55 protein-coding genes (2 of these 55 running past the window's edge) are annotated in these 56,138 nt (G+C 61.6%); 43 read left to right on the top strand and 12 right to left on the bottom strand.

The features are described 5' to 3' along the window. From atpB to LDN90_RS16365, 11 genes are all read left to right on the top strand, one after another. Positions 1–519 carry the 3' portion of a F0F1 ATP synthase subunit A gene (atpB, locus tag LDN90_RS16415; protein ID WP_216923956.1) on the top strand. It extends 282 nt beyond the left edge of the window, so only the last 519 of its 801 coding nucleotides appear in the window; its start codon lies off the left edge, out of view; its stop codon occupies positions 517–519. Positions 520–596: 77 nt separating this feature from the next. Continuing rightward, complete coding sequence (atpE, locus tag LDN90_RS16410; protein ID WP_009356484.1) at positions 597–800, top strand: ATP synthase F0 subunit C; 204 nt, start codon at positions 597–599, stop codon at positions 798–800. 56 nt (positions 801–856) lie between these two features. Beyond that, positions 857–1,414, top strand: a complete 558-nt coding sequence (locus tag LDN90_RS16405; protein ID WP_216923955.1) for a F0F1 ATP synthase subunit B — start codon at positions 857–859, stop codon at positions 1,412–1,414. Then, positions 1,414–2,241 carry a F0F1 ATP synthase subunit delta gene (locus tag LDN90_RS16400; protein ID WP_216923954.1) on the top strand — a complete coding sequence of 276 codons (828 nt, stop codon included), beginning with the start codon at positions 1,414–1,416 and terminating at the stop codon, positions 2,239–2,241. Before LDN90_RS16405 ends, LDN90_RS16400 begins: the two co-directional genes overlap by 1 nt. Before the next feature lie 85 nt (positions 2,242–2,326). Then, positions 2,327–3,964, top strand: a complete 1,638-nt coding sequence (atpA, locus tag LDN90_RS16395; protein ID WP_216924164.1) for a F0F1 ATP synthase subunit alpha — start codon at positions 2,327–2,329, stop codon at positions 3,962–3,964. Between the two features lie 76 nt (positions 3,965–4,040). Continuing rightward, entirely contained in the window at positions 4,041–4,931 is an 891-nt protein-coding gene (locus LDN90_RS16390) for a F0F1 ATP synthase subunit gamma (protein WP_223946374.1), read from the top strand. Positions 4,932–5,014: 83 nt separating this feature from the next. After that, a complete protein-coding gene (atpD, locus tag LDN90_RS16385; protein ID WP_144649785.1) occupies positions 5,015–6,466 on the top strand; it encodes a F0F1 ATP synthase subunit beta in 1,452 nt (483 codons plus the stop codon). 1 nt (position 6,467) lies between these two features. Then, entirely contained in the window at positions 6,468–6,752 is a 285-nt protein-coding gene (locus tag LDN90_RS16380; protein WP_216923952.1) for a F0F1 ATP synthase subunit epsilon, read from the top strand. 10 nt (positions 6,753–6,762) lie between these two features. Next, entirely contained in the window at positions 6,763–7,194 is a 432-nt protein-coding gene (locus tag LDN90_RS16375; protein WP_216923951.1) for a DUF2550 domain-containing protein, read from the top strand. 5 nt (positions 7,195–7,199) lie between these two features. Beyond that, entirely contained in the window at positions 7,200–8,498 is a 1,299-nt protein-coding gene (locus tag LDN90_RS16370) for an alpha/beta hydrolase-fold protein (RefSeq protein ID WP_223946373.1), read from the top strand. Then, positions 8,480–10,993 carry a DUF2156 domain-containing protein gene (locus LDN90_RS16365; RefSeq protein ID WP_223946372.1) on the top strand — a complete coding sequence of 838 codons (2,514 nt, stop codon included), beginning with the start codon at positions 8,480–8,482 and terminating at the stop codon, positions 10,991–10,993. Before LDN90_RS16370 ends, LDN90_RS16365 begins: the two co-directional genes overlap by 19 nt. Before the next feature lie 176 nt (positions 10,994–11,169). On the opposite strand, the gene LDN90_RS16360 is transcribed toward LDN90_RS16365, so the two are convergent. The 3 genes from LDN90_RS16360 to nucS form a co-directional block, all read right to left on the bottom strand. After that, positions 11,170–11,373, bottom strand: a complete 204-nt coding sequence (locus LDN90_RS16360) for a cold-shock protein (protein ID WP_018776337.1) — start codon at positions 11,371–11,373, stop codon at positions 11,170–11,172. 279 nt (positions 11,374–11,652) lie between these two features. Then, the gene (locus LDN90_RS16355; protein WP_216923948.1) at positions 11,653–12,900 is read right to left on the bottom strand and encodes an amidohydrolase family protein; all 1,248 of its coding nucleotides are present in this window, start codon (positions 12,898–12,900) and stop codon (positions 11,653–11,655) included. Between the two features lie 45 nt (positions 12,901–12,945). Continuing rightward, positions 12,946–13,641, bottom strand: coding sequence for an endonuclease NucS (gene nucS, locus LDN90_RS16350; RefSeq protein ID WP_223946371.1), 696 nt, complete (start codon positions 13,639–13,641; stop codon positions 12,946–12,948). Between the two features lie 49 nt (positions 13,642–13,690). On the opposite strand from nucS, the gene LDN90_RS16345 reads away from it, so the two are divergent. Continuing rightward, positions 13,691–14,035, top strand: coding sequence for an ATP/GTP-binding protein (locus tag LDN90_RS16345; protein WP_216923946.1), 345 nt, complete (start codon positions 13,691–13,693; stop codon positions 14,033–14,035). A 33-nt stretch (positions 14,036–14,068) separates the two neighbouring features. Beyond that, complete coding sequence (locus LDN90_RS16340; RefSeq protein WP_223946370.1) at positions 14,069–14,866, top strand: alpha/beta fold hydrolase; 798 nt, start codon at positions 14,069–14,071, stop codon at positions 14,864–14,866. Between the two features lie 14 nt (positions 14,867–14,880). On the opposite strand, the gene LDN90_RS16335 is transcribed toward LDN90_RS16340, so the two are convergent. Continuing rightward, positions 14,881–16,173: an AI-2E family transporter gene (locus LDN90_RS16335; protein ID WP_216923944.1), complete on the bottom strand. Its 1,293-nt coding sequence runs from the start codon at positions 16,171–16,173 to the stop codon at positions 14,881–14,883. 240 nt (positions 16,174–16,413) lie between these two features. Between LDN90_RS16335 and LDN90_RS16330 the strand changes: the two genes are divergently transcribed. The 8 genes from LDN90_RS16330 (at position 16,414) to LDN90_RS16295 (ending at position 25,887) form a co-directional block, all read left to right on the top strand. Then, positions 16,414–18,192: a hypothetical protein gene (locus LDN90_RS16330; RefSeq protein ID WP_216923943.1), complete on the top strand. Its 1,779-nt coding sequence runs from the start codon at positions 16,414–16,416 to the stop codon at positions 18,190–18,192. A gap of 32 nt (positions 18,193–18,224) precedes the next feature. Then, complete coding sequence (locus tag LDN90_RS16325; RefSeq protein ID WP_223946369.1) at positions 18,225–19,226, top strand: tetratricopeptide repeat protein; 1,002 nt, start codon at positions 18,225–18,227, stop codon at positions 19,224–19,226. Then, positions 19,226–20,326 carry an NADH:flavin oxidoreductase/NADH oxidase gene (locus tag LDN90_RS16320; protein ID WP_223946368.1) on the top strand — a complete coding sequence of 367 codons (1,101 nt, stop codon included), beginning with the start codon at positions 19,226–19,228 and terminating at the stop codon, positions 20,324–20,326. The genes LDN90_RS16325 and LDN90_RS16320 overlap by 1 nt, the downstream gene beginning before the upstream one ends. 41 nt (positions 20,327–20,367) lie before the next feature. Beyond that, the gene (locus LDN90_RS16315; RefSeq protein ID WP_223946367.1) at positions 20,368–21,234 is read left to right on the top strand and encodes an ABC transporter ATP-binding protein; all 867 of its coding nucleotides are present in this window, start codon (positions 20,368–20,370) and stop codon (positions 21,232–21,234) included. Continuing rightward, positions 21,216–22,787, top strand: a complete 1,572-nt coding sequence (locus LDN90_RS16310) for a transporter (protein WP_216923940.1) — start codon at positions 21,216–21,218, stop codon at positions 22,785–22,787. The genes LDN90_RS16315 and LDN90_RS16310 overlap by 19 nt, the downstream gene beginning before the upstream one ends. Before the next feature lie 85 nt (positions 22,788–22,872). Continuing rightward, positions 22,873–23,655 carry a glucosamine-6-phosphate deaminase gene (nagB, locus tag LDN90_RS16305; RefSeq protein WP_216923939.1) on the top strand — a complete coding sequence of 261 codons (783 nt, stop codon included), beginning with the start codon at positions 22,873–22,875 and terminating at the stop codon, positions 23,653–23,655. An 8-nt stretch (positions 23,656–23,663) separates the two neighbouring features. After that, the gene (locus LDN90_RS16300; protein ID WP_216923938.1) at positions 23,664–23,999 is read left to right on the top strand and encodes a DUF3039 domain-containing protein; all 336 of its coding nucleotides are present in this window, start codon (positions 23,664–23,666) and stop codon (positions 23,997–23,999) included. 112 nt (positions 24,000–24,111) lie between these two features. Beyond that, positions 24,112–25,887: a DEAD/DEAH box helicase gene (locus tag LDN90_RS16295; RefSeq protein ID WP_223946366.1), complete on the top strand. Its 1,776-nt coding sequence runs from the start codon at positions 24,112–24,114 to the stop codon at positions 25,885–25,887. Positions 25,888–25,893: 6 nt separating this feature from the next. Here the strand turns inward: LDN90_RS16295 and LDN90_RS16290 are convergent, their stop codons facing one another. Further along, on the bottom strand, positions 25,894–26,520 hold the full coding sequence (locus tag LDN90_RS16290; RefSeq protein WP_223946365.1) for an isochorismatase family protein: 627 nt from the start codon (positions 26,518–26,520) through the stop codon (positions 25,894–25,896). Beyond that, a complete protein-coding gene (locus LDN90_RS16285; RefSeq protein WP_216923935.1) occupies positions 26,520–27,848 on the bottom strand; it encodes a nicotinate phosphoribosyltransferase in 1,329 nt (442 codons plus the stop codon). Before LDN90_RS16285 ends, LDN90_RS16290 begins: the two co-directional genes overlap by 1 nt. Before the next feature lie 37 nt (positions 27,849–27,885). Here LDN90_RS16285 and clpS point away from each other — a divergent pair, with 37 nt between their 5' ends. The 6 genes from clpS to rdgB all read left to right on the top strand — a co-directional run bounded on the left by clpS (position 27,886) and on the right by rdgB (position 32,294). Continuing rightward, a complete protein-coding gene (clpS, locus tag LDN90_RS16280; RefSeq protein ID WP_216923934.1) occupies positions 27,886–28,248 on the top strand; it encodes an ATP-dependent Clp protease adapter ClpS in 363 nt (120 codons plus the stop codon). Next, the gene (locus LDN90_RS16275) at positions 28,241–28,807 is read left to right on the top strand and encodes a DUF2017 domain-containing protein (protein WP_223946364.1); all 567 of its coding nucleotides are present in this window, start codon (positions 28,241–28,243) and stop codon (positions 28,805–28,807) included. The genes clpS and LDN90_RS16275 overlap by 8 nt, the downstream gene beginning before the upstream one ends. Positions 28,808–28,871: 64 nt before the next feature. Continuing rightward, entirely contained in the window at positions 28,872–30,005 is a 1,134-nt protein-coding gene (murI, locus tag LDN90_RS16270; RefSeq protein WP_223946363.1) for a glutamate racemase, read from the top strand. Next, positions 30,002–30,799 (top strand): MBL fold metallo-hydrolase, encoded by a 798-nt coding sequence (locus LDN90_RS16265; protein WP_223946362.1) that lies wholly within the window; start codon positions 30,002–30,004, stop codon positions 30,797–30,799. The genes murI and LDN90_RS16265 overlap by 4 nt, the downstream gene beginning before the upstream one ends. Before the next feature lie 77 nt (positions 30,800–30,876). Next, positions 30,877–31,635: a ribonuclease PH gene (gene rph / locus LDN90_RS16260; protein ID WP_254186194.1), complete on the top strand. Its 759-nt coding sequence runs from the start codon at positions 30,877–30,879 to the stop codon at positions 31,633–31,635. After that, positions 31,632–32,294: an RdgB/HAM1 family non-canonical purine NTP pyrophosphatase gene (gene rdgB / locus LDN90_RS16255; RefSeq protein WP_216923930.1), complete on the top strand. Its 663-nt coding sequence runs from the start codon at positions 31,632–31,634 to the stop codon at positions 32,292–32,294. The genes rph and rdgB overlap by 4 nt, the downstream gene beginning before the upstream one ends. A 116-nt stretch (positions 32,295–32,410) precedes the next feature. Here rdgB and LDN90_RS16250 read toward each other — a convergent pair whose 3' ends face one another. Continuing rightward, on the bottom strand, positions 32,411–33,175 hold the full coding sequence (locus LDN90_RS16250) for a VTT domain-containing protein (RefSeq protein WP_223949311.1): 765 nt from the start codon (positions 33,173–33,175) through the stop codon (positions 32,411–32,413). A 140-nt stretch (positions 33,176–33,315) separates the two neighbouring features. Between LDN90_RS16250 and LDN90_RS16245 the strand changes: the two genes are divergently transcribed. Further along, complete coding sequence (locus LDN90_RS16245; protein WP_223946361.1) at positions 33,316–34,347, top strand: exonuclease domain-containing protein; 1,032 nt, start codon at positions 33,316–33,318, stop codon at positions 34,345–34,347. A gap of 24 nt (positions 34,348–34,371) precedes the next feature. Here LDN90_RS16245 and LDN90_RS16240 read toward each other — a convergent pair whose 3' ends face one another. After that, the gene (locus tag LDN90_RS16240; RefSeq protein WP_223946360.1) at positions 34,372–35,442 is read right to left on the bottom strand and encodes an ADP-ribosylglycohydrolase family protein; all 1,071 of its coding nucleotides are present in this window, start codon (positions 35,440–35,442) and stop codon (positions 34,372–34,374) included. Positions 35,443–35,522: 80 nt separating this feature from the next. On the opposite strand from LDN90_RS16240, the gene LDN90_RS16235 reads away from it, so the two are divergent. The 6 genes from LDN90_RS16235 (at position 35,523) to LDN90_RS16210 (ending at position 43,072) form a co-directional block, all read left to right on the top strand. Next, entirely contained in the window at positions 35,523–35,879 is a 357-nt protein-coding gene (locus LDN90_RS16235) for a DUF202 domain-containing protein (protein WP_308169301.1), read from the top strand. Between the two features lie 36 nt (positions 35,880–35,915). Next, the gene (locus tag LDN90_RS16230) at positions 35,916–36,260 is read left to right on the top strand and encodes a DUF202 domain-containing protein (protein ID WP_216924157.1); all 345 of its coding nucleotides are present in this window, start codon (positions 35,916–35,918) and stop codon (positions 36,258–36,260) included. 137 nt (positions 36,261–36,397) lie between these two features. Further along, on the top strand, positions 36,398–37,321 hold the full coding sequence (locus LDN90_RS16225) for an aquaporin (protein WP_223946359.1): 924 nt from the start codon (positions 36,398–36,400) through the stop codon (positions 37,319–37,321). A 71-nt stretch (positions 37,322–37,392) separates the two neighbouring features. Beyond that, complete coding sequence (locus tag LDN90_RS16220; protein ID WP_223946358.1) at positions 37,393–38,568, top strand: exonuclease SbcCD subunit D; 1,176 nt, start codon at positions 37,393–37,395, stop codon at positions 38,566–38,568. Further along, positions 38,565–41,573, top strand: coding sequence for an SMC family ATPase (locus tag LDN90_RS16215; protein ID WP_223946357.1), 3,009 nt, complete (start codon positions 38,565–38,567; stop codon positions 41,571–41,573). Before LDN90_RS16220 ends, LDN90_RS16215 begins: the two co-directional genes overlap by 4 nt. An 86-nt stretch (positions 41,574–41,659) precedes the next feature. Beyond that, the gene (locus LDN90_RS16210; RefSeq protein WP_223946356.1) at positions 41,660–43,072 is read left to right on the top strand and encodes an MFS transporter; all 1,413 of its coding nucleotides are present in this window, start codon (positions 41,660–41,662) and stop codon (positions 43,070–43,072) included. Here the strand turns inward: LDN90_RS16210 and LDN90_RS16205 are convergent. Further along, positions 43,063–43,674 (bottom strand): TetR/AcrR family transcriptional regulator, encoded by a 612-nt coding sequence (locus LDN90_RS16205; protein WP_223946355.1) that lies wholly within the window; start codon positions 43,672–43,674, stop codon positions 43,063–43,065. The genes LDN90_RS16210 and LDN90_RS16205 overlap by 10 nt on opposite strands. Before the next feature lie 235 nt (positions 43,675–43,909). Between LDN90_RS16205 and LDN90_RS24215 the strand changes: the two genes are divergently transcribed. From LDN90_RS24215 to LDN90_RS16175, 7 genes are read left to right on the top strand one after another with little or no spacing between them, the layout of a single operon-like run. Continuing rightward, positions 43,910–44,425 (top strand): amidohydrolase family protein, encoded by a 516-nt coding sequence (locus LDN90_RS24215; RefSeq protein ID WP_263426267.1) that lies wholly within the window; start codon positions 43,910–43,912, stop codon positions 44,423–44,425. Next, positions 44,320–45,612 carry an amidohydrolase family protein gene (locus tag LDN90_RS16200; RefSeq protein ID WP_263426266.1) on the top strand — a complete coding sequence of 431 codons (1,293 nt, stop codon included), beginning with the start codon at positions 44,320–44,322 and terminating at the stop codon, positions 45,610–45,612. The genes LDN90_RS24215 and LDN90_RS16200 overlap by 106 nt, the downstream gene beginning before the upstream one ends. Before the next feature lie 46 nt (positions 45,613–45,658). Continuing rightward, positions 45,659–46,651 (top strand): ABC transporter substrate-binding protein, encoded by a 993-nt coding sequence (locus LDN90_RS16195; RefSeq protein ID WP_223946354.1) that lies wholly within the window; start codon positions 45,659–45,661, stop codon positions 46,649–46,651. Between the two features lie 27 nt (positions 46,652–46,678). After that, positions 46,679–47,452 (top strand): ABC transporter permease subunit, encoded by a 774-nt coding sequence (locus LDN90_RS16190; RefSeq protein WP_223946353.1) that lies wholly within the window; start codon positions 46,679–46,681, stop codon positions 47,450–47,452. A gap of 14 nt (positions 47,453–47,466) precedes the next feature. Then, on the top strand, positions 47,467–48,231 hold the full coding sequence (locus tag LDN90_RS16185; protein WP_223946352.1) for an ABC transporter permease: 765 nt from the start codon (positions 47,467–47,469) through the stop codon (positions 48,229–48,231). Further along, a complete protein-coding gene (locus LDN90_RS16180; RefSeq protein ID WP_223946351.1) occupies positions 48,228–49,082 on the top strand; it encodes an ABC transporter ATP-binding protein in 855 nt (284 codons plus the stop codon). Before LDN90_RS16185 ends, LDN90_RS16180 begins: the two co-directional genes overlap by 4 nt. After that, positions 49,079–50,689 (top strand): sulfatase-like hydrolase/transferase, encoded by a 1,611-nt coding sequence (locus LDN90_RS16175; RefSeq protein ID WP_223946350.1) that lies wholly within the window; start codon positions 49,079–49,081, stop codon positions 50,687–50,689. The genes LDN90_RS16180 and LDN90_RS16175 overlap by 4 nt, the downstream gene beginning before the upstream one ends. Before the next feature lie 22 nt (positions 50,690–50,711). Here LDN90_RS16175 and LDN90_RS16170 read toward each other — a convergent pair whose 3' ends face one another. Continuing rightward, positions 50,712–51,671 carry a helix-turn-helix domain-containing protein gene (locus LDN90_RS16170; protein ID WP_216923922.1) on the bottom strand — a complete coding sequence of 320 codons (960 nt, stop codon included), beginning with the start codon at positions 51,669–51,671 and terminating at the stop codon, positions 50,712–50,714. A gap of 235 nt (positions 51,672–51,906) precedes the next feature. On the opposite strand from LDN90_RS16170, the gene LDN90_RS16165 reads away from it, so the two are divergent. After that, positions 51,907–53,382, top strand: coding sequence for an APC family permease (locus tag LDN90_RS16165; protein ID WP_223949310.1), 1,476 nt, complete (start codon positions 51,907–51,909; stop codon positions 53,380–53,382). Positions 53,383–53,484: 102 nt separating this feature from the next. Here the strand turns inward: LDN90_RS16165 and LDN90_RS16160 are convergent, their stop codons facing one another. Together LDN90_RS16160 and LDN90_RS16155 are read right to left on the bottom strand one after the other, a co-directional pair. Next, complete coding sequence (locus LDN90_RS16160; RefSeq protein ID WP_223946349.1) at positions 53,485–54,279, bottom strand: MoaF C-terminal domain-containing protein; 795 nt, start codon at positions 54,277–54,279, stop codon at positions 53,485–53,487. A 142-nt stretch (positions 54,280–54,421) separates the two neighbouring features. Beyond that, entirely contained in the window at positions 54,422–55,168 is a 747-nt protein-coding gene (locus LDN90_RS16155) for an IclR family transcriptional regulator (protein ID WP_216923920.1), read from the bottom strand. A gap of 245 nt (positions 55,169–55,413) precedes the next feature. Here LDN90_RS16155 and LDN90_RS16150 point away from each other — a divergent pair, with 245 nt between their 5' ends. Continuing rightward, on the top strand, positions 55,414–56,138 hold the 5' portion of the coding sequence (locus LDN90_RS16150) for an MFS transporter (RefSeq protein ID WP_223946348.1). The gene runs 610 nt beyond the window's last position; the window shows 725 of its 1,335 coding nt (coding positions 1–725); the start codon lies at positions 55,414–55,416; its stop codon lies beyond the right edge, outside the window.

Raw genomic sequence — 56,138 nt, 5'->3', positions numbered from 1 at the left:
AAGTACGTCCCGCTGTTGTTCAGCTTGTTCTTCTTTATTCTGGTGAACAACATCTACGGCGCTATCCCCGTGATCCAGCTCCCGAGCTTCTCCCACGTTGGCGGCGCGTACGTGCTGGCCGGCATCGTGTACTTCACCTGGATCATCATCGGCATCAAGAAGAACGGGCTGAAGTATTTCAAGCTCGCAACCGTTCCCTCCGGTGTCCCGTGGTACATCCTGCCGATCGTTGTTCCGATCGAAATCATCTCCAACTTCCTGGTCCGCCCCGTTACGCACAGCCTCCGTCTGTTCGCGACCATGCTGGCCGGCCACCTGATCGTCATGCTCGCCGGTTCCGGTATTGAGTTCCTGATCATGCAGGAGAACGTCCTTTTGAAGGGCACCTCGGTTCTCGTCCTTGTTGGCGCTATTGCCATGTACATGCTCGAGGCCCTGATCATGGCCCTGCAGGCCTACGTGTTCACCTTGCTGACCGCGATCTACATTGAAGGCGCCCTGCACGCCGACAGCCACTAGGCTCAAAAACTTCCCCTTGAGGGGATTGAAGTAAACCAAACAACCTGCCACATGGGTGGCATCTTGAAAGGAAAAAAATGGAAGGCAATCTCAACCTCGTAGGTTACGGTCTGTCCGCAATCGGCGGTGGTATCGGTGTGGGTCTCGTATTCGCGGCTTACATCAACGGTGTTGCTCGTCAGCCGGAAGCTCAGCGCGTGCTGCAGCCGATCGCATTCCTTGGTCTGGCACTGACCGAAGCTCTTGCCATCCTCGGCCTCGTCTTCGCTTTCGTTCTCTAGTCTTCGACTTTCGAACAAAGCGAATTCCGCAACCGAGTAGATAGGACGGGTGAAATATGAATCAGCTGATCATCTCAGCCGCCACTGAAGGCGAAGAGGCCACTAACCCTCTCGTTCCCAATGTTTGGGAAATGGGCGTCGTCCTCGTCGGCTTTGCTGTCCTCCTGTACATCGTGGTCAAGTTCATTGTCCCGATGTTCGAGAAGACCTTCGCAGAGCGCGCCGAAGCGATTGAAGGTGGCATCGCAAAGGCTGAAAAGGCACAGGCCGAAGCTTCTGCAGCTCTTGAAGAGTACAAGCAGCAGCTCACCGATGCCCGCGCCGAAGCCAACCGGATCCGTGAAGAAGCACGCGCTGAAGGCGCCCAGATCCTCGCGGACCTCAAGGCCAAGGCCGCTGCCGAGTCTGCCCGCATCACCGAGCAGGCACACGCTGCCATCGAGTCCGAGCGCCAGGCAGCTGTTGTCTCGCTTCGCTCAGAGGTTGGCACTTTGGCTACCACGTTGGCTGGCCGCATCGTTGGTGAAGCACTCACTGATGATGAGCGGGCCGCACGCGTTGTGGACCGCTTCCTGGCAGATCTGGAGACCCAGAACGCAGGTGCAGCTAAGTAATGGCAGGTATATCGAGCGAATCGCTGACCACGGCGCTGGCGCAGTTGGAAGCCAAGCTTCCTTTTGCCTCGCTGCAGTTGGCAAAGGACCTCTTCGGAATCCTGGGAACGGTGGACAGCTCGGCTGGCTTGCGCCGCGCCCTGACTGACCCGTCCCGTAGTGGAGACGAGAAGTCAGCGCTGGTCAAGCAGCTGGTTAGCGGAAAAGTCTCCGCTGATGCTGCTGAAATCGCAGGCGGACTGGCTGGCTTGCGCTGGGCATCTGCACGCGATATCGGCGATGCACTCGAGACTCTTGCCGCCACGGTTGTCATTGCCGTAGCTGAAAACAAGTCGGCCGTTTCTGCCTCTGGTATCACGGGGCTGGAAGAGCTGGAAAACGATCTGTTTGCTTTCAACCAGGCCGTCGCTTCCAGCCACGAAGTACAACGTGCTCTGTCTGAGCCGCAGGCATCCGCCGCGGCCAAGGTGGTCCTGGCCGAGAAACTTGTTCCTGGCGTCAGCGAGGAAGCAAAGGTTCTCATTGGCCAGGCCGTAACTCAGCCGCGCGGTGTCAAGCCGAGCAAGCTCGTCGAGTCCTTCGCCAAGCTTGCAGCCAAGCGTCAGCAGCGCTGGATTGCAACTGTCAGCGTTACCCGTCCGTTGACGGAAACGCAGGCCAGCCGTCTGCAGGCCGGGCTGAATGCCCTGTACGGCCGCGAGCTGAAGGTCAACGTCAATGTTGACCCCCGCCTGATTGGTGGAATCCGGGTTCAGGTGGGTGATGAAGTGCTTGACGCTTCTGTTATCGGCCGCCTGACCGACCTCCGCCGTCAGCTCGCTGTCTAGCGAAGACAAAGCACAACTTAACTGATATAAAACCCGGTCATCGTGAGCAACGATGATCACGAAAACAGGAGAGCAGGGACTGCAGATGGCCGAATTGACCATCAACGCCGACGACGTCCGTAATGCGTTGAACGAGTTCGCGGCGTCCTACGAACCCGGAAACGCAGAGCGCGTAGAGGTTGGTCGTGTGACCACCGCAAGTGACGGCATCGCCCGTGTTGAGGGTCTTCCCTCGGTCATGGCGAACGAGCTGCTTCGCTTCGAAGATGGCACGCTGGGCCTCGCCCAGAACCTTGACGTCCGCGAGATCGGTGTCATTATCCTCGGTGACTTCACCGGTATCGAAGAAGGCCAGGAAGTTCACCGCACCGGTGAAATCCTGTCCGTTCCGGTTGGCGATGCCTTCCTCGGTCGCGTTGTCGACCCGCTGGGCCAGCCGATCGACGACCTCGGCGAGATCAAGGCCGAGACCACCCGTGCACTGGAACTCCAGGCTCCGGGCGTCACCGAGCGCAAGTCGGTTCACGAGCCGATGCAGACCGGCCTCAAGGCTATTGACGCCATGATTCCGATCGGCCGCGGCCAGCGTCAGCTGATCATTGGTGACCGCCAGACCGGCAAGACCGCAATCGCTGTGGACACCATCATCAACCAGAAGGCCAACTGGGCTTCGGGCGATGTCACCAAGCAGGTTCGTTGCGTCTACGTTGGTGTTGGCCAGAAGGCTTCCACCATTGCCGCAGTACGCCAGACCCTTGAGGACCACGGCGCGCTGGAGTACACCACCATCGTGGCCTCCCCGGCCTCGGACCCCGCCGGCTTCAAGTACCTGGCACCGTACGCAGGCTCGGCCATCGGCCAGCACTGGATGTACGGTGGCAAGCACGTTCTGGTGATCTTCGATGACCTGTCCAAGCAGGCTGAAGCCTACCGCGCCGTGTCGCTGCTGCTGCGTCGTCCGCCGGGACGCGAAGCTTACCCCGGTGACGTCTTCTACTTGCACTCCCGCTTGCTGGAGCGTTGCGCAAAGCTCTCCGACGAGCTCGGCGCAGGCTCGATGACCGGTCTTCCGATCGTCGAAACCAAGGCAAACGACGTTTCCGCCTACATCCCAACCAACGTGATCTCCATCACGGATGGTCAGATCTTCCTCCAGTCGGACCTCTTCAACGCCAACCAGCGCCCTGCTGTTGACGTTGGTGTGTCCGTCTCCCGCGTTGGTGGCGCTGCCCAGGTCAAGTCCATGAAGAAGGTCTCCGGTACCTTGAAGCTGGACCTGGCGCAGTACCGCGACATGCAGGCATTCGCCATGTTCGCCTCTGACCTGGATGCGGCTTCCCGCCAGCAGCTGACCCGTGGCGCACGCCTGATGGAACTGCTCAAGCAGGGCCAGTACTCACCGTTCCCGGTTGAGGACCAGGTTGTTTCCATCTGGGCCGGCACCAACGGCTACCTGGACGACGTCCCGGTTGAAGACATCAGCCGCTTCGAGTCCGAGTTCCTGGAGCACCTGAAGCACAAGTCCTCCATCCTGACCACGCTGGCTCAGACCAACGTCCTGGATGACGACACCGCCGCAGCATTGAAGGAAGCAATCGTGTCCTTCAAGAAGGGCTTCTTCGGTGAAGGCGACGACCGTCTGGTTGGCGCCGGCCACGAAGAGCACGAAGCGATTTCCGGCGGCGACGTCGACCAGGAAAAGATCGTCAAGCAGAAGCGCTAGTTTCGATGACCTGTTCTGCCGGGGTCCTCAAGGGCCCCGGCAGGGCAGTACGTCGGGAACTTAGGAAAGGATAAGTATGGGAGCCCAGATTCGGGTCTACCGTCAGAAGATCAGCTCGACGACGTCGATGCGCAAGATCTTCAAGGCGATGGAACTGATCGCTACCTCGCGCATCGGTAAGGCCCGCGCCCGCGTAGCAGCTTCACTGCCTTACGCGAACGCGATTACCCGTGCCGTTTCTGCTGTCGCAAGTCAGAGCGAAATCGACCACCCGCTGACCACTGAGCCGGAGCAGATCCGCCGTGCCGCAGTCCTGATTATCACTTCAGACCGTGGCCTTGCAGGATCCTACTCCGCGAGTGTGCTGAAGCAGGCTGAAGGTCTCACCGAGCTTCTTCACGCAGAAGGCAAGGAAGTCAAGGCGTACCTGGTGGGCCGCAAGGCGCAGGCGTACTTCGATTTCCGCAACCGTGAGTACGCCCGCAATTGGACTGGCGGCACGGATGCACCGGAATTCGAAACCGCACAGGAAGTCGGAGCTGCACTCCTCGAAGACTTCGCCACTGATTTTGAAGAAGGTGGCGTGGACGAAATCCACGTCGTCTACACCCGCTTCAAGTCCATGGTGACGCAGGAGCCGACGGTTATCCGTTTGCTTCCTCTGGAAGTCGTCGAAGAAAAAGCCGCCTCGGAGTCCGATCTGCTGCCGTTGTACGAGTTCGAACCGGAAACGGAGCAGGTCCTTGATGCCCTGCTTCCGCGTTACATCGAATCCCGCATCTTTGCAGCCATGCTGCAGGCCGCAGCTTCCGAGCTCGCAGCCCGCCAGCGTGCCATGAAGTCGGCCGGTGACAACGCTACGGAACTGATCAAGAAGTACACGCGCCTTCGCAACACGGCCCGTCAGGCCGAGATTACGCAGGAGCTTTCCGAGATCGTGGCCGGCGCCGACGCCCTCGCGTCCTAGCCGGTACGGATTCGGCTCGAAGCCGCACCTGCACCAAATAGATAAACTTAACCCCACGCCATCTACTGAGTGAAGTGAGAGAGATGACTGCCACTGCTACCGAACACGTAGCAACGGCCGGTGCCACCGGCCGCATTGCCCGTGTTATTGGTCCGGTTGTCGACGTCGAATTCCCGGCTGACGCAATCCCCTCGATTTACAACGCTCTGACCACTGAGATCACTCTCAATGGCCAGACCAAGACCATCACGTTCGAGACCTCCCAGCACCTGGGCGACAACCTCGTTCGCGCCATCTCCCTGCAGGCTACCGACGGCCTGGTCCGCGGTACCACCGTGCAGGATTCCGGCGCTCCGATCTCCGTGCCCGTCGGCGACGGCGTGAAGGGCCACATCTTCAACGTCCTCGGCAAGCCGCTGGACGTCGAAGAGTCTGAGATCAAGGCTGACGCCTACTGGCCGATCCACCGCAAGGCTCCGGCCTTCGCTTCCCTCGAGGGCTCCACGGAGATGCTCGAGACCGGCATCAAGGTCATCGACCTCCTCACCCCGTACATCAAGGGTGGAAAGATCGGCCTGTTCGGCGGCGCCGGCGTTGGCAAGACCGTTCTGATCCAGGAAATGATCACCCGTGTTGCCCGCAACTTCGGTGGTACCTCCGTATTCGCCGGTGTTGGGGAGCGTACCCGTGAAGGTAACGACCTCTGGGTTGAAATGGAAGAGGCCGGAGTTCTCAAGGACACCGCCCTTGTCTTCGGCCAGATGGATGAGCCGCCGGGAACGCGTCTGCGTGTTGCCCTGTCTGCGCTGACCATGGCGGAGTACTTCCGCGATGTTCAGAACCAGGACGTGTTGCTCTTCATTGACAACATCTTCCGCTTCACGCAGGCAGGTTCGGAAGTTTCCACGCTGCTCGGCCGTATGCCGTCCGCAGTGGGTTACCAGCCGAACCTTGCTGACGAGATGGGTCTCCTCCAGGAGCGCATCACCTCCACCAAGGGCCACTCCATCACGTCGATGCAGGCCATTTACGTGCCTGCTGACGACTACACCGACCCGGCTCCGGCAACGACCTTCGCACACCTCGACGCGACCACGGAACTTTCCCGTGAAATCGCCTCCCGTGGTCTGTACCCGGCCGTTGACCCGCTGACCTCGACCTCCCGCATCCTGGACCCCCAGTACATCGGCAAGGACCACTACAACACGGCTGTCCGTGTGAAGCAGATCCTGCAGAAGAACAAGGAACTCCAGGACATCATCGCCATCCTCGGCGTTGACGAACTGTCTGAAGAAGACAAGATCGTCGTGTCGCGTGCACGCCGTATCCAGCAGTTCCTGTCCCAGAACACCTACACCGCCAAGCAGTTCACCGGCGTTGAAGGCTCCACCGTGTCCATCAAGGACACCGTGGAAGGCTTCACCGCTATCTGCGACGGCGAGCTGGACCACATCGCAGAGCAGGCGTTCTTCAACGTCGGTGGCCTGGATGACGTCGAGCGTAACTGGGCCAAGATCCAGGAACAGACCAAGTAGTATGGCTGAGCTCGAGGTTGAGATTGTCGCAGCGGACCACTTTGTGTGGTCCGGCGCGGCCAAGATGGTGAAGGCCCGCACCAGCGATGGTGAAATCGGAATCCTGCCGGGCCACTCGCCCCTCCTGGCCATCCTGGCTGAGGGTGAGCTGGCAATCCAGCCGGTTTCCGGTGACCGTATTGCGGTAGTAGTTGACGGCGGATTCTTCTCCGTCGACAACGATCGTGTGGTCATTGTTGCTGACAACGCCCAACTGGGCGAAGCGGCTACAGCGGGGATCCGATAGCACGACCTTGATGGACGATTCCCTTATTCCGTTCATCGCCCTGGCAACGGCGTTTGCGTTGCTGATTTTTTCACTGTGCCTTCTTGGGGTGCGCCGCTTCAATCTGCGGCGCGCCCTGGGCACGGTTGACGCCTCCATTTGTACGGCTGGAAACAGCTGGCAGATGGGGGTTTGTCGTTATCAGGACAATGAACTTGAGTGGTTCCGCTTGATGTCCCTGAGCGTGATCCCAAAACATAGATACAAACGCAGTTCGTTGGAACTGCTTGGCCGGCGTCAACCTACTGAGGATGAGCTCGTCAAGGTGCAGCCTGGCGTCGTCGTGGTTGAACTCCAATATGAAGGTAAGAAGTTCATGCTTGCCATGAACTTTGATGCCTACGCCGGTCTTTCCTCCTGGCTCGAGGCCGGACCTGTTATCGGCGTCGGAACCTGGCGTTAGGCCCCATGGATTTTCTTCTGGACATCAGCCTTGTTGATGGACCATTCCTGTGGTTGAGCATTATCGGCGGTGTGGCGGGAGCCGCGTACCTCCTGTGGAGACGTCAGCGTTCCTGGCCACTGACCGTCGCAGCCTGCGTGGCGGGTGGTGTTGCCGTTGTGGCGTTGGCCCACTGGGTCCTGGTTGATCTGATGGCCGTCTTCTCGGAAAATCTTCCCTTTGAGACCCTGGCGTGGTCGGTCCCGGCTGTCGCGGCCGCTCTGCTGTTTGCCACGCGTTTTCCCCGCTCTACCTGGAAAAGTCGTGCCGGCGGCCTGGCAGCGATGCTGGGCGTAGTTCTCATGAGCGTCGTCCAAGTCAATGTGTACTTCGGACTGAACAACACGGTGGCGGACCTTCTTGGTACGGCCGTCGCCCGTATCCAGCCCTTGGAGGGCAGCCTTCAACGCGCTCCGGGCAGTAAACCGGGACCTGCGCTGTCGGATTGGAAAGCTCCCGGGTCAATGCCGCGGGGCGGTATCCTTCGGAAGGCTCAAATCCCGGGAAACGCATCGGGCTTCACAGCACGGGAAGCCTACATCTACCTGCCTCCGGCCTATCAAACCGCAGCACGGCCAAGCTTGCCGGTGCTGGTGCTCTTTTCAGGCCAACCCGGTGGTCCGGCCGATTGGCTAACCGGGGGGCAGCTCCGTGCGCAACTGGACAGATTTGCTGAAGCACACGGTGGCATCGCCCCCGTAGCGGTCGTGGTGGACCCAAATGGTTCGGGAAGCGCCAACACCCTATGCATGGACAGCCGCATCGCGCATGCTGACACCTACCTCTCCCAGGACGTACCTGCTTGGATCAGCTCCACCTTGGAAGTATCGAATGATCACCGGCTGTGGGCAGTGGGTGGCTTCTCGTTCGGCGGCACGTGTGCGGTTCAGATGGGGACAATGCATCCCGAATTGTTCACTTCGATAGTGGGCTTTTCCGCTGAGCGGGAGCCATCGCTTGCGAAGGACCGGAATAAGACCATCGCAGACTCGTTCGACGGCGACGTGGCCGCTTTCGAGTCAAGGACCCCCTTGTTTTTGATGCAACAACGGGATTACGCAGGCAGCGGCCTGTACTTGGCGGCAGGCGCCACGGACACAGAGTTTACAGACTACATGCACGTTCTTGCTGACGCTGGAAAAGCGGCGGGTTTCACCATCCAAGCACACTCCATCCAGCACGCTGGCCACTCGTGGGATGCTGTGGTCCGGGGTATGCCTGATGCTCTGGATTTCTTGTCTGCCCGATGGGGAATAGTCCAGTGAGCCTCGCCCTGAAAGGCGTCGTGCAGCCCGTCTTGAGGCAAACGGCCAAACACCTCCGTGCTACTCCCTTCACCACGCTCGTGCTTGCGTTGTTCGTGGCGGTGTCCGTCGTGTCTGGAAGCATCGTTGGCGGTCCGGCAGAATCATTGCTGCCTGTGGCGGGCGTGACCTTGGCGGGGCTGCGGTCGGGGGAGTGGTGGTCTATCTGGACGTCATTGTTCTTCACTACCAACCTGCTGGCGTTTGTCACCGCAGCGCTCATGATCCTGTTCCTGCTGGGGCTTGCAGAGCGGCGATTCGGCTTCTTCCGGACGGCCGGAGTCTTCCTCGGCAGCCAGTTTGCATGCGTTGCGGCATTCCTGCTGGTCACCCAGGTGGCGCGGTACATGGATGATGGTTGGATCTCCAGGATGGTGGATACCCGGCTGATAGGGCCGTACGGTGCTTTGGTTGCCACAGCCCTTGCAGCCAGTGCAATGCTGCCAACGCTTTGGCAACGACGATTGAGGACCGTGGTCCTTTCCCTTTCCCTGCTGCTGGTGTTGTACATCGGACACGCCGAGACCGTAATGGGGCTTGTGGGAGCTTTGTTGGGCCTGGGGGCGGCGTGGTGGACCCAGAGCAGCCAAGGACACCTTCACCTGCACCGCTCCACGGGCCGTGAAGTCCGGAACCTGCTGGCCCTCACCATGGCCATTTTCGCTGCCGGCCCCATACTGACCGCTGCAGCCAAGAGCCCTTCGGGACCTCTCGCCCTGCTGCGGGATGTCATCCTGAACCCGCTTCCCACTCTGAGTCAACTGGAAAGTAATTGCGGCGGGACCATTGACGTGGCTTGCCTCGAGCTTAGCCGTCAGGGCTACACGGGCCCCTTCGGCCTGGCACTTGCTGTTGTGCCCGTGGTGTTGTTGCTGATTTGTGCTGACGGCATGCGACGTGGGCGGCGCCTGGCACTGGGGATAGCGATCGGTGTCCAGTTGGTTGTCGTAGCCCTTTCGACTGTCTACTTGAGCCTTTTCGCGGGCATTCCTATGCCCCCGGGACGTCAAGCCGCGATGCTGAACCCTGCAGTTGTGCATCTGATCCCCTTGGTCCTGGTTCCGCTGACCCTGGCGGTCCTCTTGTTCGCCTATCGTGGGCACTTCCGGGTGGAATCCTCTGCCCGGTTGCGGCGGCGTGTCTTTTGGCTGGTTGGCCTCACGGGCGCGACCCTTGCGCTTGCATACACTGCCGTGTGGCTGGCTTCGGGCGGCATGACGCGCGACGGCGGCCTGCTGGGTTTGGGTGCAGAGCTCGCCCGGCAGTACCTGCCGGTTCCGTTGCCCAGCGTGTACCGCAAGGTCTTTGCCGAGCGTGACGCTTTGGAAGTCTTCCTGTTCTCCTACTCCGGGACGGTCTTCTGGCTTGTGGCGTTGATTGGCGTCTGGATACTCCTCATCCGGGGCCATCATGCCGCTGGCCTGGACCATCAAGGGCGGGACCGCGCACGCGAGCTGGCGAAAGCCGGTGGCGATTCGTTGTCGTGGATGGCGCTCTGGGAGCCGAACAAATATTGGTTCAATCCTGACGGTACGGGAGGAGTGGCGTACCAGCAGCATGGACATGTGGCCCTGACACTGGCCGGTCCTCTAGGAGCCGGGGAGCACCATGTAGAGACTGCTGCAGGATTCCTTGACTTCTGCTCCCAGCATGCCCTGATACCTTGCCTCTACTCGTGTACAGATCAGTTGTGGCCCATGCTTCAGGCCCGCGGTTTTCGAAGGGTTGCAGTCGCGCAGGAAACCCAGCTGAGGATCAGGGGTTTGGAGTTCCGCGGCAAGGAGTGGCAGAACGTCAGGACATCCCTCAACCGGGCGGCAAAGATGGGGATCACGGCCACATGGGGCCGGTATGACGCACTGCCCCATGCTCTGCGCGCACAAGTGGGCGAGGTGTCCGAAGAGTGGGCTGCACAAAAACGCGTACCTGAAATGGGATTCACGTTGGGCGGCCTGGATGAGCTTGAGGACCCTGATGTGTTGTGCTGCGTGGCCACTGATACAGACGGGTTCGTTTATGGAGTCACCAGCTGGCTTCCTGTCTACCGGAACGGCACTGTTGTCAGCTGGACCTTGGACTTTATGCGTCGCCGCGGCGATGCCTTCCCGGGAGTGATGGAATTCCTGATTGCCGCCGCCATCCTCCATCTCAGGGAATCGGTGGAGGTTATCTCGCTCTCCGGTTCGCCCTTGGCACGGGAGAAGGACGAGATTGATCAGCGGGCCGAGGGACTTGCAGGCATGTTGGACCTGGTTGGCCAGGCCCTGGAACCTGTCTACGGTTTCCGATCCCTGGCTTCCTTTAAGTCACGTTTCCAACCCGACTACCGAACTTTGTACATGTATTACCAAGAGCCGTTGCACCTGCCCGCAATAGGCCGGGCGCTGAGCCGCGCATACCTTCCGGGATTGTCTGTGCGACAATCCGCCAGACTACTGCGAACGCTGGTTGCTTGAATTGACGACGCCTATTCTTCGAAGCCGTTTAGCATTTCTTCGTGGTTTGTAACAAGAGTTGTCGAAATATCAGACATTTCACCGGACATTCTGACTGTTAAACACGTTGGTCCCGACTGGAAAGCCGGGACCAACGCGTTTGTTGAAACTGCAACAAACAAAATCAACAAGTAAGACTAGACGACCGTAACGCCGGTTGCCTGCGGGCCCTTGGCGCCCTGACCGATCTCGAACTGAACGCGCTGGTTCTCATCGAGGGTCTTGAAACCACCGGTCTGGATCTCAGAGTAGTGAACGAAAACATCCCCATCCGAGTCATCCGGGGTGATGAAGCCGAAGCCCTTTTCAGCGTTGAACCACTTGACGGTTCCCAGTGCCATGTATTTCTCCTCATTATGGAACAGCAGTCCGATACACCTCGTACCGGCCCTTGTTACTCCGCGAGAAGATCCGGATTCCGTCCAGGCTTGGCCTGTCCGGTTTCGCAGGAGCTTCACGCTCGCAACTCGTCTTGCGAGCATGAAAACCACCTACACAAAGACTGCTACAACACTTTCATGTGCCGTGCCGGAGGTCAACGGTCTTTAAGGCAATTCGGGAAAATTTTCGGTAAAAAGAAGGTAACGCGGACAACCCCAATTCACCGTAGTCTGATTGTCCTAAGCCAGCCACTGTCCGTTACGCATGACCGCAGTAAGGCCGAGTTCTTGATCCGTAGTAACAACGTCAGCGCGAAGGCCGCGACGCAATCCACCCACCTCGTCAGAGAGTCCAAGAATGGCAGCAGGTACTGCAGTCGCTGAGCAGATGGCGTCCGGAAGGGCGACGCCGGCGTCCACGGTCTTGCGGACCACTTCCAGGAGCGTGGCGGTGCCCCCTGCGATGGAGCCAGTGGCATCCAGGGTTGCCACGCCATTGCTGACGGTCACCGGTGACGGTCCGAGCATGTAGTTTCCGTCCGAAAGCCCCGCAGCGGCCATTGAATCAGTCACCAGGAGAATGTTGCCGGCGCCCACCAACTGAAATACGGTAGCGACGATACTGGGGTCCAGGTGGGTGTCGTCGGCGATGAGTTCCACCACGGCTTTTCCCGCCTGGGCGGCCCGCAAGCAGGCGGCAACGGGGCCTGGCGCGCGGTGGTGCATTGGTGGCATCCCGTTGAAAAGGTGCGTCACTGTCGGTAGCGAGCTGACGCCGTCGAACCCTGCCGATTCCAGTCCCTCGCGGGCCGCAGCCAACGACGCTGCGGCGGTGGCGTCGTCGCAATCGGTGTGACCCAGAGACGGCGTCACGCCGTGGAAGGTCATTAAGTCCACCAGTGCAGCGGCCCCTGGCAATTCCGGGGCATACGTCATAGTGGCAAGTTTGCCGGCGGCAGCGCCCACGAGTTCGTTCATGAGGTCCAGGTCCGGCTCCAGCAGGTAGTCCGGGTTCTGGGCGCCGCATCGTGCATGGGAGAGGAAAGGTCCCTCCAAATGGATGCCGGCCACAAGACCTTCGTCGACGAGCTTCACATAGAGTTCAATCCCGCGAAGGAGGTCCTCCCGCGGCGCCGTAACCATGCTTGCGAGGAAAGTTGTGGTGCCGGAGCGGTGCAGGAAATCCACTGCCTTACGGGCCGAGGCCTCCTCCCCGCCTGGAAAGTCACCACCATTCCCGCCGTGGCAGTGGACGTCTACCAAGCCAGGGAAGATGAAGTGGCCGCTGGGTGCACCGATGCGTATAGCGTGCCCGAAGCCTTCAAACTCGTCCGCGTCAAAGCCATCCGCCGGGCCTGCATAGGCGATGCGGTCGCCGTCGATGGCCACGAGGCCGTCTTCCACCACCACGCCGTCACTTACGAGCGTTCCCGTGAGAATTTGGTGGCTGGGCGCGGAGGAATGGACGAATTGGTCTGCGGCAGTCATGACTCTGATTCTAGTGGCCTGCCGCACACGCCCTGTAGGGAAGAATCAGAAGAGTCGGGATTCGCTGTCGTCCACACCGCGCATGGCGTCATAGTCCAGCGTTATGCAGTCGATTCCGCGGTCGTTGGCCAGGACTTTGGCTTGAGGCTTGATCTGCTGGGCTGCAAAAATCCCACGGACCGGCGCCAGTAGGGGATCCCGGTTCAGCAGCTCCAGATACCGGGTCAGTTGCTCGACGCCGTCGATGTCGCCGCGCCGCTTCAGCTCAATCGCCACCGTGGCGCCGGTTGCGTCCCGGGCAAGGATGTCTACGGGTCCGATGGCGGTGAAGTATTCCCGCCGGATGAGTGAGTATCCGGTTCCGAGCGTCTCGATCTGTTCTGCCAGGAGGCGTTGCAGGTCAGCTTCCACGCCGTCCTTGATCAGTCCAGGATCTACACCCAGATCATGTGAGGTGTCATGGAGGTGCTCGTAGATGTTGATGATGAGCCGGTCATCGGTCTTGGCCGACTGCACGGTCCACTGCTCAACCACACCTTCTTCCACTTCGATTTCCTCGGGGGAAGTTACGCGCAGCGTGGCCGGTGGGCTCATCCAGTTCAGCGGCTTGTACGAGCCGCCGTCGGAGTGCACCAGCACCGAGCCGTCGGCCTTGACCAGCAGGAGCCTGGTGGCGAGTGGGAGGTGGGCCTTGAGACGGCCAACATAATCAACAGAACAACGGGCTATGACGAGTCGCACCCGCCTTACCTTACCCGGTGGCGGCCGGTCGCTGGGGCAGAATGGAATCATGCCCCGTTCCAACCGCCCTCGTCGCAACGCCGCCAGCACACGTTCGAACAAAGCTGCCGGCAAGTGGGCGGACGAGGCCCCGGAACTGGATCTGGAACGGGCAAGGGCGGGGATTGCGCGCAGGGAAAGCGCCCCTGATGGCGACTGGATGGTCCGTACCATGACGGCGCGGAAGGCGGAGAAGCAATACATCTGCCCGGGCTGCTCGACAGCTATCCTCCCTGGTATCGCACATCTGGTGGTGTGGTCGGACAATCACCTTTTTGGCGAAGCCGCCGGACTGGCTGAGCGCAGGCACTGGCACACCAACTGCTGGACGACCAGAACCTACAGGTATCGCTGACCAGGTCCCGCTGGTTCCCTTAGGCTTGGAGGCATGACTTTCGACCCCGCCTCGTTCGTTTTCACTGCGCAGGATGTTCCCTCGGCGATCAGGGCCTCCACCGTCCTTCCCGCGCGTCGGGAGAATGTGGAATTCACCACCGATGATGGAAAACTCCTGCTGGGCGAGCTCGCAGTGCCGGAGTCCGGGGAGATCACCGCAACGTTGATCACCCTCCATCCGCTGCCGACCCATGGCGGCTTCATGGACTCCCATGTCTACCGCAAGGCTTCCTATAGGCTGCCGGCGTTGGCAGGTGTGGCGGTCCTGAGGTTCAATACCCGCGGTACACACTCGCCGCGCGGCACCAGCCAGGGCCAGTTTGAAGAGGGCATCGGTGAACGCTACGACGTCGAAGCAGCTGTCCGTTTCGCCGTTGAGCGCGGCCTGCCGAACCGGTGGTTGGTGGGTTGGTCGTTCGGGACGGAACTGGCACTGATGTACGGCGCAGTTGAACCTGTGGCCTCGCAGATCGAGGGCGCGGTCCTCCTGTCTCCTCCACTCCACCGGGCAACGGACGTGCACCTCAAGGAGTGGGCAGCCTCCGGCAAGCCGCTGACCGTGTTGGTTCCGGAACACGACGATTACCTTCGGCCCGCGGAGGCAGCCCAACGCTTCAGCCTGATACCGCAGGCCCGGCTGGTGGGCGTCGACGGTGCCAAGCACCTGTGGGTGGGGGAGAAGTACGCAGCGCGTGTCCTGGACGAAATCGTCGACGACGTCACTCCGGCAGGTGCCGGCGTGGACGGTCTGCCACGTGAGTGGGCGGGCCCGGTCGCCAACGCGTCATGAGTAGACAGGGAAAGTCAGTGCCTGTCTTGGCGCATGATGAAGACTTCCTTGATCAGCAGCATGATGGCCGCCGCTGTCGGAATGGCAATCAATGCACCCAGGACACCCAGCAGGCTTCCCCCGGCGATCACTGAGATCACGGCCACTGCGCCCGGAACGGCCACTGCCCGCTGCATGATGCGCGGAGAGATGAAATAGGCCTCGAACTGCAGGTAGGCAAAGTAGGCGATCGCATAGATAACGGCCGTTTGCCAGCCGGCTGTGAGGGCCACGAGGATAACGACGACTGCGGCGATCAGGCCGCCCACCAGCGGGATGAAGGCCAAGAGCGCCACGACGAAGGCAAGCAGGACGCTGAAGGGAATGCCCAGGATGCTCATGACGATGAAGGCAAAGAATGCGTTCAACAGGGCGACACAGGCCTGGCCGATCACGTAGTTGCCTACTGAGTCGGTAATCGCTTCCGAAAGTGCCTCGACGCGGGGGCGGCGCGACCTCGGCGCCAGGCGGTAGGCCCATTTCTTCATGGACGGCAGGGCGGCCAGGAAGTACAGGCTAAGCACCAGGACAATCAGCGTGCCGAACAATCCGTTGGCCACAGTGGAACCGAAGCCCACCACGCCGCCGAAGATGCCACCCATGGCTTCGGGATCCTTGACGAACTTATCCAGTTCGGTAGTAATGCGGTCGCGAATGCCGAACTGGCTGTCCACGGTGCGGAAGAAATCCGAGTCGAGGAAGCCCCGTATCCAATCCGGCGCCTGCCGGACGATCTCGGAAACCTGTTCCACGATGGTGGGAATCAACGTTGCAAAGAACCCGGCAACCGCAAGGACCAGGACAGAGACAGATATCAGGATGCCGCCAGGGCGCGGGACCTTTCGGGTCTCAAGCCATCGGACTACCGGATCCAGCCCGAGGGCGATGAAGAGCGCGGCAACGATCCAAAGGATCAGCTGGGTGGTATTGCTTGCGATATAAAAGACCAGCAGGGCCACGCCGACCCCGGCAGTGCCCATGAAGCCCACATACAACGGGTGCTGGGATGACATGCGGGGACCAGGGGCACCGAAATCGTTGTCCTCGTCGGCCTTGATGCCTTCCGCAACGGCAACGGCCTCGTCTTCGGGAGGCATCTCGAACCGGACCCGGGTGCGGGCACCCGGGATGGGTTGCCTCAGCTTGCGGGCTATTGCGGCCAGGCGTCCGGTGCGGACCGGAACAGTAGCGGAGGTCCCATCCGCAGGGGCGTCCACCACAGTTGACCCTGACTCATCGATGGGACGGGGCTCCAAGTGGTCTTTCACGCGGTTCTGCTGCCTTTTCTACGTTGTTTGTACTTATTGTCTACGTTATTAGCTAAATGCGGTGGTGACGCTGCGATTACAGGCGTTGGTCGCCCGGATATCATGATCATCGCCACACTATCAGGAGCCCGGAATCCGGCCTTAGCGGCGCCATTGCAGGGAACCAGGCGTCCTCGGCGGGATGGGCCGATCTGACTCTTTGATAACAAAACGGTTACCCTTGAAGTTCAACGACCGCTGATGATAGGTGATCCTGTGCGTTTGAAGACTGCAGCCTTGCTGGTGCTGCTGGGCCTGCTGACGATGCTGGCCGGCATTGGCCAGCTAACCTTCTGGGCCCCCGCCGAGACCGTGACGGCCTCGGTTCCCAGTGACACAAAAGCTGCCCCGCTGACCGTGATCGACCAAAAGTTGATCGCCCTCCATGACGGGCCGGTGAAGATCAAGATCCAGGGTGAAGGCAACTTCATCGTCGCTACGGGCCGCCCGGACGACGTCGACGCCTGGGTGGGCAAAACGGCCCACAACACCCTGACTGGTGTCTCCCAGGACCAGAAGTCCTTGGAAGTAGCCTCCACGGATGGCGAGGCAACAGCCCCTTCTCCCGTTGGCTCGGACCTCTGGGTTAACACGGAAGACGCCAGCGGAGACCTGGACTACACCTGGAACCCGCCTGCAGGAGGCGAGTGGTCACTCCTGGTCGCCAGCGACGGAACCAAGCCTGCGCCGTCGTCGATCTCCATGACCTTCCCGAACAACGCAACCACGCCGTGGGCCGTTCCGCTCATCGTGCTCGGCATCATCATCATTCTTGCCGGAGCGGCCTTGCCGTTCATAACCAAGGCCATCAACAACCGCCGCAAGGGCGACGGGCACCGCAACGGAGACGGCTTCGGCGGACCGCATGGTGGTGGGGAAACCACCACGCTTCCGGTCCAGACGCCGCCAGGTAAGACCGAGGGCCGCCGGGGTGCCGGTGCAGAAGGTCCGAGCCTGCGCATTAGTGCTGTGGCTGCAGCGCTCGCTGCCGCCCTCGTGGGTGGTACGGCGGTAGCAGCCCAGGCCACGTCCACACCCGGAGCGACGGACACTTCCAGCTCTTCTTCTTCCGCCTCCGCGGAAGGCAAGGCAGCACCTGTGATGCTCGAATCGCAGCTGCAGCGAATCCTTGAGCAGGTTGCCAGCACTGTTGACGCAGCCGACGCCGCCAAGGACGCTGCCAAGCTTGCGCCGCGCGTGGACAAAATGGAACTTCAGGTCCGCACCCAGAACTACAAGATCCGTTCGACGGTTTCCGCCTACGAGCCCCGCATGCCGGTTCGTGCCACCAAGCTCCAGAGCAGCGTGATCAGTACCAAGCGCGACTGGCCGCGTACGGTCTTTGCCCTGACCCAGGGCGATGGCAACGTCGTGCCCCAGGTCCTGACACTGGTGCAGCTCTCACCGCGGGAAAACTACAAGCTCTGGGGCAGCGCTCCGCTGCAACCGGGCACCAACTTCCCGTCGTTCCCCGTTCCCCGCGATGGAACCGCCCCCGCCGCCGCCGATGACAAGACCGGCCTGGCATACAGCGGTAACGAAGCCCTCGGAATCCTCGGGGAGATGCTGACTACCCCCGATTCGCCCAACAGGAGCAAGTTGGCTGACGGTCAGTCCTCGCCCTACATCGCCGGCGCCCTTGCTTACCAGGCGGACACCGTGAAGAACGGAACCAGTGCCAACTTCAAGTTCTCCCATACACCGGTGAACAACCAGACTGTTGTTCTGCGCACGGCAGATGGAGGCGCCCTTGTAGTGGGTCGCTTGGACTTCGCTTTTGAAGGAACGCCGAAAGCGGCAGGGGACAAACTCATTCTTGAGGACGACTCCGCTGTTTTCGCCGGCGGCAAGGAGACAACCACCGGTATGGTCCTGAACTTCGCCGAATCGGTGGCGGTGTACATTCCGCCGGCGGGTTCTGCCGATCCCATGAAGCTCGTAGCTGCTACCCGCGGACTCGTGGGCGCCAGCTTCAAGTAGGGCATGCCTTGGCAGCGGCTAGAGTGGACGGTATGAGTTCGCCCGGATACCGACCCACTCCAGCCGCTGCCAGCCAGCTCAACCTGCGCGGCGCCGTCGACCTCTCGTCGTTGCGCCGGCCGCCCGCCCCACCCCAGGCACCGCCCGCAAGCGGAGCTGCCGATTCCGGTACGCCGGACTCCGGTGGACCAGGCGGAGCTGAATCGGGACGTGCGTCCCTTCGCGTAGACGCAACCGAAACCAATTTCCAGGATCTGGTACAGCTATCCGCCCAGATTCCTGTCCTCTTCCTTCTCTGGTCACGCTACGCGGCCGAATCTCCCGCTGTTCTGGACGCCGTGCAGCGCGTCGTTGAAAGCTACGGCGGACGCTTGGTCCTTGCTGCTGCTGACGTTGATGCGTTCCCTCAACTCGCACAGGCTTTCCAGGTCCAGGCAGTACCCACGGCTGTTGCCGTCGTCAAAGGCCAGCCGGTTCCGCTTTTCCAGGGTCCTGCCGATGACGAGCAGATCCGCAGCCTTGTTGATGAACTGCTCAAGGTAGCGGCTGCCAATGGCGTTACGGGCAGCATCGGTGACGCTGCGCAGGAGGGCGAGGCCGAACCAGCACCGCTGCCTCCGCTCCACCAGGCCGCGATTGATGCCATCGAGGCTGGAGACTACGCCGGAGCGGCGGCAGCCTATAAGCAAGCACTGTTGGAAATGCCCGCCGACGCCGACGCCAAGGCAGGCTTGGCGCAGGTGGAGCTGATGGCCCGGCTTGAGACGATCTCAGCTGCCGAAGCTGAAAACCTCCGCCAATTGGCCGCACAGGAGCCCGATAATGTGCAGGCCCAGTTGGGCGTAGCCGACCTCGACATCTCCGGTGGGCACATCGAGGATGGATTCAACCGCATCATTGCATTCATCGGTCGGAACTTCGGTCCGGAGCGCGAGACCGCACGTCTACGCCTGCTTGAACTTTTCGAGGTAGTGGGCACATCGGATGAGCGGGTGGCCAAAGCCCGTCAAGGACTTGCGAGGGTTCTGTTCTAGTGCCCTCGGCACTGTTTACGCCCCTGCAGCTCCGTTCGCTCCGCATTGCGCATCGTGGGTGGGTTTCACCCATGTGCCAGTACAGTTGCACCCCGGAAACGGGTGAAGGCGTACCCAACGACTGGCACTTGATGCACCTCGGATCCTTTGCCGCCGGTGGTGCTGCATTGATCCTGAGTGAAGCTGCTGCCGTGAATGCCTCCGGGCGGATCAGCCCCAGGGACGCTGGACTGTACTCCGATGAGCAGGCAGCTGGCTGGGAGCGGATTGTCCACTTCGTTCACCAGCACGGCGCCGTCGACTGCAAAATCGGTGCCCAGCTCGCACACGCCGGGCGAAAGGCGTCGACTTACTGGCCGTTTTCGGACCGGACCGGTTCCGTTCCAGCATCCGACGGCGGCTGGGTCACCTTTGGTCCTGCCCAACAGCCCTACGACGGTTATGCAGCGCCGGAAGCCATGAGCGAAGAAGACATCCATGGAGTCATTGCCGACTTTGCGGCTGCGGCCGCCCGGGCTGTGGCCGTAGGTTTTGACACTGTGGAAATCCACGGCGCACATGGGTATCTGCTTCACCAGTTCCAAAGCCCCCTTATCAACACGCGTACAGACAAGTGGGGTGGCACGGAGAATGGGCGGAACCGGTTGATGCTCGCGGTCGTGGACGCCGTGAGGGGGGTCATTCCGGATTCCATGCCACTGTTGTTGCGGATTTCCGCAACTGATTGGGCTGAAGGGGGAGTGGATGTTGATGCCTCTGTCCGCCTGGCCAAGGCCGCGTCCGAACGCGGTGTCGACCTCGTGGACGTCTCCAGCGGCGGGGCGGTCGCCCATCAACAAATCAAGCCGGCTCCCGGTTACCAAGCAGGGTTCGCCGAGCAGGTAAAACGCGACGCCGGTGTACTCACCGGTGCGGTGGGCCTGCTCACAAGTGCCACCCAGGCCGAAGATATCGTGGCGAATGGACGTGCGGATGCGGTCTTCATGGCCCGGGCAGCGCTACGCGATCCGCACTGGTGGCTCAGGGCTGCTTATGAGCTCGGCCACGAAATTTCCTGGGTTCCGCAGTACCAGAGAGCCATACCCCGCCACGGCTTCTAGCACGTCCCTGCACCACTGGAAGCCGGGGCTAGGCTGGAGCCATGACGGAACCGCGCCATGAACCATTCTCCCAGCCATCCCACATAGGCCAGTCGGCACCGCTAGAATCTGCGGTTGAACCCGGGCTGTCGGCAGAGCCGCACACGGACCTGCCGGTATCGGCTCTCTCCATCCGCGGCCTGGCCAAGAGGTTCGGTGGAAAGATCGCCGTCGATGGCGTGAGCCTGGAGGTTCCGGTGGGTTCTTTCTATGGAATGGTGGGCCCGAACGGTGCGGGCAAGACCACCACGTTGTCGATGGCCACTGGGCTGCTGCGGCCGGACTTTGGCACGGCGTTGGTCCACGGGGTGGATGTTTGGGCCCGGCCGCTGGAAGCCAAGAAGCTTATGGGCGTCTTGCCGGATGGTGTCCGGTTGTTTGACCGGCTGACAGGGGAACAGCTGGTCACTTACGCGGGCCTGCTCCGTGGCATGGACCGGGACGTGGTCCGCCCCCGGGTAACCGAACTATTGGCCGCCTTGGACCTTGAAGCCGATGCCGGATCCTTGGTGGTTGACTATTCGGCAGGTATGACCAAGAAGATTGCGCTGGCTTCGGCGTTGATCCATGCTCCCCGGCTCCTGGTATTGGATGAGCCCTTTGAATCGGTGGACCCTGTATCGGCGGCCAATATCAGGGGCATCCTTGAGAGCTATGTATCTTCCGGAGGTACGGTCATCGTCTCCAGCCACGTCATGGACCTCGTGCAGCGCATGTGCAGCCATGTGGCAGTTGTGGCAGCAGGACGCGTCCTCGCAGCGGGGTCCGTGGATGAAGTCCGGAACGGTTCCACGCTGGAGGAACGTTTTGTGCAATTGGTAGGCGGCGGGCACCGGACGGAGGGGCTGGAGTGGTTGCGCACCTTCTGAGCCTTAAATGGCGGTTGCTCCTCAATGGCTTCAAGCGCAGCCCTGCGCAGCTCATTGGCATGGGCATCGGGTTGTTGTACGCGCTGGGAATCCTGGTCCTGTTGATTGGAGCCTTGATTGCCCTGCGTTGGGCGGACGCTGAAATCGCCCATACCGTGGTGGTGTTGGGTGGTGCCGCGGCCCTGCTTGGCTGGGCAGTGGTTCCCCTTCTTGCATCCGCAGCAGACATGACGCTGGATCCCTCCCGGTTCACCACGTCTGCGATCCCACCCGGCCAGCTTCTCACCGGCCTTGCCTTGGCGGGTTTCATCGGGATCCCGGGCCTCGCCACAGGACTTACCGCGCTTGCCACAGTGGGCACCTGGTGGCGCAGTTTTCCAGCGGTGGCGGGTGCGTTGCTGGGCGCGATTTTGGGGGCCCTGACCTGCATCGTGTTGTCCAAAGTAGTGACGACGGCGACTGCCGGCCTGGCGTCGTCCCGCCGTTTCAAGGACGTCAGCAGTCTCGTCTTTTTCATCCCGCTCATGCTGATGGGTCCCATCGTCGTGGGTATCGTCGACGGCGTTCGAGGCACGGCGGATTATCTCCCTGCGCTTGCGCGTACAGTCTCTTGGACCCCTCTTGGCGCGGCCTGGTCCCTGGGTGGTGACCTTGAGGCTGGAGACGTTGTTTCTGCCGGATTGAAACTCCTCATTGCTGTGGCAACTGTTTCCGGATTGCTGCTTTGCTGGCACGTATTGCTGCAACATGCTTTGGTGACGCCGCCGTACGCCGGAGGTTCGGCCAAGAAGGGCGGTAAGCGTGGTCTGTTCGATGTCTTGCCCGGAACCCCGGCTGGCGCGGTTGCTGCGCGCGCCTTGATCTATTGGATGAAAGATCCTCGTTACGCGGGCTCGTTAGTGGTGGTTCCACTGTTCCCTGTGATCTTCTTCTTCAGCGGGAGCCAAAGCGGCGATTACGGCATGCTTATGCTTCTTGGACCGCTGACGGCGTTTGTCATGGCGTGGTCCATCTGCGCTGATGTTTCCTATGACAACACTGCTTTTGCCCTCCACCTGGCATCTGGTGTCAGGGGCGTGGATGACCGCCTGGGGCGTGCCATCGCCTGCCTGACCATTTCCCTGCCTCTTGTGCTTCTCTTTTCCATAGGTCCGTTCTTCTTTACTGGTTCCTGGGTGTGGGCTCCGAACCTGATCGGCCTGTCGCTGGGTACGTTGTTCACTGGCTTGGGGTTGTCCTCGGTGATCTCCGCACGGTACAACATTGCCGTGCCTTTGCCCGGTGACAGCCCGTTCAAGAAACCGCCGGGGAATGTTGCCCAGACACTGGCCGTGCAGATGATAGGCATGGGGGCCCTGGTTCTTTTGCTCCTCCCGCAGCTTGCGTTGATGGGAGCCCAGCTGTTTACCGGCAGCATCGTGCCCGGCTGGATTAACCTTGGGGTGGGCCCACTTGTGGGCCTGGCTCTGTTCATTGGCGGAGTGCGCCTGGGCGGTAAGTGGCTGGATGCACGGGGCCCGGAGATGTTCGCCCAGCTCAGTGTGAACCGCTAACCCCGTAACAACCATGGCAAGCTCATGGGACATGGGATAACCTCGTCTCAATACCGCGCGTTTTTACACAAGAAAGGCAGTGACGATGGAAGTTGTCATTCTCCCTGGCACCAAACAGATTGGCGCACTGGCGGCAGATGCCATCGAAGCCCTTGTGCGCCGCAAGCCGAACGCGGTCCTGGGCTTGGCCACGGGCTCGTCTCCGCTGCCGATCTACGACGAATTGGCCCGGCGCTACGAAGCCGGGAGCGTGGACTTCAGCGAGGCACATGGATTTGCCTTGGATGAATATGTCGGTCTTGAGGCCGGTCATCCGGAGTCCTACCGCGAGGTGATCCGGCGCGAGTTTACCAACCGGGTGAATATCAAGCCTGAGAACGTGCACGGCCCGGACGGTGCCGCCGAGGATCTGGAAGCAGCCTGCCAGGCCTACGAGGATGCAATTAAGGATGCCGGCGGCGTGGACCTCCAGATTCTGGGCGTGGGCACGGACGGCCACATTGGATTCAATGAACCCGGCTCATCGCTGGCGTCCCGCACCCGGATCAAAACCCTGATCGAGCAGACACGCAAGGACAACGCCCGCTTTTTCAACAGCATCGACGACGTCCCGCACCATGTAGTCACCCAGGGGTTGGGCACCATCATGGATGCCCGCCACGTCATCCTGGTGGCTACAGGTGCACAAAAAGCCCAGGCAGTGCGTGATTTCGTCGAGGGCCCGGTAGCCGCGATTTGCGCTGCATCCGTCCTCCAGATGCATCCTCACGCCACAATATTGGTGGACGAAGCCGCAGCGTCGTCGCTGAAATTGGCCGATTACTATCGCCACACCTATGACAACAAGCCGGAGTGGCAGGGTCTGTAGACGGTAGGATGGATGCCATGACTACGCTTCCTCCGGATCCATTCGAAAACGACCCCATGCGCGAGCTTTCCGGAGCCGGAACGTCCACATCCACCATTGAGCGCGAGGAAACGCGCCAGGAAGTGGAGCCCGGCGACCGCGAGCGGTTCGCCCACTATGTCCGCAAGGAAAAGATCATGGAGTCGGCCATGACCGGCGAGCCCGTCATTGCCCTCTGCGGCAAAGTCTGGACGCCGGGGCGCGATCCCCAGAAGTTCCCGGTCTGCCCGGAGTGCAAGGAGATCTATGAGGGCCTCCGTCCCGGCAATGACGGTGGAGACAGCGGCCCGGGCAACTCCAAGTAGTGGGTAGGGAAAGAACACAGGCCCCTTCCCGTAGTGACCGCAATGCGGTCCGTTGCCGCGTGCCCGGAGAACCGGGGCTAATTTTCGCTGCCATCAGGCCGGGGGAGTCCGCATGACAGAGACATTATTTGGTGGTCCATCCCTGCCTCCCGCGTACCCTGAACGCGCCGCATGGGGCACAGCCCCCAAGCTGCGTGCCTGGCAGCAGGAAGCCCTGGACCTCTACATGGCCAGGCATCCAAAGGATTTCCTGGCCGTGGCTACGCCTGGAGCCGGTAAGACTACCTTTGCCTTGCGGATCGCCACCACGCTGCTGGACAGCGGCGTTGTTAACAGGATCACTATCGTGGCGCCCACGGATCACCTGAAGCGGCAGTGGGCCGACGCCGCTGCCCGGGTGGGCGTTGCCATTGATCCCAACTTCAAGAATTCCGATGGCCAGCATGGCCGTGGATTCGTTGGTGTCGCCGTGACATATGCACAGGTGGCGAGCAAGCCAATGCTGCACCGCGCAAAAACAGAAGCCGCCCGGACGCTGGTCATCCTGGACGAAATCCACCACGGTGGAGAGGCCCTTTCTTGGGGAGATGGCTTGCGCGAGGCCTTTGATCCAGCGGCAAGGCGCCTTTCCCTCACCGGTACGCCGTTCCGTTCCGATACTTCCCCTATCCCGTTCGTGGAGTACGCCGAGGACCGCGACGGCATTCGACGCTCCAAAGCCGATTACACGTATGGCTACGGCAATGCCCTCCGGGACCACGTGGTTCGTCCCGTGCTTTTCATGGCCTACTCAGGCCAGATGCGCTGGAGGACCAGTGCAGGTGACGAAATGGCGGCCTCCCTCGGGGAAGCGGCTGTCACCAAGGACATCACGTCACAGGCGTGGCGTACGGCGTTGAACCCGACCGGCGAATGGATCCCGGCTGTCCTTGCCGCCGCGGATAAACGCCTTAGCGAAGTTCGCCGGACGGTCCCGGACGCCGGTGGACTGGTTATCGCCACGGACCACGACGACGCCCGCGCCTACGCAGGGCAGCTTAAGAAGATCACCGGGCAATCGCCCACGGTAATTCTTTCTGACGACTCGAAGGCTTCCAGCAAGATCGAGGAATTCTCCGCGGGAGATAAGCGGTGGATGGTCGCCGTCCGAATGGTGTCCGAAGGCGTGGACGTTCCTCGCCTCTCGGTGGGCGTCTACGCTACGTCCACCTCTACGCCGCTGTTCTTTGCCCAGGCCGTTGGACGTTTTGTGCGTGCCCGCAAAAGGGGCGAGACGGCGTCGGTCTTCCTGCCGTCAGTGCCACCCCTGATGGTTCTGGCCAACACCATGGAAGCCGAACGCGACCACGCCCTTGACCGCCCGGAAAAGGATGAGGACGGACTTTTCAGCCCTGAAGAGAACCTCATGGCCGAGGCCAACCGCGAGGACAAGGCTTCGGACGAGCTCACCAAGGGCAAGTTCGAAGCTCTCGATTCGCAGGCTTCTTTTGACCGCGTCCTTTTCGACGGCGGTGAATTCGGTACAGGGGCGGACATCGGCTCTGATGAGGAGTTGGACTTCCTCGGCATTCCCGGGCTTCTCGACGCCGAGCAGGTAGGGACGTTGCTGCGTCAGCGGCAGCACGAACAGCAATCCCGCAAAAAGCGCCAGTCGCCTTTGGCTGCCGCAGCTTCTCCGGCTGTACCCGATCACCGCATGCTCATGGACTTGCGCAACGAACTGGCCAAGAACGTAGCCGCCTGGTCCGCCCGGACAGGTACACCGCACGGAGTGATCCACACCAAACTGCGTGAACTATGCGGTGGACCTGCCGTAGCCCAGGCGAACGAGGAACAACTTCAGGCGCGGTTGCGTAAGTTGCAGGATTGGTTCATCGGCCGAAAGTAGCCAGCGTCAGGCGCGTTCCACCTCGACGCCGGCGTCTTCCATTTCGGCGAAGGTTTCGGTGAGGTCCTCGGCGATTCCCGCCGTGAGTTCCGCGATGACCGTAGTGGCGTATCCGGCCTGCACTGCGTCAAGGGCCGTTGCCTTGACGCAGAAGTCCGTGGCGATGCCTACGACCACAACCTCTTCGACGTCGTGGCTTTGCAGCCAGTCATCGAGCCCGATGGCATCTTCTTCCACGGCCTCGGACACGGCCGCACCGGCCTTGAGATCCCCGGAAGGGACGTCGTCTTCCGGGGCAAGGACGCCCTCAAAGCCGGAGTAGGCCGCCGTGTACTGTCCTTTACGGAAGTAGGCCTGGATGTATTCCGGGTCCAGGTCTTCGTGGAGTTCAGCTCCTTTGGTCCGGGCCCGGCAGTGCGGCGGCCAGGAATCCACCATGTCCGGATCATCGGAGAAATGGCTTCCCGGTTCGATGTGCCAATCCTGGGTGGCCACGATGTGGTCGAAATGCTGTTGGTTTGCATCCACGTACTCGGTGATGGCGCCGGCAACTGCAGCGCCTCCTTCGACGGCGAGGCTACCGCCTTCGCAGAAGTCATTCTGGACATCGACGATGATCAGGGCCCTGGACATCAGTTCTCCTCGTAGATGGTGGGGATGGCGGCCTCGCCGCGCTGCAGGCGGTTCACTACGGCAGGCAATTCGGCCATGCTGGCGGCGTGCCGTTCTTTGGCGCGGATCACGCCTTCGGGGCCCGTCCAGCCGGGCAGGAGTTCACCATTCTTGATGAACTGGTGCAACAACGAACGGTCGTTTCCGTCGTCCTCCGGCCGGCGGCCTATTCCAACGATCTCCTGCGTGGCCCTTCCGTGTTCGTTGAGCTTGCGCAGGGCGTACTTGCGTCCACCCACGCTGGCCTTGTTCTTTGCCGCTTTCGCAACGGAGATGAACTCGCCGGCGTCGTTTGTCCTGCTCACCAGCTTGTACACCATGCTGGCGGTGGGAGCGCCGGAGCCCGTCACCAAGGACGTACCAACCCCGTAGGAGTCCACCGGGGCGGACTGGAGGGCGGCTATGGCGTATTCGTCGAGGTCCGAGGTAACTACTATCCGGGTGTTCACGTTTCCAAGGTCATCCAAGAGTTGCCGGACCCACTGCGCCTGGGCAATGAGGTCGCCCGAGTCCAAGCGGACGGCGCCCAGTTTGTCCCCTGCGAGTTCGACGGCGGTGCGCACGGCCGTCTCGACGTCGTACGTGTCCACGAGCAGGGAGGTTCCCGGGCCGAATGCGGCGATTTGCGCTTCGAAGGCCTCGCGTTCGGTGTCGTGGAGGAGCGTGAAGGAGTGGGCCGCAGTGCCAACGGTTTTGATGCCGTAGCGTCGTCCGGCCTCAAGGTTGGAGGTGCTGGCGAAGCCGGCGATCACTGCGGCGCGGGCAGCCGCCGTCGCGGATTCTTCCTGGGTGCGCCGGGAACCCATTTCGATGCATGGCCGGCTACCGGCCGCCGACGTCATCCTTGATGCAGCGGAGGCGATAGCGCTGTCGTGGTTCAGGACGGAGAGGATGTAGGTCTCCAGGATGCAGGCTTCGGCAAAAGTGGATTCAACGATGAGGATGGGGGAGTTGGGGAAGTACGCATCGCCTTCCGCGTAGCCCCAGATGTCTCCGTTGAATTTGTAGTTCGCGAGGTAGTCCAGGGTCTCCTGGTTGACCACCTTGTTCTGCTCAAGGAATGCGAGTTCGGCTTCGCCGAAGCTGAAGTCTGCGATCCCTTCCAGGAGGCGTCCGGTTCCGCCTACCACGCCGTAACGGCGGCCATCAGGCAGGCGCCGGGCGAACGCTTCAAACACTGAACGGCGATGGGCAGCCCCGGAGTGCAGGGCGGCCTGAAGCATCGTCAACTCGTAGTGGTCGGTGTACAAGGAAGTGGCGGGATGGTCCCAAGACGTGGCTCTACTCACGAATTCACTCTAGTGCGAGCCGCCATAGAATGGACAGATGACCCCTAGCGTTGCATTTGGCACGGACATTGATGAGCGGACGGAAGCTGTAGAGCAGACGTCCACCGATGTCCTGACAGCCCCGGACATCCCCTGGAACCTGGTGATCTGGAATGATCCCGTCAACCTCATGAGTTACGTCAGCTATGTGTTCCAGAGTTACTTCGGCTACTCCGAGTCCAAAGCGCACAAGCTGATGATGGAGGTCCACAGGAAGGGCCGCTCCATCGTTGCGCACGGCAGCAAGGAGCAGGTTGAGCAGCACGCGGTAGCCATGCACGGCTTCGGTCTATGGGCCACCGTCGAAAAAGCTGCAAGCGGAAACGAAGCACCCGGGAAGGGCGGCCGCCAGCGTGGCTAAGGCATTCAAGTACGGACTCAAGGGAATCACCGGCTACCTCGAGCCTGCCGAACGGGATCTTTTACGGGGGCTGCTGGACGACGTCATCTCGATGTTGGAGTCCGATGCCAGGGAGAACGAGGACCCGCTGGCCGCCTTGATCGGCTTGGACATGGACGTGAAGCAACCGAGCGATCGCGCCTTGCTGCGGCTTTTGCCCAACGTCATGAAGGACGACGACGGCGGCTCGCTTGAGTTCCGGCAATTGACCGAACGCTCGGTGCGGGAAAACAAGATTGGCGCGTTGAAGGCCACAGCGATGGGCCTGGACAAGGACGATCTTGTACTGACCCCGGAGGACGCAATCCACTGGTCCATGGCCTTGAACGATGTTCGCCTGGTTTTGGCGGAACGCCTGGACATCCGTGACGAGGCGGACGCCGAGCATATCCACAGCATGCAGGACTGGAGCCAGGCGGAGGACGTGGAGAGTTACCTGGCATTGGTCTACAACTTCACCACCTGGCTCCAGGAGTCGCTGGTGCAATCGATGATGGCGGCCAGGCAGGCAAAATCCTGATCAGGAGGGCCACCGCCGGGCACGCCTATGTGACACATCAGACACGAGGCGGAGGCCACAGGTAATGGCCGCAACACAGGGGAAGCCTTATTCTCGAATAATCATGACTTCAGCATCTGGCAGTTCAACGGGCGGCAGTTCAAGGGGCGACAGTTCAACAGGCGCCGGATCACCAAGCGCCGCAGGGGTCCCGGTTGTTGCCTCGCCCGGTGACCTGGGGGTCCCCAATGAGCTCATGGGATCCCGCCCGATTGGTGTCTTTGATTCCGGCGTGGGTGGATTGACGGTAGCCCGCTCCATCATCGATCAGCTCCCCAACGAATCCATCCTGTACGTGGGGGATACCGCCAATGGGCCCTATGGGCCGCTGCCCATCGCCGAAGTCCGGGCCAACGCCCTGGGTGTGATGGACGAGCTCGTGGATTCGGGTGTGAAACTGCTGACCATTGCCTGCAACTCTGCTTCGGCTGCAGTTCTCCGGGATGCGCGTGAACGCTATACAGCGCGGTATGGGATCCCCGTTATTGAGGTCATCCAACCCGCTGTGCGTAGAGCGGTGGCGGCCACCCGTTCCGGCAGGATCGGCGTTATAGGGACCTCCGCCACGGTTGGCTCGCGCGCCTATGAGGACACGTTCGCGGCAGCCCCTGATCTTGCCATTACCTCTGTGGCTTGCCCGGCCTTCGTGAGCTTCGTCGAAGCGGGCATCACGACGGGACCGGACCTCCTGGCAGCGGCGAATGAGTATCTGGAACCGCTGAGACACGCTGGTGTGGACACCGTGGTGCTCGGATGCACCCACTACCCGCTCTTGACGGGGGTGATCTCTTTTGTCATGGGCGAGGACGTGACCCTGGTGTCCAGTGCGGAGGAAACTGCAAAGGACGTCTACCGTGCCTTGGCCACACACGGTATCCAGCGAACCGATTCAAGTGCCCCCAACCATGAGTTCATCGCGACGGGCGATGCCGTCCAGTTTGAAGCGTTGGCCCGCCGTTTCCTGGGCCCCGAGGTCTTGTCCGTCAAACACGTTGATCACGTGGCTGCGCAATACCCCACCGGAAGCCTGGCGCGCATCACCCCGGAAATGCTGGAAGCAGCCAGGAGCGGCGGCGGACTGTCGCGCCGCTCCTACTTCGTGCAGCCGGACAACGGAGTCACCCCTGATTCCAGTGCGATCCCAGGACGTGGCCTGTGAAACTGACCATCGTGGGCTGTACTGGTTCGTTTCCGGGTCCCGGCTCGCCGGCGTCGTGCTATCTGGTGACTGCGCATGACGGTGAGCGGGAATGGAAGATCGTGATGGACCTTGGGAGCGGAGCGTTGGGTGCCATCCAGCGTTACACGGATCTTGAGGACATCGACGCCATATTTCTCACGCACCTGCACCCGGACCATTGCATGGACTTGTGTGGCCTCCACGTAGCGGTCCGCTGGAAGCCCGGCGGTTGGGGGCGGGACCGGATTCCCGTGTGGGGGCCGGCAGCAACTGCGGACAGGATGGCAACAGCCTACGGGCTGGATCTGGATCCAGGCATGCACGAGGAGTTCGACTTCACTCATTGGGCCGAACAGAAGCCCGTTACAGTCGGCCCCTTCACGGTGACGCCCTACGGCGTCAACCATCCCGTGGAAGAGGCATATGCATTGCGTGTGACCGCAACGGAACCAGGCAAAGACGGAACGCCCGTAACCCGGGTACTGACGTATTCGGGGGACACTGATTCGTGCCAGGGGCTGGAGGATGCAGCCAGTGGCGCTGACTTGTTCCTTTGCGAGGCCGCATTCGAGGAAGGCCGCGATGACGGCATCAAGGACGTGCACCTGACCGGTAAGCGCGCTGGGGAAGCCGCCATGAACGCCGGAGCCAAGCGCCTGCTTCTGACCCACATTCCGGTGTGGACTTCGCAGACCAAGGTCATGTCCGAGGCCAAGCCGGTGTTTCCCGGGGACGTCGCTGTTGCCGTCGCCGGGGTCCATTACACGATCTAGCCCCCTCCAGAGGTGGCATGTACGCCTCACCCAATGGACGGCATCGGGCGTTGTCCCATCGTCGCTAAGCTTGAACCATGACTTCTGAAGCTACAGCCACACCCGTTATCCGCGCCGACGGCCGGACCCCCGATCAACTGCGTCCCATCAGCATTACCCGCGGCTGGTCCAAGCAGGCCGAGGGCTCGGCGCTCATCGAGTTCGGAAACACCCGGGTACTGTGCACGGCTTCCCTGACCGAAGGCGTTCCACGCTGGCTCAAGGGCGAGGGCCGTGGCTGGGTTACCGCCGAATACGCCATGCTGCCCCGGGCAACGAACACCCGATCCGATCGTGAGTCAGTGAAGGGCAAGATCGGCGGACGCACGCACGAGATCTCCCGACTCATTGGCCGTTCGCTGCGCTCCATCATCGATACCAAAGCGCTGGGCGAGAACACGATCGTCCTTGACTGCGATGTCCTGCAGGCCGACGGCGGTACCCGCACCGCGGCCATCACCGGCGCCTATGTGGCGCTTGCCGAAGCGATTCGGTTTGCCCGTGAAAACAAGCTCATCGCCCGTAATGCTGAGCCGCTGGTGGACACGATTGCTGCCGTTTCGGTGGGCATCATCGATGGCGTGCCGATGCTGGACCTGCCGTACGTCGAAGATGTCCGGGCCGAAACAGACATGAACGTGGTGGTCACTGGATCCGGCAAGTTCGTAGAGGTCCAGGGCACCGCTGAGGGCGCTCCGTTCGACCGCGATGAACTCAACGCCCTGTTGGACCTCGCCCTGATCGGCACCGGCCAGCTTGCGGCCATCCAGCGCGAGACGCTGGCGGAAGCTCCGTGAGCGGCGACGGTTCCTCCGGTGCTCCGCGGCTCGTTCTGGCAACGCACAACCAGGGAAAGTTGAAGGAACTCCGTGAGCTGCTTCGTGGGCAGGTTCCAGGGCTCGACGTCGATACCCAAGTGGTGGATGCAGCTGCCGTTGGTGCACCGGACGTTGCGGAAACCGGGGTCACTTTTGCTGAGAACTCACTCCTGAAAGCGCGTGCCGTGGCTGAGGCAACGGGTTTGGTGGCCATCGCCGACGACTCAGGACTTTCCGTTGATGTCCTGGGCGGTGCGCCGGGCATCTTCTCAGCCCGGTGGTCGGGAAAGCACGGGGACGACGCAGCGAACCTGCGGTTGCTGCTCGCTCAACTCTCCGATGTGCCGGACGCCTTCCGCGGGGCAGCTTTTGTCTGCGCGGCCGCCTTGGCAGTGCCCGGAGCAGATGGAATTACGCACGAAACGGTTGAGTACGGGCAGCTTGAAGGTACTCTGCTGCGCGAGCCGCGGGGTGAGGGTGGGTTCGGGTATGACCCTGTGCTCCAGCCCGTGGGCATGGACCGGAGTTGCGCGGAGCTGACATCCGAGGAAAAGAACGCCATCAGCCATCGCGGCCAGGCGTTCCGGGCTTTGCTCCCCGCGATCGTTGCTGCACTCTCGGGTGTTCATTCCAGCTAACAATTCCAACCAACACTGGAAACCGGCTTTTGGAAGCCCGGCTTGAGACATACAGGAGAAGGCACCCCGCCTTTGCGGGGTGCCTTCTCCTGTATGGCATTTGAGTGCGGTGAGGCCTACTTCTCGCGGTGCTTTCCGCTTTCGTGCTCCTCGATGAATTCCTCCACGGGATCGCTGCCTTCCGCGGCAGCCTTACGCTTGGCCACGACGCCGCGGGTTACCTCGATGATGATGGGAATAACCGAGATCAGGACAATGACGATGAAGATGATGTCCAGGTTGCTGCTGACCCACGGAATGCGGTCACCCAAGAGGTATCCCAGCAAGGTGACGCCGCCGCCCCAGAGTGTGGCGCCGATGACGTTGAAGAGGAAGAACTTGCGTTTGTCCATCTGCGCCACGCCGACGATCACCGGAACGAACGTACGGATAATGGGGACAAACCGGGCCAAAATCAGGGCCTTGCCACCATGCTTCTCAAAGAAAGCGTGGGCGCTTTCGACGTTTTCTTTCTTGAACAGCCTGGAGTCGGGGCGGTTGAAGATTGCGGGACCGGCCTTTGAACCAATGAGGTAGCCGGTCTGGTTGCCAATGATCGCAGAAACGATGATGAGGGCGGCCAAGCCCCAGACATTGAACTTGATGGTGTCTGTGGCCACAAGAAGGCCAGCGGTGAACAGCATGGAATCACCGGGCAGGAAGAAGCCCACCAGCAGGCCGGTTTCGGCAAAGACAATGCCGCAAACCAGCAGCACGACCCACGGCGCCAAGGCTGGATCAGCCAGGAAGACCTGGGGGTTCAGCCAGTCCGGCAGGAACGAGGCCATGGGTGGACGCACCGGTCCCGCGCCCCCGAAAGTGGATACGGCTAAGTCGCTCATCGCAGTAAAGATCACCTATCAAGCCTACTGGACCGCCGTCGTCGGGCGGTGACGTAACCCTCGCCACAAAGCTGCCCGGAAACGCCGCCCCGCCGCGGAAATCGGCAAGAGCCCACCCTTTCCGCCTGTAACCTTGTCCAGTGGCATTGGACTTTACGGCGATCGACTTTGAAACAGCCAACGGCTTCAGGGGGTCGCCGTGTTCGGTCGGCCTCAGCAAAGTCCGCGGCGGTGTGGTGGTGGAAGAAGCCTCCTGGCTCATGCGCCCGCCGGAGAACCATGACCACTTCGAGTTTCACAACACCCGCATCCACGGCATCCGTGCCGAAGACGTTGCCGGCCGTCCCAGATTCGGAGACCTCTTCCCTGAAATTGGCGCCTTCATCGGCAACGACGTACTTGCAGCACACAACGCAGCCTTTGATCTGGGCGTTATCCGATCCGGTTTGGAAGTCTCCGGGCTTGCGGGCCCAGCCTACGAGTACGTTTGCACGGTGATGCTGTCCCGCCGCTGCTACTCATTGGTGTCCAACTCCCTGCCGTATGCAGCGGAGGAAGCGGGAGTACCCTTGGTCAACCACCACGATGCCGCCGAGGACGCACGCGCCTGTGCAGGAATCCTGGTGGACATCGCCCGTCGGAACAACGCCAACAGCATCGCGGAACTCTATCTTTCGCTGGGCCTCACCTTGCCCAGGCAACCTGCCTTCGATCCCATGAATGGCCTCTCCAAGCCCACCCTTGCCGCTCTCGCAGGGGCGGGGTCCAGAGGTAAGAAGGCAGGAAGCCTTGCGGAGCAAACCCTGGAAGGCGCCCTGAACGGTTCGGGTCGTCCATTCTCGGCGTGGCCCGAGGAAGGGCCCAATCCGTTGCCGAATCCCACAGCCGAACCGGGGCACCCACTGTTCGGCCAGACGGTGGTCTTCACGGGCGATCTCATCATGACGCGTCCGGAGGCAAAGTCCCGTGCTGCAGAGATGGGTGCACGACCAGAAAGCAGGGTGACCGCACGCACCACCGTCCTTGTGGTGGGCGACGGGTTCGTGGCCGGAGACCTGCGCGCTGGACGGCTTACAGGAAAGGCGAAGCGGGTTTTGGAACTCCATGCGAAAGGACAGCAGATCGAGGTTGTCTCGGAAGGGGAATTCCTGCAAATGGTGGGCGGAAACTAACACGCGCGTCCGGAGGGCAGCTGATCACCCTGTAGTGACAGCGAGCAACCGGTCCGCCATGCCACGAATGACCTCCGTGCCTTCCAGTGCCCCGAGCCACTCGGCAGGAAGTGCTGTTTCGCCATAGTAGGCGCCCAGGATGTTTCCCGCGATGGAACCGGTGGAATCGCTGTCGCCGCTGTGGTTGATGGCAACCGCGATAGCTTTGCGGAAGTGTTCCGTCGGCTCACTGCATTGCGTGGCCAGGACGGCATAGAGCCCGACGGCGAGTGCTTCCTCAGCGACCCAGCCCTCACCCAGTGCGGTTACCAGCGTTTCAGGACTGAGGGGAGCGGGCTCCGACGACAACCTCAACGCTGCTTCCAAACGGTCACCTAATTCGGGAACCTTGGTCGGGAGGCCGTTAACGTAATCCAGGGCATCAATAGCTGCGGTGCGGACGTCACTGCCGGCCACAATATTCTGGATCATCAAGCTGAAGGCAGCAGCGCTCAGCCGCGCTGACGGGTGTCCGTGAGTCAAGGACGCGGCATCCGAACTGAGTTTGTACACGGCTTCACGCGAGATATGGGGCACGAGTCCAAAGGGTGCTGAACGCATGACCGTGCCGCAACCCTTGGAATCTGGATTGACTGGCCTGGCCACAGTGCCCATGTCTCCTGAAGCCAATCCGCTGAGGCATGTGTTCCCCGGGGCCCGACGACGCCGGAGTACTTCCTGGCCGTCTATCCACCGCGGTTGCGGAACCGGGGCAGAAGGGGAAACCGCAACATCTTGGGTTGCCAGCCAGCGAAGGTAGGCCAGCCAAAGGCAGGCGATCTCATCTGCTGCCACCCCATCATTGGCCCATTCGAGGGCGTCCACCAGGCCATCCACTGTGTACAGCGTCATTTGCGTGTCGTCCGAAAACTGGCCGACATCGTCGAGCTGGTCAAAGGAGGCGAGCCCGGCGGAACCGTAACGGGCACGAATGGCATCAAGGCGGTCGAACTCCACTGCGTAGCCAAGGGCATCACCCAATGCCCCTCCCAGGAGTGTCCCGTGGACGCGGGATTCAAACGACGGGACGGCGGGGGAGGACGCTTCAAGACTCATGCCATCAACTTACCGTGCCGCGGAACACCGCTGATATGGTTGGGAGGCTGCCCAGCACTAGGAAAATTTGGAGAGACGACGTGCGTGAACCGGCTTGGCGACGTACAGGCAAGACACCTGACTACAGGTTCTCCCTGGCGAACGAACGCACCTTCCTTGCCTGGATCCGTACCTCGCTGGCATTGCTGGCTGGGTCGATTGCCATTGATCAGCTGGCTCCGAACATTGCCCCCCAGCCAGTCAGGATCGTCCTCTGTGTGCTTCTGTCCCTCATCGGCGCCGGCCTGGCCGCACTGTCATACCGCAGGTGGGGGCAAATGGAAGCTGCCATGCGCAACGATGAAGCCCTGCCGTTCTCCTGGGTCATGCTGCTCATGACGATCGTGGTGGCAGTGGCAGCATTCGCTTTCGCCGTACTGATTTTGGTGGCGCGATGACCCGGTTTGCGTGATGACGAGGCTTGCGAGTTGAGCATGGACCTCCGTGATCCCGGTCTGCAGCCGGAACGAACCACGCTGGCCTGGCGCCGCACCCTCATTTCGCTTGTGGTGGTGGATCTGTTCATCTGGCGCAGTTGGCTTACCTCAGAGCCCTCGACGGGCCGTCTCATTCCGGGCCTTCCCGGGCTGGATTACCAAGGTATCTGCGCTCTCATGGCTGCTGCCGCCACCATTGTCCTGGCTTGTGTGGTGTGGGTCCGCTCACGGCAGCTTCATGCTGGAAACGAAGCAGCTTCGGCACGACTCATCTTTGTCAGCACCCTTGCCGTGATTGGGCTGGGCGGAACCGCGATCGCGGCCATCGCCCTGGGCGGCTAAGCTCGGATCGGGAGTCAGCAGGGACTCAGCAACTGTTCAGACTCAACTGGCAGGATGCTCAAGGGCTTTCCCTCGCCCAGCGCGCAACGAAGCCTGTCAGCTGGTCCAACACCACCAATCGTAAGGAATCATTCGACATGACCTCTCCTGTGCAAGCCACGACCGACCACGAACCGGTGCTGTTCGCGCGGCTGTCAGCTGAAGCCGTCGGTTCGATGTTTGTTGTCCTCGTGGCCGTGGGTGTGTCGATCTTCTCGAACCCTTCATCAGCGCCCCTACCCGCCGCCCTTGCGACCGGCCTGACGGTGACAGTGGCCATGCTGGCCTTCGGCCATGTTTCCGGCGGTCACTTCAACCCGATAATCACTCTGGGCAACCTGATTGCCGGCCGTATCCGTGCGCTGGCAGCCGTGGCGTACCTTGCGGCCCAAATCATCGGTAGCGTCATCGGCGCAGCTCTCGCCTTCGTTGTGGTTCTGACAGTTCCGGTCCTGACGGATGCGCGGGCGGCCTTTGGCTCTGTGGCGGCCGGTTATGGAGAGCATGCTGCAGCCCAGACCCAGATGGCAGGGGTCTTGATCGTTGAAGTTGTTGGCTCCGCATTGCTGGTTGCAGTGTTCCTTGGAGCGACTGCCGGACGCCGCGCCTTTCCTGCCGTGGCTCCCTTTGCTGTAGGCCTTTGCGTCGCCGTGTTGCTGCAGTTTGGCCAGGTTTTGGGCAACCTCCCCTTCAATCCGGCACGCGCAACTGCCCTGGCTTTCTTCAGCCCCTCGTGGGCGGTGGAAGGACTGTGGCTCTTCTGGGTGGCGCCGCTGATGGGGGCTGCACTGGCCGGACTGGCTTTCCGCGGCTTTGCCTACGCCTCCGCGGCCACCAGCCTTGGAGATGACTCGGCGTCAGCGACGGCCGGAACCATTGAAGGCGAGCACCTGGATGTGGATGACACTGACGATTTCCAGGCAGAGGCAGAGGCAGAGGCAGTGGCAGTGGAGACCGGGACTGTTCGGAAAGAAGCTGCCGCAGATGACGCACGCAACTTCTTTGACGGAAAGAAGGGCTAGCAGCCGGACAGGATCGACGCCGGACGGCCTGTCTGCGCTTTTTTGTCGGTGCCCACAGTTAGCTTGAAAATATGCGGTTACTCCATACCTCCGATTGGCATCTCGGCCGGTCATTCCACGGCGTTGGCATGCTTGAAGCCCAGCGCGGTTTCGTGGACCAGCTCGTATCCTTCGTGGAAGCGAAGTCTGTAGACGTCGTCCTCATTGCGGGTGACGTCTATGATCGCGCCCTGCCTGGACTCGACGTCGTCAAACTTCTCGACGACGCCTTGGTGCGTATTACCCAAGCCGGTGCCACCGTAGTGCTCACCAGCGGCAACCACGATTCGGCCATTCGGCTCGGATTCGCGTCCCGCTTGCTCGAACGCGGCGGTGTTCACCTCAGGACAAGGGTGGAGGACCTGGACGTTCCCGTGCTTGTTCCCTTCGGAAAAGATGGGGAGAGCAGCGCCACACTTGCGATCTATGGGATTCCCTATTTGGAACCGCGGCTTGTCGCGGACCGGCTGGAAGTGGAGACCGCGAGTCATTTCGAGGTCACCCGTAAAGCAACCGAGCGGATTCGGCGCGACCTCCAGGACCGCCGCAAATCAGGCGCAGTGCATCCAGTGGTCCTTGCACACACTTTTGCCAGTGGGGGTATCACTTCTGACAGTGAACGGGACTTGAGCATCGGAGGGTTGGGTGCGGTGCCCTTGGATCTCTTCGAGGATTTTGCGTACACGGCACTCGGTCACTTGCACGGCCGGCAGGAACTGGCCCCGAATGTCCGCTACTCCGGCTCCCCGCTGGCTTATTCGTTCTCCGAAGCCAAACATTGCAAGGGCGCGTGGTTGATTGACATCGATGCCGATGGAAGCAGAGGTGTCCAGGAAGTTCTTTGGGAAGCTGCCAAGAGCCTGGCCGTGTTGCGAGGCAAGCTGAACGATCTCCTTGAATCAGGCGAGCACTCCTGGGCTGAAGGTGCCTATTGCCACATCACCCTCACGGATGCCGAACGGCCCGCCCAGGCTATGGAGCAGCTCCGAACCCGCTTTCCTGACACCTTGGTCCTGTCCTTCGACCCCGAGGGTGCTGGGCCCAAAGACAAGGTCAGTTACAGCAGCAGGCTTGCAGCCGCCCAGGACGACCTCGAAGTCTGCTGTGGATTCCTGGAACACGTTCGTGAGCGCAGTCCCGGGTCTGCGGAAGAAGCTGCCCTTCGTGCTGCCCTCGAGGCCGTGCGCCTGGAGGAGGCTGAGCTATGAGAATTCATCGACTGGAAATTGAGGCTTTCGGGCCTTTTGCCACTGCGCAGCACATTGATTTTGATCAACTCAGTGCGCAGGGTTTGTTTTTGCTTAATGGCGCCACCGGGGCAGGTAAGACCAGCATCCTCGATGCCATCTGTTTCGCCCTCTATGGCTCCGTTCCGGGTGCGCGCCAGGAAGGTAAGCGCCTTCGCAGCGATCATGCAGCGCCGGGTGCCGAACCACGTGTGGTGTGTGAATTCTCGGCCCGTGGCAGGCGTTTCGAAGTCAGGCGTTCCCCGGCTTGGGAACGCCCCAGCGCGCGTGGCCGGAACGGTTTCACCACCCAACAAGCCAAGACGCTGCTCCGCGAGTGGGTTTCCGGAGTCTGGGAGGAAAAATCTTCGCGGAATGACGAAGTCGGCGCCGAGCTCTCCGAGCTTTTGGGCATGGACCGGGACCAGTTCACGCGCGTTGTGATGCTTCCCCAAGGTGACTTTGCGGCGTTCCTGCGCTCCAAAGCCAATGATCGGCTCGAGCTCCTCCAAAAACTCTTTGGGACGCAGCGATTCGAGTCTGTGGAGAAGCAAATTGCGCGGCAGGCAGCCGAAGCTGCGCGCGCCGTCCAGGACAATGCGGCTGAACTGAAGATGTTGCTTGGCAGGGCGGCCGCAGAACGGGAGCAGCTTGGCCTTTCCGATGCGCTGGCAAATGTAGAGACAGCTGCCGAGGGGCCAGAGGCATGGCTCGCGGCCCTGGAGATGGAGCTGCTGGAAGAAGGTGGGCGACGTAAAGACGAGGCCACCGCAGCTGATGCCCAGGCCACAAGGCTTGCCGAACAACTTCAGGAGGACCAGGAGAAGGCGCAGCGGCATGCCAGGCTCGCTGCGGGGATGCAGCGGCGGGTTCTGCATGAACTGGCTGCTGCGCGGGCACTGGAAAATAAGGAAAAGCTGGGAGGACATCGCCGTGCCGCCGTCCTTGGGGGACAACTGGACGCCTTGGACGCTGCGGACCGTAAGTTCCGGTCTGCCTTGGTGGAGAGGGACAGATCCCGGGAGCAGCTTGAATCCAAGGGCATGGATGCGGCACATCCTGTGGTTGCGCTTGAGACAGTAAAGACCACCCTTGCCGTCCTCGAAGCCCGGCTTCCAGATGAGCGGCGCATGGAGGATGTTGCCACACGACTCTCAACCAAACGAACAGAACACTCCAGCCACCTGACGGCCGCCCAAGCAGCAGAAGAGTCCCTGCACCACCTTCGAGCCGAGGAATCAGCGGTAGAGGCCGGGATGGAAGCACTGGAACCCTCGGCTGCCCGCGTCGAACACCTGGAGCGCGAGGCAGCCGCCGCCGCCGAACTAGTGTCGATTGTGTCCCGTCATAAAGCTGCAGCCGCCAAGTTGAAGGACGTCACTGAGCGCCACGCCCGCGCCCGCAACAAAACGCAGGACCTCAGGCAAGCATGGCTTGACGTGAGGGAGGCACGCTTGGCCAATGCCGCCGGTGAGCTCGCGGCAGCCCTAGCGCCTGGGCAGCCTTGCGCCGTTTGTGGCAGCAACGAGCACCCGAACCCCGCCGCCGCAGCCCGCTCTGCTCTTTCCATCGCCCAGGAAGAGGAAGAGGCCAGCAAACTATTTGAAGCCAGCGAGAAGGCTCTGGGACGCAGCGCGGAAGAGGTATCAGCAGCCGCACAGTTGCTGGCGGGCCTTGCTGCCCAGGGCGGCTCCGCAGATGCAGAGGAATCGGCCGCCCGTTTGGCCGCATCCGAAGCTGCGGCGATCGAAGCCCGAAAGGCTTCTGGTGCGTTGGAGAAGCTCCGCAAAAAGCATGAGGATCTCATTAAACGCATTGCCCTCGTGCAGGAGGAGCATGCCGGGTCAACGAATGCCGCCTCGCAAGCAAGCTCTGCTGTCGAGTTGCTTCAGGAACAGTACCTTGTGATTGAACAGGAGCTAGCCGGCCTGAGGCAGGGCTTCGCCAGCCTTCATGCGCGGGCAGAAGCCCTCACCTCCCAGCGTTTGCTGCTTCAGGCTGCCGTGGATGCCGCGAACGAACTCGAACGTGCCGGGGCTGCGCGCCTGGAGGCGCTCGCGGCCCTGGAAAGGGCACTGCCCGGGTCCGGATTTTCATCGGTCGAGGATGTGCGTCGCGAGCTCATGTCACCCTCGGATGTTGTGGCATTGGAGAATGCCCTCGCAGATTTCGAGGCCGAAGCTGCCCGCCTGGATGAACTGTTTGCCGGCGAGGAACTGGTCATGGCAGCGAAGGAAGTCAGCATAGGCGAACTGCCTCTGTCGGAGGACGAACTCAGGGTCGCCAAGACTGAGGCTGCCAACGCCATGGAAGCTGCAAAGGCACTGGCGCTTTCGGCGGGGCTCGCTAGCAAAGCTGTGCGATCTGTGCAGAGGATCCGCGCGGAGTATCAAAACCTTGCCGCGGCAGGAAGGGAACCGCGCGAGCATGCCAACTTGTTGGGTGGTCTGGCGGACACCCTTCGCGGCGCAGGAGACAACAGCTACCGAATGAACCTTAACAGTTACGTGTTGGCTGCAAGGCTGGAGCAAGTGGCGATCGCGGCCTCAGAGAGACTCGTTGCCATGAGCGACGGACGCTACACCTTGCAACACTCTGACGCCCGGGCTGCACGGAACCAGAAATCCGGTCTCGGACTGGAAGTGGTGGATGAATGGACGGGCCAGCGACGTGACACATCCACGCTCTCCGGCGGAGAATCCTTCATGGCGTCCTTGTCGCTGGCCCTTGGCCTTGCGGATGTTGTACAGCAGGAGGCCGGCGGAGTGGACATTGAAACGCTGTTTGTCGATGAAGGCTTCGGAAGCCTGGACGAGCAAGCCTTGGAACAGGTTATGGACGCCTTGGAGGGTTTGCGCGACGGCGGCCGGGTCGTGGGGCTGGTGAGCCACGTGGCAGAAATGAAGCAACGCATCAGCAGCCAGTTGCACGTGGTCAAGGGCCGCCATGGTTCCACTGTGGTTGTTGCCGAAGCAATGCCTGCCTGAGCCGCATCCGATAGACTTGATCCGTTACACCGGGTCGCGCGCATCGGGAGGAGGGACGATGCGCAGACTTTAGCGAACCCGGAATCATGGAAAAATCTTCACTGGCCTCAAGGTCACTGCCTTCGCAACTGACCACAACCTCGTCCTCGCATCGATCCCGCCTGCCCGGGAGGTTCGCACGGCTGCCTGAGCTCGCCGGGCCGGGGTTCCTGCCCCTCGGCCTCTTCGCAAGACTCCCTTTGGCAATGCTCACCGTGGGAACACTGACCTTGGTTACAGCAGTGAGTCATTCTTACGCAATCGGTGGCATGGCTGCCGGGGCAGTAGGTATCGGTTCAGCCGCTGGAGCCCCTGTCCTCGGCTCGCTGGCCGATCGCGCCGGCCAACGTGTCGTGTTGCTCGTAGCGGCAGTGGTCAATACCCTGGCCGTTGCCGGCCTCCTTGCCACCGCCTACCTGAGCCCAAGCTATGCCTCTGCGCTGGACGCGACAGGGGTGCTCGTTGCAGGTTTCCTGGCTGGTGCGAGCTGCCCGCAGGTTGGCCCAATGGCCCGTGTTCGCTGGATGGCGCTGACCACCCGGAATTTGTCGACAGCACGCAAGGCCAGTGGTTCCGCCGGAGACGCTGCCGCAGCCAGTGCGCCCGCGAGCGGTAGCCGGAGCGTCGCTGCCAGTCGCGCGGATCTGGACACCGCGCTGTCCTATGAAAGCACCGCTGACGAGATCACTTTCGTGTTAGGACCGGCCCTTGTGGGTATTCTTGCCAGCCTGGTTGCTCCGTGGCTGCCTCTGGCCATGGCGGCGGTCATGACCATTACGCTTGTACCGGCCTTCGCAGTGCACCCCAGCCAGCAAGCCGTGGTGCCGGCACTGCGGAAGGCCACGGCCGTCGTCGTGGGAAGCGCGGGTGAACACATAGCCCGACGACGGAACCGCTGGGCGGGCGCCGTAGTGGCCGTTCCGGTGGTGGCCATGGTGTGCATGGGTACCTTTTTTGGTGCGACGCAGAATGCCCTGAGCGCCTTTTCTGCCCAGTACGCAACCGCGGAAATCGCCGGGCTCCTTTACTCCGTGATGGGTTTGAGCTCTGCCGTGGCGGCGTTGTCCGTTGCTTTCTGGCCGCAGCGCTTCAGCCTCGCGGCCAGGTGGGTTGCCGCTGCCCTGGCGATGTCGTTGTTCGCGCTCCTGTTACTGGTTCCCGCCGGAATCTGGCCCATGGTGTTGGTTCTGCTGCTGCTGGGAATCCCCGTGGGACCAGTCATGGTCACGGTGTTCAGCATCGGTGGCGTGGTTGCCCCCACCGGCCGTATTGCTACCGTGATGACGGCCCTGGCCAGCGGGATCGTGGCCGGTACTGCGCTTGGTTCCTACCTTGCCGGGCAGTTGGCACAGACCCAGGGTCCCGGTGCAGCCTTCGCTGTATCCCTGGCTGCGGCAGCAGGCTTGTTGGTACTTGGAGTTCTGACTTATCTGGTCATGAAGCGTCGGCGTCAGTCGTAGTCCAGTGCTCCGGCGAGGGAGCGGGCCATTAACTCCACCAGGCGCATTGACCGTTCTTCGTTGGGGTCAGCCAGATGCTGCATGCTGATGCCGTCTATACCGGAGATGAAGAGGCGGGTGACGTCCTCAAGATTGTGCGGGACTGTCTCGCTGGCGGCATCTGCCGCGCCGCGGAACAGCTCCAGGGTTGAACTGACCCAGCCGTCGTACATGGAGCGGTTCATCAGCAGGGCCTGGGGCTGGTCATCGGCCTCGACGCGGAATCGCCGGAGCAAAAGCTCGAAGGTGGTCACCTGCTCATGCGGATTCTCCAGCATGCGCGTCCAGATTCGCCGGGCGTGGGCTCCGATCATATGGCGCAGGCCCAATCCGGGATCAGCGACTGGTTTCAATGCCTTCGCATAATCGCGGCTGAGGAAGTTGTAGACCTCTTCCAGAAGCTCGTCCTTGCTACGGAAACAGTAGTGGAGTGCCGCAAGCGGCGCGTCGGCTTCACTGGCGATCCGGCGCGTTGTAGCCGAGGCGAGCCCATCCTGGGCAATGACCCGTGCCGCAGCCTCAACAAACTGCAGCCGCCTTGCTTCGGCGGGAACCCTGGCCATCCGCGCCCCTTCCTGTCCTCAGTCATATCCGTGATCAGGCACGCCGATCATCGTCTCATCGATCCTAGGCGCTGTGCGCCTGGGCTGGCTCCTGACAATGCCGTGGAGCCTTTGGAAAGACCCTTGAAAAGAATTTTACCGGAAAACCTAGTCAAGTGACCCAGTCAGGCGACATACTTCTTTTTAGAACGTTGTTGCCTGCATCACATGGGATGCAGTGACCTGAGGAGAACCGATGCAAGAACTTGCCGATCTGGTGATCGTCAATGCCTCGGTCCACACGATGGACCCGGCAAAACCGGACCGGATGTCAGACGCCTTGGCCATCAGGGATGGACGCATTCTGGCAATCGGAAGCACAGACACTGCGAGGGCGATTGGGCCCAACACCGTGGTTGTGGATGCCGCCGGAGGTGCTCTCATTCCCGCAATTAATGACGCCCACCTGCATTTCGTTTCGGCGGCAATGGCGGCATTTGGTTATGTGCGGCTGGATCCATCAATCGCACCGGATTGGGCGGCCGTGGTGGAAATCATTAACAGTGCGCCAGCAGGGGAGGACGGCTGGGTTCGTGCCCATGGTTGGGACGAGGCGCTGCTCGGACCAGCGAGCGGATATTTGCTGGATTGCCGCCCGGTACCCCGGTGGTTGCGTTCGACAGCACAGGCCATCAACTTCTCGCCAATAGTGAAGCGCTGTGTCGGGCCGGCATCACTGCTGCTACGGCAGACATCGACGGTGGCACAGTGATGCGGGCCGGCGATGGCAGCCCAACAGGCCTTCTTCAGGACGGCGCCATACAACTGGTCTCAAGGATGATGCCACCGGTACCGAACGCGACGCTTCGCCCTGCGCTGCTGCAATTGCAGGAACAGCTGCACTCGCTGGGCATCGCGTCGCTGACAGATCCGGGCCTGGGCCCTGCCAGTGCCGGACTGATGGACGGTGCGGGCTCGACGGCGGCAGTTGAGTTGCTCGGCGACCTCGCCGCAGCTGGTGAACTGACACTAAGGATCAATGTCCTGATGCTGTTCGCGGGGACCGGGGGAGCCGATGCGAAGGCCATCGACGAGGGCCTGCGAAGCGGACTGGCCAACACCTACGTGAACAGGGGCATCGATCCGGAGCAGCTGCGGATTGCCGGCGTCAAGATATTCGCCGACGGCATTCCGCGCAGCGGTACCGCGTGGATGAGCGAACCATATGGAAACGCCTGCACGCATGGCCACCTGGTGATCCAAGGTGCCAATGACGGCCAAAGGGTCGCCGAACTCCACCGGATACTTCGGCTTATCAACGACGCGGGACTGCAGGCAGGAGTCCATGCAACGGGCGACGCCGCCACATCCGCGGCCGTGGAAGCAATTGTGGCGGCGGCCGATGGATCCGCTGAAGCTGGCTCCAAAGTGGCCGGAAATCGCCACTACATCATCCATGGCGCCTTCACTGACATCGAAACCCTGGCCACCATGGCTTCCCACCACATCGGCTACAGCACCAACCCGCTGATCCGCGAGGAGGCGGGGGACATGATGCGCCAGGTATTGGGCGAGGAACGGTTCTCCCGCCACCAGCCACTGAATTCTGCGCTGGAGGCCGGCGTGCACTTCAACCTGGCCTCCGACGCTCCCGTGACCAGTCCCGACTGGCGCCGGACTGTGGCGGCTGCTGTTCGTCGTGCCACCCGCTCCACGCCAGGCAACCCCGGCGATCCTGAACGGATCACCGGACTCCAAGCGCTCGCCGCTATGACCATAGGCGCAGCTTGGCAAGACCACGCAGAACATTTCAAGGGAGCACTGTCACCTGGAATGGCCGCAGATCTTTGCCTGCTGTCAAACCCCTGGCCGGATGACGAGGAGATCGAGAAGCTCCTCGACGCCGAGGTCAGGCTCACCCTGAGCGGTGGCCGCATAGTCCACCAATCCAACAGCTAGAACAATCCCCTCCGTTCCAACCATTTCGCGATTCAAGGAGCACCACATGCGACGCAGTTTTCCTTTGGCACTGGCCGCAGTCCTGTCCATGGCACTTGCCGCCTGCGGCGGCGGGTCAGGCCCGGCTTCCACCCCGGCCGCTGACGGCACCACCACACTGAAGGTGGGTACCATCGGTATCGGCTCCGATGCCGCGATCCAGCTCGCCATCAACAAGGGCTACTTCAAGGAACAGGGCATCAACGTCGAGACTTCCGTTATTGCCAACCCGCCCGCCGGCATTGCGGCTGCCCAAAGCGGCCAGATCGATCTCACCTATACACCCTCCATCCCGCTGCTGAATGCGCTGAGCCAGAACGTGCCACTGAAGATCATCGCTGCTGCTGATGGCTATAAAGACGGCGCAGGGAAATCCACCGACCTCAACAGGGTCGATGACACGGGGCTCCTGGTCCAGAAGGCATCGTCGATCTCCCGGCCAAAAGACCTTGAAGGCAAGAGCGTCAGCGTCCCTGCCCGCAAGGCACAACTGGAAGTCACCGTCAGCAAGCTCGTCAAGGACGACGGCGGCGATCCCGCGAAGGTGAACTGGATGGTCCTGGATCCTTCATCGGCCCTTCAATCCCTGAACTCGGGACGCGTCGATGCAGCGTCGCTCGTTGCACCTTTCACGTCGAAGGCGATGTCCGAGGGCAACAGGCTGCTGGCATCGCCGGGCGTCGAATTCTTTGAACAGGGCGCAATCGGCCTCTGGGTTTCGGGTGCCAACACCGTGAAATCCAAGGAGAAGGCCTTGCAGGGTTTCAAGGCAGCCATCCAAAAGGCCAATGCCTACGCCAACGCCCACATCGAAGAGGCACAGCAACTCAGCGCCGAGATCACCAAGACCCCGCTGGACGTCGTCAAATCAGGAGCAGTGAACTACTGGCCTGAGGACGTCCGCACGGAGGACATTGAAAGGGCCAACGAGAACCTTGCGGACCTCGGTTTCCTGAGTGCACCCGTGAAGCTGCCGGGCGATCTTGTCTTCGGAAAGTAGGCGCGAACCGAACATGGGAGGCTCATCATGAAAGGGTCCATCCGCCCATTGACCTTCAGTGCGCTGGGCATTGCGGCAGTGCTGGTCATCTGGCAGGTCCTTGCCGAGGCAAAGGTGGCAGGAAATGCCCTGCCGCCAGCCACCACTGTTTTCAGCACACTGGCAACCATCCTGGGGACGGCTACGTTCTGGTCCTCGTTGGGAGCCACGATCGGGATCGCCCTGCTGGCGCTGGCTTTGTCTGCGGTGGCAGGCGTCATCCTGGGCCTGCTTGTCGGGACTTTTGAGACCGTCAGGTTCGCTACGTTGGCGGTGCTGGAATTCCTGAAGCCCGTTCCGCCCATCGTCATTCTTCCCTTGGCGGTGCTGGTACTGGGCCCAACCGGGGAGATGTCCTTGTTCCTGGTGGTGTTCGGCTGCCTCCTCCCGATCGTCATGCAGACTGTCGACGGAGTCCAGAGCACTGATCCCGTAGCCAGGGACACTGCCCGGTCCTACGGCATGCGCGAGCCCGAAATCCTGGCCCGCGTGGTCCTGCCCAGCGCCATGCCTTACATCGGAACCGCCATGCGGGTTGCTGCCCCGGCCGCCTTGGTGGTCACAGTGGTAGCGGGTCTGCTCGGCGGTGGCCCGGGCCTGGGCCAAAGCATTTACCAAGCCCAGGCGGCCGGTGATTACGCCAGCCTCTACGGCATGGTGATCGTCCTGGGCGTTCTGGGCCTCCTGTTCCAAGGTGCCACGCGGCTGGCCGAGCGCCGTGTCCTGCACTGGCATGAGTCCTACCGTGAAGTGATGCCGTGATGAGAAACCCCACAATGAGAAATTGGTTGATCGGCGCCGGAGCGCCCGTGCTGTTGTTGGTGGCTTGGTGGTTCCTGTCCGAGAGCTCACTCGACCCCTTCTTCCCGCCGTTGCGCACCATCGTTGGCCGGTTCCAGGAGCTCTGGCTCTTTGAGCACTTCCAGTCAGATGTGCTGCTGAGCCTGGGAAACCTGTTCCTGGGATTTGCCATCGCAGCCTTTGCGGGGATTGCCATCGGGTTCGTGACGGCTCTTGTTCCCCCGGTTCGCTGGATGGTGGATCCGTTGATCCACTTCCTTCGGGGAATACCTCCGGTTGCCCTGGTGCCGATCTTCATCTCCCTCATTGGATTCGGCACCCAGATGCGCGTGACCAGCATAGCGCTGGCAGCGCTGTTCCCAACGATGATCGCCACCGTGGACGGTATCCGTGGGGTGGGCAACGACCTCATGGACGTGGCGAGGGTCTATCGGCTGACCCGGAGGGAGCGCGTCCTGAACATCCTGCTTCCCGCGGCCGCGCCGCAAATCTTCTCCGGCTTGCAGGTCAGCCTGCAGGTTGCCTTCATCGTGATGATCGCCAGCGAGATGCTGGGCAGTTCCCAAGGCATTGGAGCCATGACGCTGCTCGCGCAGCAGAGCTTCATGACAGCGGACATGTGGGCCGGGATCCTGCTCCTGGGCGTCATCGGATTCCTTGTCAATGTCCTCTTCAGCCTGCTCAGACGCAAGGTCCTGTCCTGGTACATCGGCTCCCGGCGCATGGCGCGTGCAGCATGAGCATCCGACAGGCCCCGAGCCTTTCCACCCGAAACAGAAAGTCCGCCATGGCACAGCAACCAGAAACCCGCATTAACGCGACCACCCCACGGTTGGACGTGGCTCACCTGGCCAAGAGCTACGGGAGTGGGGAAAAATCCCATGCAGTCATCGAAGACCTCACTTTCACCGTGGATGCCGGCGAGGTTGTCTGCATCGTCGGTCCCTCCGGCGTCGGAAAGACGACCCTCCTGAAATGCCTGGCCGGGCTTCATCCGGCCAGCAGCGGACGGGCGGCCATCGATGGCCGCCCCATCAGTGGCCCACCGCGGGAAATGGCGCTGGTTTTCCAGGACTACAACCGTTCGCTCATGCCGTGGCTGACGGTCAGGAAGAACCTCGTTCTTCCTTTGCGGCACCTCAAGTTGCCCGCAGCGGAACTGAAAGAACGCTGCGACAGCGCACTGGCCGCCGTCGGGCTTTCCCACGCCGACAACCAATACTCGTGGCAGTTATCCGGCGGCATGCAGCAGCGTGTGGCGATTGCCCGTGCCCTCGCATACCGGCCGGAGATCCTTATCATGGACGAGCCCTTCGCTTCTGTGGACGCACAGACACGCTTCGACCTCGAAGACCTGTGCCTGAAGATCAGGAAGGACTTCAACATGACCATTCTGGTGGTGACTCATGACATCGACGAAGCCGTCTATCTGGCAGACCGCGTTGTGGTCCTGGGCTCCAAGCCGGCCCGCGTCCTGAAGATCGTCGGCGTCGACCTACCGGCTCCGCGCGACCAGATCACCACGCGCTCGCTTCCGGAGTTCGCACGCCAGCGCACGGAAGTGCTGTCCCTCATCAAGAGGCCGGTATGACGCGGGAGCGCGGCAGTGCCGCCAAGGGCAGGCCCAACGTCCTGTTCTTCATCGCGGACCAGTTGCGGGCCGACCACTTGGGCTTCGGTGGCAATCAGGTCGTCCGGACGCCCAACCTTGATGCGCTCGCAGCCCGAAGCGTGGTATTCGAGAATGCGACGGTGGCGAACCCTACCTGCATGCCCAACAGGGCCAGCTTGATGACTGGCCGGTGGCCCTCGGCGCACGGGACGCGCTGCAACGGAATTACGTTGGATCCGTTGACGCAGACTGTTCCCGGATCCTTGGCAGCGGGCGGTTACCGCACTGTGGGAGTAGGAAAACTGCACCACCAAAACATGGGGTGGGAGTTTGAGCCGCACCAGGCCAAGGAGATCCGGAGCACCGATCCGATGCTCCTGGATCCAACAGTTGGTGACGCCCGCCGGCAAGGCTACGCTCCCGGTTGGGATCAGTGGGAGAACCGCGAGGCGCACGATAAACGCTTCATCGGGCTCCCTGCCGACTATTACGGCTACCAACACGTGGACCTCGTCATTGGTCATGGGGACCGGCCCGGAGGCCACTATGTGCATTGGGCCAGGGAACGTGGCGTCGACCCCGAAACGCTGGGAGGTGCAGGCAACTCCGCCAGCCGGTATGGCGGATGGGACCAGGTGTACCAGACAGCCATTCCCCCTGAAGTGCATCCCACCAGCTATGTGGGCGAGAAGGCAATTGAGCATCTGAAGGACGCGGCGGGCCAGGACCAGCCCTTCTTCATGTTTGTCTCATTCCCTGATCCCCACCACCCCTTTTCACCCCCGGCAGGCTACGCGGACCTCTACGATCCTGGTGCGTTGCCCCTGCCGCTGGGTTTCGACCAGGATCACTCGGCGTCTCCGGCGCATATCCAGGCAATGATGGAACACCGGGGCCATCCGAACCCGGACCCCACCATGACCTGGGCAGCAACAGAGGAACAATACAGGCACGCGGCGGCGGCACAATACGGCCTGATCACTATGATGGACGAGCACATCGGCCGAATCCTGGACGAGCTTGATCGCCAAGGCCTCGCCGAGGACACCATCATCGTTTTCACCAGTGACCACGGAGACTTGTTTGGCGACCACGGCCTCATGCTCAAACACTTTGTCCACTACCGTGCGGTGACGAATGTTCCCTTGATCGTGCACGTTCCGGGCACCCCGGCGGCCCGCACCCAGGCCCTCGTTTCCAGTGCCGATCTGGCACCAACCTTGCTCGAGCTCACTGGTTCGACGTCCTACCGGGGCATCCAGGGCCGCTCCCTGGTTCCTCTGCTGCAAGGATCTGCGCAGAGGCACCGGGACGCTTTGCTGGTGGAGGAAGAGCAGCCATTCGGACTCGATGGTCTCCCCGGGCCGGTGAGGATGCGGACGGTCATTACAGCAGAGGGCAGGCTGACGCTTTACTTCGGTACCGACGTCGCCGAACTGTACGATCACCGCACAGACCCCGGCGAACTGCTCAACCGGGCAGGTGATCCTGCCTTCGCCGGGTTGGAGGGGCGCCTGCTGTGGGCAATGCTGAACGAGATGGCTGCTGTGGCAGATGAAGGCACAGCTCCGACGGCGGCAGCCTAGTCATTTGCCCGGCATTCCACGGTCAGTGGCTGTTGCGATAGCCGGTGGGGGAGTTCCCGAAGGCGGCCCTGAAGATCCGGCTGAAGTGGGCTGCGTCAGTGAATCCCCACCGCGCCGCAATGGCCGTGACGGGCCGGTCTGCCAGGACCGGGTCCAGGAGGTCGCGCCTGCAGCGTTCAAGCCTGCGCTGCCGGATGGATGCGGCCACGGTGGTCCCGATCTCCTGGAAAAGATCGTGCAAGTGCCGGGTGGAGATGTAGTGGGCGGCGGCTATGGTTCCCGGGGAAAGTTCGGGGTCGCCCAGATTGGCTTCGATGTAGTCGTGGATACGGCCCAGCAAGAGAAGGTGGGGGTCGCGGCCTGTCTCGATGAGTTGGTCGAGTTCCCCGTTGAACAGGGTAGTGACCAGGTCCAGGGCGTTATGGACCAGACGCAGGCCATTTGCCCCTGAAAGGGCTTCGAGGTTATCGGCGAGCCTTACCAGGAAGGGGCTGATGAGTTCGCCGAGGCCCTCGTCCCCGGGAATCCGCAGGGCCGTTACGTGGCCCATGGCTTCGGCCGGCAAGTCGAGCAGGACGTGCGGGAACATCAGCACCAAAGTGCGGAAGTCGTCGTCGAATGTTAGTTGGTAAGGGCGGGAAGTGTCGTAGATGGAGAGGTCCCCGGGACCGAGCACCGCTTCGCGTTCGTCCTGAACCAGTCGGCCAGTCCCGGAGAGCTGGATGCTGAGCTTGAAGAAGCGTCCAGTGGACTTGGCGATCAACTCAGGCGTTCGCAGGACCGTATGGGGACCAGCTGTTACTTCGACCACGGAAATTTGACCCAGGACACGGGCTCGCATTGTCCCGTGGAAGGCGAGCTCTTTAGGGCCCTTGGCCAGCAACGGCACGAAGGATGCTGAGATGGCCCGGCTCCATTCCTGGAACGAATCCGCCACAACCGTGTGCACGGTTGCGGGGCCGGTATCAGCCGCGACGGTCATCAAGGTCCCTTTCAATGCCCGCCGTACCTGATGGCGCCGGTACAGAATGCCACCGGCGCGGACGTGAGCTTGCCCACGATTCTACACCGGTGGACTTTGCGGGGCTGTGCTTGCGTGCACCGACAAACACCTTGCCGTGTGAGACAAGTCACGCGATGCCTTGGCGGAGGAGGATTGCGGAATGACCGACACCGTGCCGCGCAATCTCCGTCCGGCACCGAGGCAGGAGCACACTATGAGCGTGGATAACCCCGTCAAGGGCATGATCGCTGGAGCCGCAGACAACAAGAGGCGTCTTGGGGTACCAGCCGTGACCTTTATGATTATTGCGGCCTCGGCGCCGCTGACAGTCCTTGCAGGTGGAGTAACCACCACTTTCGCCGTCACTGGGGTAACCGGCGTTCCGCTTTCGTTCTTGATTCTCGGCGGCATCCTGGGTCTCTTCGCGGTCGGCTATGCGGCCATGAGCCGTTACGTCACCAACGCGGGCGCCTTCTACGCCTACATTGCCCAAGGCATTTCCAGGCCGGCCGGTGTGGGAGCATCGCTGGTCGCGTTGATGGCCTACAACCTGATGCAGGTGGGCATTTATGGGCTCTTCGGCTTCACCGTTTCCTCACTGCTCTCGGCAAGGCTGGGCATCAGCGTTCCGTGGTGGATCCCAGTGCTGGTGTGCATCGCAATTGTTGGTTGGTTGGGCGTCAACCGGGTTGACCTCTCGGCAAAGGTGCTGGGCGTCCTGGTGGCTCTGGAGTTCCTGGTGGTCATCGTTTACGACGTCATCAGCCTGGCCGTGGCACCTGAAGGAGTCACTGCAGCATCGTTCAGCCCGGAGAGCCTGTTCGTGCCCGGCATTGGCGCAGTCCTTTCATTTGGAATCGCTGCCTTCATGGGCTTCGAATCGGCCGCCATCTATGGCGAGGAGTCCAAGGATCCCAAGCGGACCGTTGCCAGGGCCACCTTCGCGGCTGTCGCAATCATCGCCTTGTTCTATGCTGCGTCGGCTTGGGCAATGACCGTGGGCGCGGGCTCATCCGCAGTCATTGAAACAGCCACCAACAGTGGCCCGGACATGATCTTCGCCTTCCTGGGTACCAACGGGGGCTTGCTCTTGAGCGATATAGCGCAGATCCTGTTCGTGACCAGCCTTTTCGCAGCACTGGTCAGCTTCCACAACGCTGTTGCCCGATACTTCTTTTCGCTCGGCCGGGAGCGCGTCATCCCGCCGTTCTTCGCAGCTGTCCGCACAGGGAGCGGAGCACCTTTCGCGGGGTCGCTGGCGCAATCGGCGATTGCCGTCGTCGTGACCGTTGCCTTCGCAATCGCGGGATCGCGTTCGGAACTCGGTGAACTGTACCCCGTACTGACCATGTTTACCTGGCTGACCAACAGCGGCGCCATGGGGCTGGTCCTGCTCATGACCGTAGTGTCCGTTGCCGTGATCGGCTTCTTCCACCGGAAGCCGCACGGGGCCAGCCTGTGGGTACGGGTTGTTGCGCCTGGCCTTGGCTTTGTACTCCTGGCGATAGTGTTTGTCCTCATCCTTGCCAACTTCAACGTCCTGCTTGGTCAGACGGAATCGACGGCGGCAACATTTGTCCTGCCGCTGGTGGTGCTGCTGCCGGGTCTGCTGGGGATCGTGTGGGGGCTGCGCCTGCGGCGCTCGCAGCCTGGGCTTTATGCCCGGATCGGCCACGGCTCGGAAGACTGAAACTGCTTCGAACACCGAAACCGCAGGAAAGGAGAGGAAGCCCCCGGCAACTGCCGGGGGCTTCCTCTCCTTTCCGCTGCGGCTGTATATCCAGCCGACCAGTTAGAGCGAGGGGTCGAGTTCCGGAGTGTGGTGGGTGATGCTGATCAACCGGCCGTGGGCGCCGAACGTGAAATGCACGGGCTTGGTGCCAGCCTCATCCCAACCGAAAAGGCTGCCATGTGAGCGGATTGCTTTGGGGCTCCGATGATCAGCGATGGTGACAGAACCGCACGGGATAACCTTCTCGCGCCAGGTAAAGGCGAAAATACCGGGCCGGATTTCGAAGACGGTATTGGAATCGGTGTCTGCGAGGCCGCGCTCCGGTCCGGCGAGGCACTGCCAGGTGTACCAGGTAGGGCTGAGATAGATGTGTTCGTAGGCGTGGGCATCGCTGTACACCCATTCGACGCGCCGGCCGATCAGGGCCGTGCTTTCAGCGATTGCTGCTCCTTTGACGGTGAAGCCATCGAGGGTCCCTGCGCGGAAATCGTGGTGGACTGCGGTTGATCCTTGGGAGCCGCCGCCCAGCAAAGCGCCGATGTAGAGTGCACGGCCGTTGGAGAGATCGAGGATCAGGGATACGGCGAAGCCCGGCTCCACCGGACTCTGCCATTGGGCGTAGTAGAGTTCCTCGGCTACGAGGAAAGCCTCATAGGGTGCCGTCCCGTTGCGTCCCGCCGCAGCCCACTGCACTTCTTCGTCATCGAAGCTGAAATTCATGGGCACGCCATCGCTGCGGACAGTAAATTCCCGTCCCGCAAGGTCCTGGACGGTGGCTGCTTTGTTGGCATCGAAGCCGGGCGCCAAACCGTCCAGGGGCAGCCAGTTGGAGGTATCAAGAAGATTCAGGCTCATGGGTTCCTTCTCAGTGCTCGAGAACAAGAAGGACAGGAGATTCCTGTCCTTCTTCGAGTATTGGCTTCCCCTGGCTGCGCGTCTTGTGCCGTGAGGCAGGGCAATTGACCCAGAAAGAATGCTTGCCCTGTGGAGGAGCGGTTCAGGCCAGCTGGCCCTCGATCCGCATGGCGCTGGCAGCCAACTCCTTACCCACGGCGTCGGCGTCCTGGTCCAGGCGGATATAGACGACGGCGATGGCGGCCGGCCGTCCGCCTGGGACGTGGATGGGAGCGGCGATTGATGACAACCCAGCGATCACTTCGTCGTGGCTGGTGGCGTAACCGATCCGTCGGGCTTCGTGCGCTTCGGGGCGGTAGGGGATACCTGCTCCTACTTGGCGCCAACGGTCCTCGGTCATGGTCGACTGGATGGCGATACCGGGTGCGCCAATACCGATGGGGTGGCGGCTTCCCGGATGTTGGGCGAGTGCGGCGCCTGAATGCCGGGGTTCCACGGTGACCAGGGTGACGCATTCCTGGTGGTCCCAAACAGTCAGGAAGGCGGTCATGTGCAGGGTATTCGCCAGCTGGGTGAGCTCTGGCAGGGCAGCTGTTTGCAGGTTGCGCGAGACGCCACGTGCCAGCACGGCCAGTCCGGGGCCCGGCTGGACGCGGCCTGAATCGTCCCTGATCAACAGCGAATGGTCCTCCAACGTTCGGAGGATGCGGTAGGCAACAGAGCGGTGCACCCCGAGGGCTTCTGCGAGTTCGGCGATGCTGAGCGGGCGTTCGGCTTCGGCAAGGATTTCCAGTGCGCGGATTCCCCGCGAGAGGGTTTGCGACGGCGGGGCTTGGGTTGCTGCTTCCTGCGGACTTTTGACGTCGCTGCGGGGACTCATGCGAACCATCCTATGTTGGCGGGTGTCGGCATGCGGCGGTCAACTCTTGTGTTGCACGCCACATCAGGCTATCGTTCCATATACGAATAGACTATTCAACTATAGAACAATGCTGCTCATGAGCCCCACATTTCTCGTCATGCCGAGATAAATGCTGTGCGCTGGGTCACGGTATGTAGTAGTCTTTCCTAACTGACCGTTCTGTCGGTTAATGCAAGTCACGCGCCGACCAGTCACTCACCCCTGGAGTTCCAATGACCGCACCTTCCACTGTCGACTCCGCGTCGGGCCCAAGCAGTAAGCGCGAAGAGCGCCGGGTCCTGGCCGGGACTTTGGTCGGCACCACCATCGAGTGGTACGACTTCTTTATCTTTGCCCAGCTCACGGCAACGCTGTTGTCGCCGCTGTTCCTGACTCCGCTGGAAAAATCGAACCCTGGCGTGGCGCAAATTCTGTCCTTCGCCACCATCGGCATCAGCTTTCTCTTCCGGCCATTGGGGGCCTTCGTTGCCGGACACCTCGGCGACAGGCTGGGACGCAAGGCAGTCCTTGTCATGACGCTTGTCATGATGGGGGCGGCGACGGCCCTGATCGGCCTGCTGCCTACCTACGGGACAATCGGCCTTTGGGCCCCGATTCTGCTGATCACCCTGCGGGTGGTCCAGGGCTTCTCTGCCGGTGGCGAGTGGGGCGGCGCCGCCCTGATGGCTGTGGAGCACGCTCCGATCACCAAGCGCGGACTCTTCGGTGCTTACCCGCAGATCGGTGTGCCCATTGGCATGATCCTGGCAACCGGCCTCCTGTTCTTCCTGCAGTCGGGCATGTCAAAGGAAGACTTTGCCGCCTGGGGTTGGCGCGTACCGTTCCTGCTCTCCGTGGTTCTGATCGTGGTGGGCTACCTCATTCGCCGCGCAGTCGGGGAAAGCCCCGTCTTTAAGGAAATCGCGCAGCGCAAGGCGGAAAGCAAGGCGCCTCTGAG

Source organism: Arthrobacter sp. NtRootA1 (assembly GCF_019976975.1).
Taxonomy (GTDB): domain Bacteria; phylum Actinomycetota; class Actinomycetes; order Actinomycetales; family Micrococcaceae; genus Arthrobacter; species Arthrobacter aromaticivorans.
This window is presented reverse-complemented; position numbering and strand designations above follow the sequence as displayed.

Excerpts from the sequence above, each read along its gene's own strand:
- LDN90_RS16355 (WP_216923948.1), bottom strand. The coding sequence starts at position 12,900 with ATGACTGCCGCAGACCAATTCGTCCATTCCTCCGCGCCCAGCCACCAA.
- LDN90_RS16250 (WP_223949311.1), bottom strand. The coding sequence starts at position 33,175 with ATGAGCGACTTAGCCGTATCCACTTTCGGGGGCGCGGGACCGGTGCGT.
- LDN90_RS16290 (WP_223946365.1), bottom strand. The coding sequence starts at position 26,520 with ATGTCCAGGGCCCTGATCATCGTCGATGTCCAGAATGACTTCTGCGAA.
- LDN90_RS16405 (WP_216923955.1), top strand. The coding sequence starts at position 857 with ATGAATCAGCTGATCATCTCAGCCGCCACTGAAGGCGAAGAGGCCACT.
- LDN90_RS16300 (WP_216923938.1), top strand. The coding sequence starts at position 23,664 with ATGGATGCCATGACTACGCTTCCTCCGGATCCATTCGAAAACGACCCC.
- LDN90_RS16210 (WP_223946356.1), top strand. The coding sequence starts at position 41,660 with ATGGAAAAATCTTCACTGGCCTCAAGGTCACTGCCTTCGCAACTGACC.
- LDN90_RS16220 (WP_223946358.1), top strand. The coding sequence starts at position 37,393 with ATGCGGTTACTCCATACCTCCGATTGGCATCTCGGCCGGTCATTCCAC.
- LDN90_RS16160 (WP_223946349.1), bottom strand. The coding sequence starts at position 54,279 with ATGAGCCTGAATCTTCTTGATACCTCCAACTGGCTGCCCCTGGACGGT.
- atpE (WP_009356484.1), top strand. The coding sequence starts at position 597 with ATGGAAGGCAATCTCAACCTCGTAGGTTACGGTCTGTCCGCAATCGGC.
- LDN90_RS16240 (WP_223946360.1), bottom strand. The coding sequence starts at position 35,442 with ATGAGTCTTGAAGCGTCCTCCCCCGCCGTCCCGTCGTTTGAATCCCGC.
- LDN90_RS16230 (WP_216924157.1), top strand. The coding sequence starts at position 35,916 with ATGGACCTCCGTGATCCCGGTCTGCAGCCGGAACGAACCACGCTGGCC.
- LDN90_RS16375 (WP_216923951.1), top strand. The coding sequence starts at position 6,763 with ATGGACGATTCCCTTATTCCGTTCATCGCCCTGGCAACGGCGTTTGCG.
- LDN90_RS16360 (WP_018776337.1), bottom strand. The coding sequence starts at position 11,373 with ATGGCACTGGGAACCGTCAAGTGGTTCAACGCTGAAAAGGGCTTCGGC.
- LDN90_RS16345 (WP_216923946.1), top strand. The coding sequence starts at position 13,691 with ATGCCCCGTTCCAACCGCCCTCGTCGCAACGCCGCCAGCACACGTTCG.
- LDN90_RS16190 (WP_223946353.1), top strand. The coding sequence starts at position 46,679 with ATGAAAGGGTCCATCCGCCCATTGACCTTCAGTGCGCTGGGCATTGCG.
- LDN90_RS16215 (WP_223946357.1), top strand. The coding sequence starts at position 38,565 with ATGAGAATTCATCGACTGGAAATTGAGGCTTTCGGGCCTTTTGCCACT.
- rph (WP_254186194.1), top strand. The coding sequence starts at position 30,877 with ATGACTTCTGAAGCTACAGCCACACCCGTTATCCGCGCCGACGGCCGG.
- LDN90_RS16185 (WP_223946352.1), top strand. The coding sequence starts at position 47,467 with ATGAGAAATTGGTTGATCGGCGCCGGAGCGCCCGTGCTGTTGTTGGTG.
- LDN90_RS16170 (WP_216923922.1), bottom strand. The coding sequence starts at position 51,671 with ATGACCGTCGCGGCTGATACCGGCCCCGCAACCGTGCACACGGTTGTG.
- LDN90_RS16195 (WP_223946354.1), top strand. The coding sequence starts at position 45,659 with ATGCGACGCAGTTTTCCTTTGGCACTGGCCGCAGTCCTGTCCATGGCA.
- LDN90_RS16325 (WP_223946369.1), top strand. The coding sequence starts at position 18,225 with ATGAGTTCGCCCGGATACCGACCCACTCCAGCCGCTGCCAGCCAGCTC.
- atpA (WP_216924164.1), top strand. The coding sequence starts at position 2,327 with ATGGCCGAATTGACCATCAACGCCGACGACGTCCGTAATGCGTTGAAC.
- LDN90_RS16175 (WP_223946350.1), top strand. The coding sequence starts at position 49,079 with ATGACGCGGGAGCGCGGCAGTGCCGCCAAGGGCAGGCCCAACGTCCTG.
- LDN90_RS16165 (WP_223949310.1), top strand. The coding sequence starts at position 51,907 with ATGAGCGTGGATAACCCCGTCAAGGGCATGATCGCTGGAGCCGCAGAC.
- LDN90_RS16365 (WP_223946372.1), top strand. The coding sequence starts at position 8,480 with ATGGGGAATAGTCCAGTGAGCCTCGCCCTGAAAGGCGTCGTGCAGCCC.
- LDN90_RS16295 (WP_223946366.1), top strand. The coding sequence starts at position 24,112 with ATGACAGAGACATTATTTGGTGGTCCATCCCTGCCTCCCGCGTACCCT.
- LDN90_RS16225 (WP_223946359.1), top strand. The coding sequence starts at position 36,398 with ATGACCTCTCCTGTGCAAGCCACGACCGACCACGAACCGGTGCTGTTC.
- LDN90_RS16205 (WP_223946355.1), bottom strand. The coding sequence starts at position 43,674 with ATGGCCAGGGTTCCCGCCGAAGCAAGGCGGCTGCAGTTTGTTGAGGCT.
- clpS (WP_216923934.1), top strand. The coding sequence starts at position 27,886 with ATGACCCCTAGCGTTGCATTTGGCACGGACATTGATGAGCGGACGGAA.
- LDN90_RS16400 (WP_216923954.1), top strand. The coding sequence starts at position 1,414 with ATGGCAGGTATATCGAGCGAATCGCTGACCACGGCGCTGGCGCAGTTG.
- nagB (WP_216923939.1), top strand. The coding sequence starts at position 22,873 with ATGGAAGTTGTCATTCTCCCTGGCACCAAACAGATTGGCGCACTGGCG.
- LDN90_RS16155 (WP_216923920.1), bottom strand. The coding sequence starts at position 55,168 with ATGGTTCGCATGAGTCCCCGCAGCGACGTCAAAAGTCCGCAGGAAGCA.
- LDN90_RS16340 (WP_223946370.1), top strand. The coding sequence starts at position 14,069 with ATGACTTTCGACCCCGCCTCGTTCGTTTTCACTGCGCAGGATGTTCCC.
- atpD (WP_144649785.1), top strand. The coding sequence starts at position 5,015 with ATGACTGCCACTGCTACCGAACACGTAGCAACGGCCGGTGCCACCGGC.
- LDN90_RS16390 (WP_223946374.1), top strand. The coding sequence starts at position 4,041 with ATGGGAGCCCAGATTCGGGTCTACCGTCAGAAGATCAGCTCGACGACG.
- LDN90_RS16180 (WP_223946351.1), top strand. The coding sequence starts at position 48,228 with ATGAGCATCCGACAGGCCCCGAGCCTTTCCACCCGAAACAGAAAGTCC.
- LDN90_RS16370 (WP_223946373.1), top strand. The coding sequence starts at position 7,200 with ATGGATTTTCTTCTGGACATCAGCCTTGTTGATGGACCATTCCTGTGG.
- LDN90_RS16330 (WP_216923943.1), top strand. The coding sequence starts at position 16,414 with ATGATAGGTGATCCTGTGCGTTTGAAGACTGCAGCCTTGCTGGTGCTG.
- LDN90_RS24215 (WP_263426267.1), top strand. The coding sequence starts at position 43,910 with ATGCAAGAACTTGCCGATCTGGTGATCGTCAATGCCTCGGTCCACACG.
- LDN90_RS16315 (WP_223946367.1), top strand. The coding sequence starts at position 20,368 with ATGACGGAACCGCGCCATGAACCATTCTCCCAGCCATCCCACATAGGC.
- murI (WP_223946363.1), top strand. The coding sequence starts at position 28,872 with ATGGCCGCAACACAGGGGAAGCCTTATTCTCGAATAATCATGACTTCA.
- LDN90_RS16380 (WP_216923952.1), top strand. The coding sequence starts at position 6,468 with ATGGCTGAGCTCGAGGTTGAGATTGTCGCAGCGGACCACTTTGTGTGG.